Raw genomic sequence first — 53,351 nt, forward strand, 5'->3', positions numbered from 1 at the left:
GGCGTTGTGACGGTCAGAGGCGCGATCCAGGCACCACAGCACCAGCGGGGGGTTCAATGAAACCGAGGTGAAGGAATTGATCGTGATCCCGAGGGGCCCCTCCCCCGTATGGGCGGTCACCACGCAGACGCCGGTCGCGAAGCCGCCCAGCGCGCGGCGGTAGGCCGGAATGTCGAACGCGGGATCGGAGGGGGTGCTCACACCCCGACGACTAGGCGACGGCCCGTCCCGGAGCAAGTCCGGCCAGTATGGGAAACGCGGTCTTAACCTTGCGGCGTCCATCGTCGGTGTCAGTTCGACTGTTAAGGCCCGCGTCCCATGTCCATGAGCGATCGTCCGATCCTCATCAAGAAGGTCAAGAAGGTCATCGGCGGCGGCCACCATGGCGGCGCGTGGAAGGTGGCCTATGCCGACTTCGTGACGGCGATGATGGCCTTCTTCCTGCTGATGTGGCTGATCAACACGACCGATCCGGAACAGAAGCGCGGGATCGCAGAGTATTTCGCGCCCGCCAGCGTGTCGCAGACGACGTCGGGTTCCGGCGGCATCCTGGGCGGAACCTCGCTGGGCGATGACGGCGCCAAGGGCGCGGGGTCGCAGTCGGTGATCAGCGAACTGGCGCCGGAGGCGCCTGCGGACGCGCCGCCCGAAGCCGGGCAGAGCCAGAACCTCGCCGCCGCCAGCGAAGAGGCCCTGCGTGAAGAGATCGCCCGCCGCGAGGCCGCCGAATTCTCGTCGGCCGCCGAATCGCTGCGCCAGGCCATGCAGTCCATGCCCGAACTGGCCGAGCTGTCGAAACAGCTCATCATCGACCAGACCCCGGAAGGCCTGCGCATCCAGCTGGTCGACCAGGAAGGCCGCTCGATGTTCGAACAGAACTCGGCCCGGCCCAATCCGCGCGCCCAACTGCTGCTGCGCACCATCTCAAGGGTGATCACCCAGCTGCCGAACCGGATTTCGGTGACGGGCCACACCTCGGCCGCGCCGGGATCCAGCCGCGCGACAGGCCCGAACGACTGGACCCTGTCCTCGGCGCGCGCCAACGCCTCGCGGCTGATCCTGCAGGCGGCGGGCGTCGATCCCGACCGGGTCTATCAAGTGTCCGGCAAGGCGGGTTCCGATCCGCTCTATCCGGACGATCCGACCCTGGCCGGCAACCGCAGGATCGCCATCGTGCTGCTGCGCGAGGCGCCTGTGCTGCCGACGGACACCAGCCTGTGATCGGCCGCCCCGCACACTTGTGTGGGGTGAACCGGCTTGCCCCGGGCGGCGACGCGGGCGCAAATCGTCCCATGACCGGACGGCTGCCCCACTGTCGGCGAAATCGGATGCGGAAGTAGAGTCGTGACCTTCGTTCCCCAGCGCCAGCTTCGCTTCTACATGACCTCGGTGGCCCCCTGCCCCTATCTGCCAGGGCAGACCGAGCGGAAGGTGTTCGCCAACCTGCCGTTCAGCGAGGGTGCGCACGTCAATGACGAGCTGACCCAGGCAGGCTTCCGTCGCAGCCAGAACATCGCCTACCGGCCCGCCTGCGAGGCGTGCGACGCCTGCGTCTCGGTGCGGCTGCCGGTGCCGGAGTTCGCCTTCTCGCGCTCCCAGCGCCGGGTGCTGAAGCGTAACGCCGACCTGTCGCGCGATCTGGTCGAGGCCGAGGCGACGACCGAGCAGTTCGACCTGCTGCGCCGCTATCTGAATGGCCGCCATCCGGGCGGAGGTATGAGCGCCATGACCTGGCTGGACTATGTCGCCATGGTCGAGGACACGGCCGTCCGCACCCATCTGATCGAGTACCGACTGCCCTCGTCCGACGGCGGACCCGGGGATCTGGTCGGGGTCTGCCTGACCGACCTGCTCGGGGACGGGCTGTCGATGGTCTACAGCTTTTTCGAACCGGATATGGAGGCGCGCAGCCTGGGCCGGTTCGCCATTCTGGACCATGTCCGTCAGGCGGCGGCCGTGAATCTGCCCTTCGTCTATCTGGGCTACTGGGTCCGGGGCTCACGCAAGATGGACTACAAGGCCGACTTCCGGCCGATGGAACAGCTGACCCGGCTGGGCTGGGAGCGGCTGGACGATCAGCCTGTGGCGGGCACCGACGTCGAATAACTCGACGGCTCGGTTGAATAGCTTTCGCCGGTCCACGGGCCGGGATCCCGCCCTCCCCCGAATTTCACCAGGGCGTCGATCCGCTTCTGGATCGGCGGGTGGCTGGCGAACAGGCCCTCAAGGCCGACGCCGTCCGGCTGATTGTCGAGGAACAGCTGCTGGAGTTCGTCCGGCCCCTTCACGGACGATCGTCCCTCGACCTTGCGCAGGGCCGAGATCATGGCGTCGGGGTTCTTGGTCAGCTCGACCGCGCCGGCGTCAGCGACATACTCCCGGGTGCGCGACAGCATCATGCGGATGACGATGGCCAGGGCGTAACCGATGACGGCGAAGGCGATCCCGATGAGGATCAGCGGTAGCGCGTTCTTGTTGTCGTCGCGCCGGCTGCCTCCGCTCGAGTACATCAGGCCCCGGAACACCAGTTCGGCGATGACGCTGATGATCCCCGCGAAGATCGAGGCGATCACCATGGTGCGCACGTCCTTGTTGATGACGTGGGTGAGTTCATGGGCCAGCACCGCCTCCAGCTCGTCGCGGGTCAGGGCGTTCACGAGGCCGCGGGTGACGGTGACGCTGTATTGGCCCTCGTGCAGGCCCGTGGCGAAGGCGTTGAGGCTGTCGTTATCGATCACCCGCAGGGTCGGGGTGCGCAGCCCACGCGAGATGGCCAGGTTTTCCAGCAGGTTGTAGAGCTCGGGCTCAGATTTCCTCTCAACCTTGCGGGCGCCCGTCATCAGGTCGATCATGGTCTGGCTGCCGAAGTAGGAAATTGCGAACCAGACGGCGGCGATGCCAAGGGCCGTGGGGATGGTGCCGCCCAGCCACGAGGCGGCCAGGGCCATGTCGTCGCTCAGCCCCCGGCCCGTGCCCGGCAGGAAACCCAGCCCCATCAGGATCAGTTGCACCCCGTAAATGATGCAGACCATCAGGACGGGGAAGCCGGCCAGCAGCAGAAGCGAACGCGTGTTATTCGCCCAGATATGGGTCTGGAGCCCGACGGCGCCCATCAATGCGGTCCCTTACGCCGTGAAGCTGACCTTGGGCGGGGCGGCGGTCATGGCGGCCCGGTCGCCCTCGCCCACGTCGAAGAAGGGCTTGTCTGCGCCGAAGCCGACCATGCCGGCGAAAAGGACGGTCGGGAACTGGCGGCGGACGGCGTTGAACTCGCCGACGGCGTTGTTGAAGAAGCGGCGGGCGGCGGCCAGCTTGTTCTCGATGTCCGACAGCTCGCGCTGCAGTTCGAGATAGTTGGTGTTGGCCTTGAGGTCGGGATAGGCCTCGGCGACGGCGAACAGGCGGCCCAGCGAGGCGGTCAGCATGTTCTCGGCCTGGACCTTGTCGTTGACCGAGGTGGCGCCGGCGGCGGCGGCGCGGGCAGCCGTGACGGCGTCAAGCGTGCCGCGCTCGTGCGTGGCGTAGCCCTTCACCGTCTCGACCAGATTGGGGATCAGGTCCTGACGCTGCTTCAGCTGAACGTCGATGTCGGCGAACGACTGGTCGGCGCGCTGATCGAGGGCGACCAGCCTGTTGTAGGCGCCGACGATGACGAACAGCACCACGGCGACGATGACGGCGATGACGATCAGGGTGGTCAGCATTGCGGTCTCCAACGTCGGTCGATGATCGACCGTCAGCGATTATCGGGCGCCGGGGTCGCGCTCGATAGTGAAATCGGCGTCACCTGAATTTGCGCAGCCCCCTCGGTCCCTGCCGTCCCGCCCCGGCGCGTTTGCCCAGCCAGTCCTTCCAGTCCGGCCAGTTGCGGCGACGGGCCCCGCCGTCGACCCATTCCGGGCCGTGGGCGCTGTCGAAGACCGTGACGTCGGCAAGGCCGCCCTGTTTGTAGTTCTGCAGCTTGACCCCCTTGCCGCGGCCCATTTCGGGCAGTTCGGCGATGGGGAAGATCAGGGCCTTGATGTTGTCGCCGATGGTGGCGACATGGTCGCCGGTGACGCGGATGGCCGCGCGCATCTCGCCGTTCAGCACCTGTTTGCCGCTGCGCTTCTGGGCCAGCAGGTCATCCTCGGGGGCGATGAAGCCGTAGCCGGCTTTCGACGCGATCAGCAGCTTGCCGCCCGGCTGGTGCATCAGCAGGTTCACGATCTCGGCCTTTTCGTCGAGGTCGATCATCAGCCGCAGCGGCTCGCCGTGACCGCGTCCCGAGGCCAGTTTGTCGGCTCCAACGGTGAAGATGCGGCCGTCGGAGGCGGCCACCAGCAGTTTGTCCGTCGTATAGCCCGGGACGAGGAAGGCGAGGCTGTCGCCCTCCTTGAACTTCAGTTCTGACGGGTCCTCGACCTTGCCTTTCGCGGCCCGGATCCAGCCGCGTTCGGACAGGATGACGGTGATGGCCTCGCGTGGGATGAAGGCCTCGACCGAGGCGAAGGCAGAGGCGTCCACCGCCTCGGCGATGGTCGTGCGGCGCGGCGAGACCAGCGCCTTGCGCACGGCCTCCAGGTCCTTGCCGACCTGTTTCCACTGTTTGGCGGGCGAGGATGAAAGCGACTGCAGCGCCGCCAGTTCGTCGGCCAGCGCCTTGTATTCATTCTCGATCGTCATCTCCTCGATCCGCGCCAGCTGGCGCAGTCGGGTGTCGAGGATGAAGTCGGCCTGAAGTTCGGACAGGCCGAAGCGGGCGATCAGCACGGCCTTGGGCTGTTCTTCCTCGCGAACGATGCGGATGACCTCGTCGAGGTTGAGGAAGACGATCCGCAGGCCTTCCAGCAGGTGCAGCCGCTTCTCGACCCGCTCGATCCGCCAGTGGGCGCGGCGGACCAGAACGTCGCGGCGGTGATCGAGGAAGGCCTGCAGACAGGCCTTCAGCCCCATGACGCGCGGGGTGCCGGTGGCGTCCAGCACGTTCATGTTGATCGGGAAACGGATCTCGAGGTCGGAAAGCTTGAACAGGCTTTCCATAAGAACTTCAGGCTCTACCATCCGGGACTTCGGTTCCAGGACCAGCCGGATGTCCTCGGCCGACTCGTCGCGGACGTCGGCCAGCAGCGGGGCCTTCTTCTGCTCCAGCAGGTCGGCCAGGTCGGCGATCAGCTTCGACTTCTGCACCTGGTACGGCATCTCGGTGACGACGATGCGCCAGACGCCGCGGCCCAGGTCTTCGGTTTCCCAGCGGGCGCGCAGCCGCACCCCGCCCCGGCCGGTTTCATAGGCGTCGAGGATGGAGGCGTGGCCTTCCACGGCGACGCCGCCGGTCGGGAAGTCCGGGCCCGGAACGATGGCCGCAAGCTCTTCGGTCGTGGCGTCCGGCCGCTCCAGCAGCAAATGGCAGGCGTCGATCAGTTCGCCGACATTGTGCGGCGGGATCGAGGTGGCCATGCCGACGGCGATGCCGGATGAGCCGTTGGCCAGCAGGTTGGGGAAGCCGGCGGGCAGGACGATCGGCTCTTCGTCCTGATCGTCATAGGTGGCCTTGAAGTCCACCGAGTCCTGGTCGATGCCCTCCATCAGCAGGACGGCGGCCGGCGTCAGCTTGCACTCGGTGTAGCGCATGGCCGCGGCGTTATCGCCGTCGATATTGCCGAAATTGCCCTGACCGTCGACCAGCGGATAGCGCTGCGAGAAGTCCTGGGCCAGGCGGACCAGGGCATCGTAGATCGAGGCGTCGCCGTGGGGGTGGTAGCCGCCCATGACCTCGCCGACGACCTTGGCGCATTTGCGCGCCGCCGCCTGCGGGTTCAGCCGCATCTGGTGCATGGCGTACATGATACGCCGGTGCACGGGCTTGAAGCCGTCGCGCACGTCCGGCAGGGCGCGGTTGGTGATGGTCGACAGCGCATAGGCCAGATAGCGGCGCGACAGCGCCTCGCTCATCGGCTCGTCTACGATGCGTCCGCCTTCCGGCGGCGGGGTGTGAACGGTCATGGGGTCCGAATCGGCAATCTGAACGGTCGAGTCTAGCGCCTAAAGGCGTCCGGCCTCGCGCAGCTTGTCGATCATCCACACCCGCGCGGCCGGGATCGGCCGGTTCTGGGGATGGAAGACGAATTGTTCGAGAAAATGGCCGGTCAGGTCGAGGCCCGAGCCGACGTCGCCGTCGCCCAGTCCCGCCTGCGCCCCCAGCATGAAGGGCGGCAGCTTCAGTAGCTTGTCCGCATAGGGTTCGCCCGCCTCGCGGCTGACGGCGCGGCCGGTGCGGGGACTGACCCAGATGAGGTCGTCCATGGTCCCGGTGACGGCGCAGCGCGACAGGTCGAGCCCGAAGCCGAGATCTTCCAGCAGGCCCGCCTCGAAACGCACGAAGATGGCGGGCCAGACCTCCGGCAGCGCGAAGGCGCCCATCAGGGCCTCGAAGGCCAGGAAGGCGCCGGGATGGGGCTCGCGCTCGGGCAGCGCGCCTTGCGCCACGGCGGCGGCGGCGGCCAGACCGGTCAGGGCCAGCGGGTCGTCGAACAGGGCGCTGGGCCCCTCCCCCACGGGCTCCAGCCGGGCCGAGCCGAGGTGGTCCGACGTGCGGGCGCGGTAGTCGGCGGTGACGCGGGCGCCGGCCTGGAGGAAGGGCTTCATCTTGCGCGAGGCGCCGCCGGCGACATAGGCGGCGCGGCGGCCATGCTCTTCCGTCAGGAGTTCGACGACGACGCCCGTGTCGCCGTGCGGCCGGGCGGACAGGACGAAGGCGTCGTCGGTGAAATCCATCCGGCGGTGTTAGCGGTCGGGGCCCGAGTTGGCCATACGTTCCGTTTTTCCGCCTATTGCGCCGCGGCCCGGATGCGGGCCGTCATGTCGCGCGCCAGGGCGTTGGGGATGGGGAAGGTCAGGGCGTAGAGGGCGATGCGCCATTTGCCGTCGTCGCCGCGCACCAGAACGCCCGTGCCCCGGCTGGTGCCGTAGGACTGGCTGTCCAGGGCCTCGTCGAACCAGACGACGCAGCGGCAATCCAGCGGCGCGAGGGTCAGGGCGCGGGATCGGGGAGTATAGGTCCAGCCCCGGCCCTGCAGGAAATACGGCAGGGCGTAAGCCCGGAACTCGGCGACCGACCAGTGTTCCGTCACGTCGGTGCCGATGTAGGTCGCGTCGGGCGTGAACAGGTCGAAATAGGTCGCGCCGTCCGCCTCCGCCGCGGCGCGGTGCAGGGCGTTCAGGGTCGCGGCGGCGGCCTCCTCCTCACGCGAATCCACACCATCGCCCGGCGCGTCGACGATCGGGTTGGCGACCTCGAAGGCCTTGATCTCGGTCGTCATGCCCGTGGCGAGGTCATTCGGGATCGGATAGCTGAGGGCGTAGCGCAGCACGCGCCACTCGCCGTCCCTGCGGACCAGCATCCCCTCGCCCCGCGCCGTGCCGTAGGTCGCGCTGTCCAGAACCTCGTCGAACCAGGCGACGCAGGCGCAGGGGTCGGGCGCGAGGGTGACGTGGCGCTCGCGGGCTGAATAGGTCCAGCCCTCGCCGCGCGCGAAGACCGGAGCGGCGAAGGCGAGGAAGGCCTCGCGGTTCCAGCGCTCCGAGGTTTCGTTGCCGATCCAGACCAGGTCGGGAGCCAACCGGTCGGCCCAGGCGGCGGAGTCGGCGCGGGCGGCGGCGGCGTGCATCTGGTCGAGAGCCGCGGCGGCCTGCTGTTCGGGCGCGGTCTGGAGGGCGATGGCGAGGGTCAGGGCGATCAGGGGCATGGCTCACCCTATCCCGGCTTTTCCCGCCCCGTCACGACCGGAATGGGACGGTCAGCCCTCGCCGCTTTCGGGAACCGGATAGGTGGAGGGTTTGAGCACCTTCGCCAGAGCGAGCAGATTGCGGGCGGCGTTGCGGCCGACGCGGTCGGAATAGTCGTGCCCCTGGTCGGTGTCGACATAGTCCGGGCCTGGTCCCGGCCCCAGGTGCCAGTAGGTCCAGCTCTGGGCCGGAATGGTGAAACCCATGTCGATCAGGCCCTGACAGACGGTGGCGACGATGTGATGGGCGCCGTCCTCGTTGCCGGTGATGACCACGCCGGCGACCTTGCCGAAGGCGACTGGCCGGCCGCTGTCGTCGGTCTCCTCGAAAAAGGCGTCCATACGCTCCAGAGCGCGCAGGCAGACGCTGGACATCTGGCCCAACCAGGTCGGGGTGGCCATGATCAGGATGTCGGCGGCCATTATCCTGCTGTGCACGGCCGGCCAGTCGTCGCCCTCGCCCTGATCCGTCTTCACGCCCGGCTTGAGGTTCAGGTCGACGAGGCGAAGCATCTCGACCTCCGCCCCGCCCTTCTCCAGTTCGGCGAGGACCACCTTCGCCAGGGCTTCCGTGCTGGATGTTTCGGGCGACGGCTTGAGGGTGCAGTTGAGGATCAGGGCTTTCATCGGTCTCGCTCGCGGCTTGTCCTGACCAACCCCGGCGTGCCCGGGACGTTCCGGAGTTTTATTTAACCGGGCGGTTGACAACGGTGCGGCGCCGGTGCATTTAACCCGCAAGTTAGATACGAAGCAGGCCCATGCAGACCGACCCGCTCAGCGCCAAATTCGCCGCCCTGGCCGACCCGACCCGTCGGGCCATCCTGGCGCGGCTTTGCGAAGGCGAGGCCAGCGTCAACGACCTGGCCGAACCGTTCGACATGAGCCTGCCGGCGGTGTCGAAACATCTGAAGGTGCTGGAGAAGGCCGGGCTGATCAGCCGGGGCCGCGAGGCCCAGTGGCGGCCCGCCCGGCTCGAACCCATGGGCATGAAGGGCATCGCCGAGTGGCTGGAACACTACCGCCGCTACTGGGACGCCAGCTTCGACCGCCTCGACGCCTACCTCAAGAAAATCCAGAAAGGGGACCCCAATGGCCCAAGAAACTGAGAACAACCCCTGCAACACCGACGGCGTGGCCCACCAGCACGTCCTGACCCTGCGCCGCGTCCTGGACGCCACGCCGGAACAGATCTGGAAGGCGTGGATGACGCCGGAGCTGCTGCAGCAGTGGTTCGCACCGCGGCCGTGGAGGATCTCGGACGTCAAACTCGATCCGCGCCCCGGCGGCCTCTTCAGCTTCGTCATGCACGGACCGGACGGCGAGCGCTTTCCAAACAACGGCATCTTCCTGGAAGCCCTGCCGAACCGCCGCTGGGTCACGACGGACGCCCTCACGCCCAACTGGGAGCCCGCCGGCCAGCCGTTCATGGTCGCGACGGTCGAGCTGACGCCCCTGCCCGACGGCAAGACCGAGTACGTGGCGACGGCCCGGCACTGGAACGCCGAGACCATGAAGCAGCACGAGCAGATGGGTTTCCATGAAGGCTGGGGGATCTGCGCCGACCAGCTGGCCGAACTGCTCAAGACCCACTGACCTCCCCGGCCTTCGGCCGGACCCGCTGAAGAGCCCGCACGATGACGTTCGTCGAAGCAATCGCCACCCGCCCGACCCTGCAGATGCAGCGCCATTTCGATGCGCCGCGCGAGCTGGTGTGGCGGGCCTGGACGAACCCCGAGGTCATGGTGCTGTGGCTGGGTCCGGTCGAATGGCCGGCGGTCAGCGCCACCCAGGACCTGCGGGTCGGCGGCGAGTGGCGGGCCTGCCTGCGGTCGCCCGACACCGGCCAGGACCTGTGGCAGGGCGGAGTCTATCGCGAGATCGTGCCGAACGAGCGGCTGGTCTTCACCTTCAAATGGGACGAGTCCCACGAGGACGGTCCGCCGGTCGACACCCTTGTGACCATCCAGCTCAGCGACGCGCCCGGCGGCGGCACGCTGATGGACTTCACCCACGAAGGCCTGAAGTCGGAGGCCAGCCTGACCGGTCACAAACATGGATGGACCAGCACCTTCGAGCGGCTGGAGGCCTTCCTGGCCCGGGACAAGGCGCCATGAGAACTTCGCCCTTCGTCTGGTCCGGCCGGGTGCTGAGCGGCGTGGTCGCGGGCTTTATCGGCCTCGACGCGGCCCTTAAGCTGGCGGGGCGGCCCGATCTGCTTCAGGCCGGCATCGTGCTGGATGCGCCGCCGGCGTTTCTTGGTAGTGCGCTGCTGGCGGCGACCGTATTCTACGCCCTGCCCCGCACCGCCATCCTGGGCGCCGTATTTCTCAGCGTGGCCCTGAGCGGTTCGATCGCCGCCCAGGCGGCCGCCGGAGATCCGTCCCGCCTGCTGTTCGCCGTCTATGTCGCGATCTTGATGTGGATCGGTCTCATTCTGCGCAAGCCGGGCCTCGGGCCGACCCTGTTGCGCGCCGTCAGATAGTTCCGTCCGGCTCAACCGTTCAAGGGAGAACGACCATGAAGATCGTGACCAGCCTCAGCTTCCGCGGCCAGTGCCGTGAAGCCTTTGAATTCTATGCCGGCGTCCTGGGCGGCAAGATCACCGCAGCCATGCCCTACAGCGACGGCCCGCCCGACATGCCGGTGGGGGAGCAGTACAAGGACTGGCTGATGCATTGCTGGTTGGAGGTCGGCGATCAGGCCCTCATGGGCGCCGACATGGACGTCGACTGGGCCCCCAATATCGACAAGCCCAAGAACGGCTTCGACGTCAGCCTGCACACCAACGACGCGGCCGAGGCCCGGCGCTGGTATGACGCGCTGGTCGAAGGCGGCAAGCCGACCATGCCGTTCGCAGAGACCTTCTGGTCGCCCGGCTTCGGCGGCCTGATCGACAGGTTCGGCATACCGTGGATGGTCAACACCATCCCGGCTGAAGGCTGGACGCCGAAAGGCCAATGAAGGCTTCTCCGACGGTCTGGACCGGGCGAGTCCTGACCGTGCTGTTCGCCCTCTTCATCGCCGGAGCGTCGGTCCTGCCCAAGCTGGCCGGAATGCCGATCGCGGAACAGACCATGGCGGACCTGGGATGGCCCCCGGGATACGCCTTCGCCATCGGCATCGTCGAACTGACCTGTCTGGTGCTGTACCTCTATCCGCGGACGAACGTGCTGGGCGGGGTGCTGTTCATGGGCCTGCTGGGCGGCGCCATGGCCACCCAGATTCGCGCCGGCAGCCCGCTGTTCACCCATCAGCTGTTCAGCATCTATCTGGGGCTGTTCATGTGGGGCGGCCTGTGGCTGCGGGATGAGGGCTTCAGGGCCGTGTTCCCGTTCCGCCGGAAGACGGCGACATGACCGTCGCCGCCTCCATCCCGGACCATCTGACCCGGCTCGATATCGTGCGCGAGTTCGACGCCCCGCGGGCCCTGATGTGGAAGATGTGGACCGACCCGGCCCATGTCGGGGTGTGGTTCGGACCCGAGCATTTCACCACGCCCGTGGTCCGGATGGACGTCCGGCCCGGCGGAACCATACACATGGTGATGCGGGCTCCGGACGGGACCGATCACCCGTTCGATGGCCGGTTCATCGAACTGGATGAGCCCCGGCGTCTTGTCATGCGGACGTGGATCAAACTGGCCGATGGTTCGACCTGGTTCGAGGTCGAACACACCGCGCGGTTCGAGGAGATCCAGGGACGCACCCTCCTGCGCTTCCAGGCCGTGGTCGTCGAGGCCCGCGAGGACGCCATCGGCCCGCTGAGCGGCATGGAGGCCGGCTGGACCGGCAGCCTCGACAAGCTGGCGGCGCATGTTCGCGCCGTGGCGGTCTCGGGAGGCTGACATGATGCTGAAAGGACCGGTCGCGGCGAACCCCGACGCCTGGGTGGCCGGTCTCGAAGGCTGGACGCGCGAGCTTGTCGAGACCCTGCGCGCCGGCGTCTGCGCCGTCGAGGGCCTGACCGAAGTGATCAAATGGGGTCACCTGGTCTACCTCTCGAACGGCCCCGCCCTGTTGATCCGGGCCGAGGACGAGAGGATCGTGTTCGGCTTCTGGCGGGGTCAGCGGCTGCGCGAGATCGAACCCCGGCTCAAGCCCGGCGGCCTGTACGAAATGGCCTCCGTCATTCTGAGGAGGGGCGAAACGATGGAGCCTGAAAGGGTCGTCGCCCTGACGCGGGCGGCGGTGGCCCTGAACGCCGACATCGGCGACCCGACCAGGATTTTGAAGAAGAAGGAGAGAACCCCATGATCCGACTGTCTTCCCGCCGTTTCGCCGTTCTGGCGGCCGGCGCCCTGCTGGCCATGGCGGCGGCTTCGCCCGCCGCGGCCCAGACCCCCGTCCCCGCCACGGCCGTCACGGCCCGGGCGACCGATCGCGCCGTCGCCGTCGAGGGCGGCCAGATCCGGTATCAGGTGATCGGCGACCTGACCTCGGGCAAGACGCCGGTGCTGGTGCTGCACGGCGCCTTCATGTCGATCGACGCGATGAAACCGCTGACCGACCGCCTGACAGGCCGCCCCTTGATCGTGGTGGACCAGCGCGGCCACGGCCGCACCGGCGACCTGCCCGGCCCTATCACCTATGAAGCCCTCGCCGACGACGCGGCGGCCGTGCTGGCAGACGCCGGCGTGGGGACGGCCGACGTGGTCGGCTATTCGATGGGCGCGGGCGCCGCCTTGCAACTGGCCCTGCGCCACCCGGAACGAGTGAAGCATCTCGTCATCGCCTCGGTCAGCTTCAACGAGGCGGGCAACCTGCCGGGCTTTATCCAGATGATGGACGGCATCACGCCCGAGATCTTCGCCGGCACGCCGATGGAGGCGGAGTTCAAGCGCCTTTCGCCCAACCCCGACGCCTTCCCGTCCGTGGTCAACAAGATCAAGGTGATGGACAGGGGGCAGGACTGGCCCGCCGAACAGATTCGGGCCCTGACCTCGCCGACCTTCATCATCGTCGGCGATCACGACATCGTCCGGCCGGAGCATGCCGTCGAACTGTACCGACTCCGGGGCGGCGGCGATACGACCCGCGCGTCCCAGCCCTTCCTGACCGAAGCCCCGCCCGCGCGGCTGGCCATCCTGCCGGGCGCCTCGCACATCGACGTGTTCGGCGATCCCGACCTGCTGGCGGCGATGATCCTGCCGTTCCTGGATGACCAGACCCGGCCGCGCCCCCCGGGCCTGTTCGACGACGTCCCGGGCGAGTGAGAGGCAAGCTTATGCGTACGATCAGAACCGCCACCTTCGTCTCGCTGGACGGCGTCATGCAGGCCCCCGGCGGCCCCACCGAGGATCCGCGCGGCGGTTTCCGGTTCGGCGGCTGGGTCTTTCCCTGGTTCGACGAGAAGCTGGGGAGTCTGATGGACCAGGCCATGGGCGAGGACTACGACCTGCTTCTGGGTCGCCGCACCTACGAGATCTTCGCCGCCTTCTGGCCGCATCAGGACGACGAGATCGGCCGCACGTTCAACGCCGTGAACAAATACGTCGCCGCCGGGCCCGACACCCCGATGGACTGGGCCCACAGCCACAGGCTCGAGGGCGACCTGGTCGAGGCGGTGCGGGCGCTGAAGGCGAGCGAGGGCCGCGACCTGCTGATCCAGGGCTCGAGCGAGGTGATCCACACCCTGCTGGCTCACGACCTGATCGACCAGCTGACCGTCCTGACCTTCCCGGTGGTGCTGGGGCGCGGAAAGCGCCTGTTCGACGAGAGCTCAAGGCCGCATCAGTGGGTGCTGGAAACCAGCGACGCCTCGGCCACGGGCGTCGTGGTCGGGACGTATCGTCGCGCCGGCGATGTTCCTGTCGGCTCTTTCGGCGACGACAACCCCAGTGCGGCGGAGCTGGAGCGTCGCGCGCGCTGGGCGCGCGAGGGTTGAGCCGGCGCGCGGCGGGGCCGTCCCGGGTGGCGGAGACAGCCGCCGCGGCCTAAGTCATGCGCATGGCTTCCGCACGCATCCGCTCCGCCGCCCTGCAGTCGAAGATCATGAGTGCGGAGGCCGCCGCCGCGCTGATCCCGCCGAACAGCACGGTGGGGATGAGCGGCTTCACCGGCTCGGGTTATCCGAAGGTGGTGGCGCCGGCCCTGGCTGCGCGGATCGAGGCCGAGCACGCCCGGGGAAACCCGTTCCGGCTCAAGGTCTGGACCGGCGCCTCGACCGGCCCGGAGCTGGACGGCGCCCTGGCCAAGGCCGACGGCATCGAATTCCGCCTGCCCTACAACTCGGACCCGATCGCCCGCGAGAAGATCAACAGGGGCGAGATGGAGTACCTCGACATGCATCTGAGCCAGGTCGCGCCCATGGCGTGGCAAGGTTTCCTGGGACCGCTTGAGACGGCGGTGATCGAAGTCTCGGGCATCCGCGAGGACGGTTCACTGATCCCCTCCTCTTCGGTCGGCAACAACAAGACCTGGCTGGACCGGGCCGAGCGGGTGATCCTCGAGGTCAACTCCTGGCAGAACGAGGCCCTGGAGGGGATGCACGACATCTACTACGGCACCGCCCTGCCCCCGAACCGCGTGCCGATCCCGCTGGTGCGCGCCGACGACCGTATCGGCCAGCCGACCTTCCGCTGCGATCCCTCCAGGGTCGTCGCCGTGGTCGAGACCCACGCGCCGGACCGGAACGCGCCGTTCGCCCCGCCCAATGACGCGGCCCTGGCCATTGCCGGGCACCTGCTGGAATTCCTGTCGCACGAGGTGAAGATGGGCCGCCTGCCCGCCTCGCTGCTGCCGCTGCAATCGGGTGTCGGCAATATCGCCAATGCAGTTCTGACGGGCCTGATCGACGCGCCGTTCGGGAAAATGACCGCCTACACCGAGGTCATCCAGGACGGCATGCTCGACCTGCTGGACAGCGGCAAGCTGCGCGTCGCTTCGGCCACAGCCTTTTCACTGAGCCCCGAAGCGGCGGCGGACCTGAACAGCCGCATGGGCGAGTTCCGCGGGAAGATCATCCTGCGGCCCCAGGAAATCTCGAACCACCCCGAACTGATCCGGCGGCTGGGCTGTATCGCCATGAACGGGCTGATCGAGGCCGACATCTATGGCAACGTCAACTCGACCCATGTGATGGGCTCGCGCATCCAGAACGGCATCGGGGGGTCGGGCGATTTCGCGCGCAACGCCTTCATTTCCGTGTTCATGACCCCGTCGACGGCCAAGGGCGGCAAGATTTCGGCCATCGTCCCGCACGCCAGCCACGTGGACCACATCACCCAGGATGTTCAGGTCATCGTCACCGAGCAGGGCCTCGCAGACCTGCGCGGACTGTCGCCGAAGCAACGGGCGGCGGTGATCATCCCCAACTGCGCCCATCCCGACTATCGCGCCGCCCTGCAGGACTACTACGAACGGGCGCTGAAGCGGTCCTATGGCCTGCAGTCCCCGATGCTGCTCGACGAGGCGCTGGCCTGGCACCAGCGGTTCGTCGAGACCGGCGACATGCGCGGCTGAGCCTCAGCGGGCCATCCCGGTCGGAACCTCGCGGCCCAGCGCCTCGGCCATCCCCTGCTGCGACAGAAGGAAGACGGCGTCGCGCGAGTGGTAGTTGTTGGACAGGACGATCACGGTCACGTCCTCGTCCGGCTGGTAGGTCATCAGGTTGCGGAACCCTGACCAGCTGCCGGTGTGGAAGATCTGGCGATCCAGGAACGGCGGCGAGACGCGCTGGCCGATGCTGTTGACGAAAACCCCGAAGCCCCAGTCGCGGCGCTGACGTCCGCGTTCCGGCGGCGTGTTCTCGGGCGCGTGGTCGGCGATCATCATGGCGTAGCTGCGCGGGGTCAGCAGATGGCCGCGATGCAGGGCCCGCTCCCAGACCAGCAGATCGTCCAGCGTCGAATACAGGGCGCCCGCGGCGAAGATGATGCTGACATTGGCTTCGGGCTGGGGCGTGGGGCCGCCGCCGCCGAGGTTGGCGTAGCCCATGACCACGTCGGACAGGCCGTCGTCATAGCCGGTGTCGTTCATGCCCAGCGGCTGGAAGAAGGCCTTGTGCAGGTAGTCGTGCAGCGGCATGCCGGACGCCTGTTCGACCACGGCGCCCAGCAGATTGTAGCCGGCGTTGTTGTAACGGACCTTCGTTCCGGGTGGAAACTGAAGGCCATACTGTTTTGATTCTTCAGTCAGTTCCTGACGCGTTGCGGGCGTGACGCGGCGCACGCCCCAGCCTGGCCGCGCCATCAGGTCGGGCACGCCCGAACTGTGCGCCAGCAGGTGATACAGGCGGATCGGCTCCCAGGCGGGCGGGCACGGCTGGATCCATTTGCACAGCGGATCATGGGTCGACAGCACGCCCTCGTCCTGCAGCCGCAGGATGGCGGCGGCGGTGAACTGTTTGCTGATCGAGGCGAGGCGGAAGCGCGAGTCGAGCCGCAGCGGCGTTCCCTGACTGCGGTCGGCGAAGCCGTGGACCTGACGGAACAGGACCTGATCGCCGCGCGCGACCAGGACGCCGCCGGTGAACTGGCCCGAGCCGCCCCAGCGGTCCAGCTGCGCCTTCAGCGCCGGCAGGGTCTCGACCACTTCGAGCGGCGGCCGCGGCGGCAGGGGCGCGGCGGCCGTCGGGACAACTTCAGGCTGGACGCTGACCCAGGCAAACAGGCCTGCCGCTGCGATCAGCAGGGCCGACAGGACGGCGATCACAAGCCGGGGATGGCCCCCGGCGTTTCTGGGTACGTTGAACACGGTGAACTAGACGTCGAAATCCAGCCCGAACTGGGCGTAGAGGGCGCGGGAATCCTGCCATTTCGGGTCGACCTTGACCGTCAGAAACAGGTGGACGGGACGGTCAAGCAGCTCGGTCAGCTCCTCGCGCGACTTCTGGCCGATCCATTTCAGGGTCTGGCCGCCCTTGCCCAGGACGATGGGCCGCTGGCTCTCGCGCTCGACATAGATGGTCTGTTCGATCCGGGCCGAGCCGTCGGCCTTGTCCTCGAACGAGGTGGTTTCGACGGCGGCCGAATAGGGCAGTTCCTCATGGACGCGCAGATAGACCTTCTCGCGCGTGATCTCGGCGGCCAGGACCCGCATCGGCACGTCGGCCGACTGGTCTTCCGGATAGAGCCAGGGCCCCTTGGGCATGGCGCGGGCCAGACGCTGCTTCAGGTCGTCGACGCCGTCGCCGGTGAGGGCCGAGATCATATAGACCTCGGAATAGAGGCCGGTTTCGAACAGGGCGTGTGACAGCGCCAGCAGGGTGTCGCGGCGCATGCCGTCGATCTTGTTGAGGGCCAGGATGACCCTGGTGTCGGTCGCCTTCAGGTTGGCGATGATGGTCTCGGTGTCCTCGGCCGAGCGGCGGTCGGCGGCCTGGCCTTCCTTGCCCTCGGAGGCTATGTGCGAAGCGGCGTCAATCAGGTGGACAACCACGTCGGCGTCCTGCGCTCCGCCCCAGGCCGAGGCGACCATGGCGCGGTCCAGACGGCGGCGCGGGGTGAAGATGCCGGGGGTGTCGACCAGCACGATCTGGGCGTCGCCCTCGATGGCGATGCCGCGCACGGGGAAGCGCGTGGTCTGGACCTTCTGGGTGACGATCGAGACCTTGGTTCCCGTCAGACGATTGACCAGAGTGGACTTGCCGGCGTTCGGGGCGCCGATGATGGCGGCGAAGCCTGCGCTCTGGTTTTCAGGGTTGGTCAAATCACGCCTTCACGCTGCAGCAGGCCGACGGCGGCCGCTTTCTCCGCGTCCTGACGCGAACGGCCTTGCGCGGTCAAGGGCGGATATCCGGCCACGCTGACTTCGACGGTGAATGTCGGGGCGTGATCCGAGCCCTTGCGTTCGACGATACGGTAGACGGGCAAAGGCTTTGCGTGGGCCAGCGCCCACTCCTGCAGGGCCGATTTCGGATTGGTCAGGGATTTGCGCGGCGGGGCCGACAGTTCGTCCGCCCACGTCCTGTCGAACACGGCGCGGGCCGCCTCGATGCCGCCGTCGAACCAGGCGGCGGCGAGGATGGCCTCCATGGCGTCGCCCAGAACGCCCTCGCGGCGGCGTCCGCCCTGTTTGGCCTCGCCCGGCGACAGGCGCATGGCGTCGCCGACCCCGACCGCCTCGGCGACGCGGGCGCAGGCGGCCTTGTCGACCAGGGCGTGCAGGCGCGAGGACATTTCGCCCTCATTGGCGTCAGGGTGATCGCGCATCAGCCGGTCGGCGACCAGCAGGCCCAGCACCCGGTCGCCGAGGAACTCCAGCCGCTGGTTGTCGGCGAACAGGCGGCCGCGAGCATCGCGCTCGGCCCCCTCCCCCACGCTGGCGTGGGTCAGGGCGAGATCCAGCAGGGCCGGATCCCTGAACTCATGGCCGAGGCGGCGCGCAAGCGCCCGGACAGCCTCGGCCCGTCTGTCCGCCATCAGTCGAGAACGGTGAAGAACCGGCTCGGGCGGATCTTCGAGAACCAGCTGACCGGGTTCCACAGCGAGGCGCCGGGCGACCACGAGAACAGGATGATCTCGGCCTTGCCGATCAGGTTTTCCGCCGGCACCAGGCCGACGCCCTGGGACTGTTCGACCCGGCTGTCGATCGAGTTGTCGCGGTTGTCGCCCATCATGAAGTAGTGGCCGGCCGGAACCTCGAACACCGGGGTGTTGTCCAGATCATTGCCGGGACCGAAGTCCTGGATGGTGATCGTCTTGCCCTCGGGCAGGGTCTCGCGCATCCGCACGATGGGCATGCCGTACATATTGGTCACGTCGGCGCCGCTGACGACGACGTCGCGCACGGGCTGGCCGTTGATGTTCAGCACATTGTTGATCATCTGGATCCGGTCGCCCGGCAGGCCGATCAGGCGTTTGATGTAGTCGGTCCTGTTGTCGCGCGGCAGTTTGAATACGACGATGTCGCCGCGTTTCGGCGCCTGGGCCATGATCCGGCCGTCGAAGATCGGCGGGCTGAACGGGATCGAGTGTTTCGAATAGCCGTAGCTCCACTTGGACACGACGATGTAGTCGCCCTCGTAGAGGTTGGGCTCCATCGAGGCCGACGGGATCGTGAAGGGCTGGAACAGGATCACGCGCAGGACGAAGGCGATCAGCAGGGCGAAGAAGATCGTCTTGACGAACTCGAAGCCCTCGCCGCTTCCGCCGCCTGATTTCTTCTTGCCGCCCTTGCCGCGGGCGTAGACGGGGGTCGTGTCGACATCCTCGAACGGGGCGTCGCCGGCGTCGCTCCAGACGGGCCTGGGCGCGGCGGCGGCTACGGCAGCGCCCGCGGCAGCGGCGGCGACGGGCGCGGCATGACTGTCATGGGCGTGATCATCCTGGCCGTGCGCATGGTCGTCATGGCCGTGCGCGGCCGGCGCGTGCGTCTCGTGGCCATGATCGGCATGGCCGTGGTCCGCGGGCGCGGCATGGTCGTCATGACCATGGGCGTCGTGACCGTGGGCATGGTCGTCATGCCCGTGCGCGTGGGCTTCCGCCGGATGAGCGGCGTGGTCGTCGTGACCGTGCGCCGCAGAGGCGTGATCGTCGTGACCGTGAGCGTGGTCGTCGTGGCCATGTGCAGCAGGCGCATGCGCGTCATGACCGTGATCGGCATGGCCGTGGTCCGCGGGCGCGGCGTGTTCGTCATGACCGTGGCCATGGGCGTCCGCGGCCGGATGGGCGGCGTGATCGTCATGCCCGTGGGTGTCATGCCCATGCGCGTCAGGCGCGGCGGGGGCGTGGTCGTCGTGACCTGCATGGCCGTGGTCGTCGTGCGGCTTGTGCTCGTCGCTCATCTCGGTTTGTCCCCCAGCCGCTGTTCCGCGGTCATTGCGGCGAAATCGGTATAACGTGATTAAGCCACGGGCAAGGCTTCGATCACCACGAAGGCGAGCGCGTACGGATGCTCGTCGCTGAGCGTCAGATGTATCCGTGGTTCATGACCGGGCGGTGTCAGCCTTAACAGGTGTTCACGCGCATGGCCGGTCAGGGCCAGGGTCGGCTGTCCCGAGCGCTGGTTCACCACCCCCATGTCGCGCCAGTAGACATCGGCGCGCATGCCGGTGCCAAGGGCCTTGGCGCAGGCTTCCTTGGCGGCGAACCGCTTGGCGTAGCTCCAGGCGGGGTCGGGCTTGCGGTCGGACCGGGCCTGCTCCAGCTCCGTAAAGCAGCGCTGTCTGAACCGGTCGCCGAAGCGCTCGAGCGAGCGCTGGATGCGGCGGATGTCGCACAGGTCGGCCCCGACGCCGACGATCATGTCGCCCCCGATCCGGCGTTGTCCATGGCGGCGCGCATGCGGTGGATGGCCGGGGTCAGGCCGACGAATACGGCCTCGCCGATCAGGAAATGGCCGATGTTGAGCTCGCGAATCTCGGAAATCGCCAGCATGTGGGCGGCGGTGACATAGTCCAGGCCATGGCCGGCGTGGACCTCGAGGCCGAGGTCGAAGGCGCGCGTCGCAGCTGTCTGCAGCCGCTCGAACTCCACGGCGCGATCGTCGCCCGACAGATGGCAGTAACGGCCGGTGTGCAACTCCACGACCTGGGCCCCGACGGCGCGGGAGGCCTGGACCTGTTCCAGACTGGGCTCGATGAACAGCGAGACCCGCATGCCGGCGTCGGCGAGGGCCTTCACCACGGGCTGGATGCGCGCCTCCTGGCCGGCGACGGCCAGTCCGCCCTCGGTCGTCACCTCCTCGCGCCGCTCGGGCACCAGACAGGCGGCGTGCGGGCGGTGGCGCAGGGCGATGGCCAGCATCTCGTCCGTGACGGCCATCTCGAGGTTCAGCGGCCGACCCGCGACCGCGCACAGGTCGCTCAGAGCGGCGATGTCGGCGTCGGTGATGTGTCGGCGATCCTCGCGCAGGTGGGCCGTGATGCCGTCGGCCCCGGCGGCGAGGGCTTCACGCGCCGCACGGACGGGATCGGGATGGGCGCCGCCGCGGGCGTTCCGCACCGTGGCGACGTGGTCGATATTGACGCCGAGCCTGACCGGATGCGCCATCGCCTACCCCTGGTTCGACAGCCGACGGCTGCCGGGATCCTCGACCGGCAAGGCGGCGAGTTCGGGCGGCAGGGCGTCGGCGGGATATGCGGGCACGTCCAGCGTGGCCAGGGCGACCAGGGGCACGCCGACGTCGGCGCGGCCGCCGGAACGGTCGACGATACAGGCGGCCGCCAGGACGTCTCCGCCCGCCGCCCTGATCGCCGCGATGCATTCGCGCGAGCTCAGACCCGTGGTGACGATGTCCTCGACCATGACGACCTTCTGGCCGGGCTCGATGTGGAAGCCGCGGCGCAGCCTGAATTCGCCGCCCTCGCGTTCGACGTACATCGAAGGGACCTTGAGCCAGCGGGCGGTCTCGTAGCCGGGAATAATGCCGCCGACGGCGGGGGAAATGGCGACGTCCACAGGCCCGACCGCCGCCGTGATCTTCTCCGCCAGCGCCTTGCAGAGGCGGGCGCAGCGTTCGGCGTCCATGAAGACGAGGTTCTTCTGCAGGAAGACGGGGCTGTGCAGGCCCGAGGACAGCACGAAATGGCCTTCGCGCAGGGCGCCGGCGCCGCGGAATTCGTCGAGTACGTCGTCTGAGGTCATGGCGGCTGTCATAACGAGCGCCGCCGCCGCCGCAAGGCCCTAGCCCCGCGCCCGTTCGACCGTATCGACCGACGGGTTGGTCCGCAGGGCCGCCATGATGGCGGTGGCGTGTTTGGCGTCCTCGACCTCCATGTCGATATCGACGTCGAAGAAGTCCTGCTGCCGGTGGCTCATCACCAGGTTCAGGATGTTGCCGCCGGCCTCGCCGATGATGGTGGCGACCTGACCGAGGACGCCGGGCGCGTTCTTGATCGTGGCGCGGATGCGGGCCGAGGCGACGGCCCCCTGTTCGGCCTGCGGCGTCCATTGCAGGTCCTGCCAGACGGAATCGTCGTCAGTGAAGTCGGCCAGACGCTGGCAGTCGATGGTGTGCACCGTCAGTCCGGCCTCGGGCTCAAGGATGCCGACGATGCGGTCGCCGGGCACGGGGGAGCAGCAGTGGCCGAAATGGATGCTGACGCCCGGGGTCAGGCCGCCGCCGCGTACGAACAGACGCGCCTGTTCGTCGCCGATGCGTTTGCGGTCGGGCCCGGCCTTCAGCCGGCCCTTGAGCGCCGGGAACAGGGTCTCGCCGACCTTGGCCGCCGAGAGGCGCCCTCGGCCGATGGCCTCGAACAGGTCTTCTTCCGAGGCGACCGACAGGGTTTCCAGCATCGCCTTCAGCGACACCTCGGCCAGGGTCTTGCCGGCGCGGGAGAGGGTCTGCTCCAGCGTCGCCCGGCCCAGCTTCTGGAACTCCCCGCGTTCCGAGGTGCGGATGTGCCGGCGGATGGCGGAGCGGGCGCGACCCGTGACCGTCAGCGAGCGCCAGTCGACCGGAATTTCGCGCTTGGAGCCGCGGACGATCTCGATGACGTCGCCGTTCTGCAGCTGGGTGCGCATCGGCTTCAGCTCGCCGTTGATCTTGGCGCCCACGGCCGTATCGCCGACCTCGGTGTGAACGGCGTAGGCGAAGTCCAGCGGCATGCCGCCGCGCGGCAGGGTGATCAGCGAGCCCTTCGGCGTGAAGACGAAGACCTGTTCGAGGTACATCTCCAGCTTGGCGTGCTCGACCCAGTCCTCGCCGCCTTCGCCGTGTTCGATCACCTGCACGAGGTGGCGCAGGTTCTGCAGCGGGTCGCGGCCGCCGTCCTTCTCCATGGCCTCCTTGTCGAAGCCATAGGACTTGTTCTTGTAGGCCCAGTGCGCCGCCACCCCGTCCTCGGCGACGCGGTCCATCGCCTCGGTGCGGATCTGCATCTCGATGCGCAGGCCAGACGGTCCGACAACAGTCGTGTGCAAGGACCGGTAATTGTTCGACTTCGGCGTCGAGATAAAGTCCTTGAACCGCTCGGGCACCACGGGCCAGGCGCGGTGGATGACGCCCAGGGCGCGGTAGCAGTCATCCTCGGCCTCGACCAGCACCCGGAAGCCGTAGATGTCCGACAGGGACGAGAAGCCGACGGACTTGCGCTGCAGTTTGCGCCATATCGAATAGGGCGTCTTCTGGCGGCCGAAGACCTTGGCCCTGACCCCTGCTTCGGACAGTACGCGCTCGACCTCGCGCGACACGCCGTCGATGGCGCGGCCGTGCTCCAGCTTCAGCGCCTCCAGACGGCGCTCGATGGCGGTGCGGGCGGTAGGGTTCAGATGTTCGAACGCCAGCTCTTCCAGCTCGGAGGCGATCGAGTGGATGCCGATCGAGCGGCCCAGCGGGGCATAGACTTCCAGGGTCTCGCGGCTGATGCGCTCGCGCTTCTCGGGTTTGACGTGTTTCAGCGTCCGCATGTTGTGCAGACGGTCGGCCAGTTTCACGAGCAGGACGCGGACGTCCTTGGAGATGGCGAGGATGAATTTGCGCAGGTTCTCCGCCTGGCGCGTGTGTTCGGCCTGAAGTTCAAGCCGCGACAGCTTGGTCACGCCCTCCACCAGCGAAGCCACCTCCTCGCCGAAGCGTTCGGCGATGTCGTCGCGGGTGGCAGATGTGTCCTCGACCACGTCGTGCAGCAGGGCCGTGACGATGGTGGCGGTGTCGAGCCGGTAGTCGGTCAGGATCCCGGCGACCTGGATCGGGTGGGCGAAATAGGGGTCGCCCGAGGCCCGCAGCTGCGAGCCGTGCATCTTCATGGCGTAGACGTAGGCGCGGTTCAGCAGCGCCTCGTCCGCGGTCGGGTCATAGGCGCGGACGGCCTCGACCAGTTCGAACTGGCGCAGGACCCTGGAGCGCGGATGATCGTCAGGGTCCACGTGCGGACGTGGACCTCCGGGGTCGTTCAGATTGGCGGGTTCGGGCGTCGGCGCGGGCTGCCGCGCCGGCAGGATGGTGATACCGTTGGCGGGTTCCGCCGTCAGTACCGCTCCTCCTGGCCGCCGTCGCGGTCGCTTTGCAGCGCACGGATCAGCTCGGCCTCGGCCATGTTCATGTGCTGGGGTTCAGCCAGCAGGCCGACGATTTCGGCCTCATCCTCGGCTTCGGTACGCTCGTCGACGCGTTGCAGGGCGACGATGACGGTTTCGCGCAGTTCTTCCGGCGCGACGGTCGAGTCGGCCAGTTCGCGCAGGGCCACGACCGGATTCTTGTCGTTGTCGCGGTCGAGGGTCAGGGGCGCGCCGTTGGCGATGGCGCGGGCGCGGTTGCCCGCCAGCAGAACCAGGCCGAACCGGTTCGGCACCTTCTCGATGCAGTCTTCGACAGTGACGCGAGCCATGAATATCCTCGGGCGCGGGGGGAGAACCGCACAAACTATAGGGTAAGCCCCAATTGTGCAACGCCGCATGGGCGAGAATGAGGCATCGTGAACCGGCGCTTCCGCCGGTCGAGCGATTGTCAGGTCGGCTGTTCGCCCGTGCTCGCGACGACGGGTTCGGCCACCGCCGGCGCCGCCATTTCCACCGGGGCCGGCCCGGCAGGGTCGACCGGAGGCGTGGTCAGCATCAACACGGCCAGGCCGATTCCCAGAAGGGGAGCGGCATAGGCCCAGTAGCGGGTCGGAATAAAGAACAGCGAACCGGCGTGCTTGCGGACAACGATGCGTTGCTGGGTGGCTTCGTCTATGAAGGCCCGCCCCTCGCCCTTCTCGATCTGTCGAGCCAGGAGGAAGGAACCGAGGCCCGCCAGCAGGCCGGCGAAAACGAAGCTCACGGCGGTGGCCGTGTTCGGGTCGGCCGAAACAAGGCCCCCGACCGGAATCCCAACGACGAAACCGACAACGTAGAAAACGGCTACAAGAAAGCCCCAGCCGGACCAGACGATCATGATTGTTCCCCCGCGCTCCCCCGAGCGCCGAATCAAGCTTAGCCGTGCGGTCTGAGAGGGAAACACCTTTTGCGGCATTCGACGCGACACGGTCGGCCGTTGTGGAAAAAATGCCTCACCTGCCTGGGGCGGCGTCGATCCCTACGCTCGCCGAGTTGGCCAGGTCGGCGGCGGTCCGGCCGTTCAGGGGATGTATCCAGGCGGGCGCGATCTCGGCGAGCGGCCCCATGACGAACTTGCGGTCCGCCGCACGGGGGTGCGGAACGACCAGTGCGTCGAGTTGCCCCGTCAGTCGGCCATAGGCGATCAGGTCCAGATCCAGGGTCCTCGGCGCGTTCGGCCGGCCCCGCTGGCGACCGAACGCCTCCTCGATCCGGCCCAGCGCCGCCATGAGGTCGTGGGGCTCATGTTCGGTGCGGACGATCACCACCCCGTTCAGGAAGGGTGGATCGGCCGGGTCGGGCCAGGCGGCGGACCGCCACCATGACGAGCGGGCGACGACGTCGATCCCCTCGGACCGGAACCGGGCCAGGGAGGCTTCCAGCGCCTCGCGGCAGTCGGCCCAGGCCCCCTTGTCATTGCAGCCGAGGGCGACGATGACAGCCGAGTCCAGATCAGGCGCGCCGTCTATTTCGACGGAGGCGTGGACGTCTATTTCGCTGGAGCCCTTTTCCATGACGCCTTATCCGACCGAGCGCATCGCCCTGTTCATCGACGGGGCCAATCTGTATTCCGCGGCCAAGGCGCTGAACGCCGATCTCGACTTCAGGAAGCTGGTCGAGACGTATCGCAGCCAGGCCGTTCTGGTTCGGGCGTATTATTACACGGCGGTGATCGAGGGCGAAGAGTTCTCGCCGATCAAGCCCTTGGTCGACTGGCTGGACTACAACGGCTTCACCGTGGTGACCAAGCCGGTGAAGCGGTTCACGGACGCCCAGGGCCATACCCGGACCAAGGGCAATATGGACATCGAGATCGCCGTCGACATGCTGGAGTTCGCGCCGCACATCGACCATGCGGTCCTGTTCTCGGGCGACGGCGACTTCCGCCGGCTGGTGCAGGCGGTGCAGGCGACGGGGGTGCGGGTCACCGTGGTCTCGACGACCAAGAGCCAGCCGCCGCAGATCGCCGACGAACTGAGGCGGCAGGCGGACGCGTTTGTGGATCTGTCCGACCTGCTGCCCGAAATCGGCCGGCCGCGCGCGGCGGCGGCGCAGCCGACCAGCCGGGTGTTCGAGACGGATCACCGCGAATGAGCCTGAATCCCGAGCCGCCCCGCGGCTGTCCGCTGTGTCCGCGACTGGTCGAATACCGGCGCGAAAACCAGCGCCAGAACCCCGACTGGTTCAACGGCCCGGCTCCGTCGTTCGGAGACCCGGACGCGCGACTGCTGGTTGCCGGACTGGCGCCGGGACGGACGGGGGCCAACCGCACTGGCCGGCCGTTCACCGGCGACGGCGCGGGCTGGATTCTGTACGAGACGCTGATCAGGACGGGCTTCGCGACGGGGGTGTACGACGCGCGGCCCGACGACACGCTGAAACTGGTCGACTGCATGGTCACCAACGCCGTGCGCTGCGCCCCGCCCGGCAACAAGCCCCTGCCCGTGGAGGAAGCGACCTGCCGGCCCTTCCTGACCGCGCGCCTGGCCGCCCTGCCCCGGCTGAAGGTCATCGTCACCCTGGGCGACGTATCCCGCCGGAATGTCCTGAAGGCCTTGGGCCTGAAGGGGACGGCGGCGCCTCCGGGCCACGGGGTCGAGGCGACGCTGGGCGGCTATGTGATCCTGAACAGCTACCACTGCTCCCGTCTCAACACGAACACGGGGCGGCTGACACCGGCCATGTTCGAGGCTGTGTTCCGGCGGGCGCGCGAGCTGATCGAGGCCTGATCGACCTCGCTCTCGGGCGGCGGGTGTGGCTCGCCTGCAACGCGAATCACACGGCGTCGGGTGTACCCTCCGGGGTCAGGAACAGTGCTGCCCAGCTTGCGTTGATCGAACAGCTTTGGAGGCTGTGATGCGTAGGTCGAACGGGGCGTTCACGCCCCAGGAACGGAAGACGGCGATGTGGGCCCTGCTGATGGCGGCCCTGCTCGCGGCGATGGGGTTGATGATCCAGCAATACAGTCAGCCGTCGCTCGGGCCCGGGGGCGCCGACGCCTATATGACGGCGTCGGCGCCGGGGGTGCTGGACGCCCGTCCGGTGATGGACGCGCCCGCACCCGTCGTCTGACGATCAGCCCCGGTCCTTCATCAGCCGGGCCTTGTCGCGCTGCCAGTCGCGCTGGGCCGTGGCCTCGCGCTTGTCGTGCAGCTTCTTGCCCTTGGCCAGGGCGATCTCGATCTTCGCCTTGCCCGCCTCATTCAGGTACAGCTTGACCGGAATGATGGTCTGGCCGTCGCGCTGAACGGCGCCGATCAACTTGTCGATCTGCTTGCGGTGCAGCAGAAGTTTCCGGTGTCGCCGCGGCTCGTGGTTGAAGCGGTTGGCCTGTTTGTAGGGCGGGATGTCGGCGTTCACGAGCACGATCTCGCGCCCCTCCACCGCCGCATAGCTTTCGGCGATATTGGCGCGCCCGTCGCGCAGGGCCTTGATCTCGGTGCCCAGCAGCATGATGCCGGCCTCGATGAAGTCCTCCAGGAAATAGTCGAAGCGCGCCCGCCGGTTCTCGGCGATCACCTTCATCTTCGGCGCTGTCGAGGCCATCAGCCCAGACCCGCATCCGCCATGGCGCGGTCGATGGCGGGCTTGACGGCGTCGGCCGTCGGAGCCAGCGGCAGGCGCACCTCCTCGCCGCACAGGCCCAGCCGGGACAGGGCGTATTTGGTCGGCGACGGGGAGTTGTCGAGGAACAGGCCCTTGTGCAGGCCGATCAGCCGGTCCTGCCAGTCGCGCGCCGCAGCATAGTCGCCGGCGGCGGCGGCCTCGTGCAGGGCGACCATGCCCTCGGGCGCGACATTGGAGGTGACCGAGACCACCCCGACGCCGCCATGGGCGTGATAGCCGAGGTAGCTGGGGTCGTCGCCCGAGATCAGATCGAACTGGCCGCCGATGTTGGCGCGCATCCAGCTGACGCGCGACAGGTCGCCCGTGGCGTCCTTGATGCCGACGATGTTCGGATGCGCCGCCAGCCGGGCGACGATGTCGTTGGACATGTCGACGCCGGTCCGGCCGGGCACGTTATACAGCAGTATGGGCAGCTGGACGGCGTCGGCGACGGCCTCGAAATGCAGCGCCAGCCCCTCCTGCGAGGGCCGGTTGTAATAGGGGGTGACGATCAGGGCGCCGTCCGCGCCGACGGTCTTGGCGTGGCGGGCCAGTTCGATGGCCTTGTCGGTTGCCGAGGACCCGGCCCCGGCGATGACCCGGACCCGGCCGGCGGCGACCTGCACGCACAGGTCGACGACGCGCTTGTGCTCATCCAGATGCAGGGACGCGCTCTCGCCCGTCGTGCCCATGGGCACGACGCCGTGAATTCCCGCGGCGATCTGGCGTTCCAGAAGCCGGGTGAAGGCGGCTTCGTCCACCTTTCCGTCACGAAGTGGTGTGATCAGGGCGGTGATCACGCCCTTGAACAAGGGGGCGGTCATTGAGAGAGATGGTCCTGCGTGGAAATGGCGACGTTCGCCGCGACAAGCGCTGGAGGGTAGGTTGCCGGTCGCCCGACCGCAACCGCGACGCATGGAGTTCGGACACGTAATGATCGCCGCCAGCCTCGCGGGCGCCATCGCCCTGCTCGCCCCGCCGCTCGAGACCATGGCGCCCGAAGGCCTGTTCGCCCAGGAACGGCCCTACAACGCGGTCGCCGCCGGACCGGTCAGCAACCAGCCGCGCACGCTGAACGATCAGGACACCGCCCTCTTCCGCCAGGGTCTGGCCGCCGCCCGCAACCGCGACGTCGCGGCCGCCCGCAGCGCCGCGTCACAGATCGGCGACCCGACGGCGCGCAAGCTGGTCGAATGGGCCCTGCTGGACACCTCGGGCGAGCAACTGCCCTACAGCGACCTGGCCGACGCCCAGACCCGTTTCGCCGGCTGGCCTCGCGCCGAAAGCCGCCGCATCGCCGTCGAGCGAGCGCTCGACCTGGCCTCGCCGGGCGCCGAGGCGGTCATGAACCTGTTCTCTTCGGCCCCGCCCTCGACGGTTCAGGGCGCGATCGCCCTGGCCGACGCCATGGAGCAGCGCGGGCGTCGCGATGAGGCGCGAGCCCTGATCACCGACTGGTGGCGGACGAAATCGTTCGACGACGCCGCCCAGACCCGCATCCTCAACCGCTGGGGCGGCGAGCTGAGCCAGGCCGACCATGAGGCGCGGCTGAACATGCTGCTGCTGGGCCCGCACGGGCCGGCGACCCGGTCGATGGTCTCGCGCGTCTCGTCCGAGCGTCAGGCCGTGGCCAACGCCGTCATGGCCCTGCGCACCGCCTACAGCCCGGACGCGATCGTGGCGGGTCTCAGCCCGTCACAGGCGATGGATCCCGCCGTCGTGCTGGAGCGGGTGCGCATCCTGCGCTCGCAGACCCGCCAGTCCGAGGGCTTCCCCCTGCTCGGCGCCCTGCCCGCAGCGCCCTCGCACGCCGAGGGCCAGAACACCCTGTGGAGCGAGCGCCGCAACTATTTCCTCGACGCCCTGCAGCAGCGGAACTGGCAGGCGGCCTATGACGCCATGGCCGGTCACGGCTTCCCCTCGGGCGACCGCAAGGTGGACGCCGAATTCTTCGCCGGCTGGGTCGCCCTGGTGAAGCTGAACGATCCGGCGCGGGCGACGCGCCATTTCGAAACCCTGCGCCAGACCTCCTCGACCCCGATCACCCAGGGCCGCGCCCTCTACTGGCTGGGCCGCGCCGCCGAGGCGCAAGGCGCCACGCCCGCCGCTGTCCAGTACTACCAGGCGGGTTCGCGCCACATCCAGACCTTCTACGGCCAGCTCGCGGCCGAAAAGGCCGGAATGACCACCATCACCCTGCCCGGCGATCCCGTGCCCTCGGGCGCGGATATCGCGGCTTTCGAGGACAACCAGATCGTCCGCGCCATGCGCATCCTGGGCGAGACGGGCGAGACCAGCCTGTTCCGCGTCTTCGCCTATCAGCTGGACCACGACCTGCCGGGCCCCTCGCAGCTGGCCCTGCTGATGGACATGTCGCGCAACTATGGCGAGGGCTTCACCGCCATGATGGTCGGCCGCGCGGCCAGCCAGCGCGGCTTCCTGATGCCCGAGCGCCAGTATCCGATCCGCATGCCGCCGCAGGTCGGCGGCGCGGCGCCGCTGGAGTTCACCCTGGCCATCACGCGACAGGAATCCAGCTTTGATCCCCGCGCCCGGTCCGGCGCCGATGCGCGCGGCATGATGCAGTTCCTGCCGTCGACGGGCGCCGCCGTGGCGCGGCAGCTGGGCATGCCGTTCTCGGCGGAGCGGCTGTGGGATCCGGACTTCAACATGACGCTGGGCAGCTATCACCTCGGTGATCTGACGCGGAATTTCGGAGGCTCGATGCTGCTGACGACGGTGGGTTACAACGCCGGCCCGGCGCGGCCGCCGCAATGGATCGCCCGTTGCGGCGATCCGCGGGGCGGTTCGGTCGACCCGGTGGATTTCATCGAGTGCGCACCCTTCACCGAAACGCGCAACTACATGATGCGAGTCATGGAAAACATGCAGGTTTATCGCGCGAGATTGAATGGGGGGACGGCGCCGCTGACGCTGTCGGAAGATCTGCGCCGCGGCGCGCCGGCGGGGCCCATGCCGTACACCGCCTATGCGCCGGAGACGGATTCGACCGCGACGCCCTATCCCGCCAACTGACGCCGTCCGGCCGCCAGCAACGGTCCTTCGGGGCCGGCGATCCAACGGCCCGTCAGGCCGAACACGCGCGCCATGATGTCGGGTGAAAGGGCCTCCATCGGCAAGGCGTCGGCGACCACCCTGCCCTGATCCAGTACGGCGACCCGGTCGGCGAAACGCACCGCCAGAGCCAGGTCGTGCAGGCTGACCAGCACCGCCTGTCCGCCCCGGGCCCGGGCCTGAAGCCGTTCCAGCACCATCAGCTGGGCGTCAGGATCCAGTCCGGCGATCGGTTCGTCCACGAGCAGGCCCCGGGCGCCGGTGGCCAGAGCCCGAGCCAACAGGACGCGGGCGCGCTCGCCGCCCGACATTTCGGCGACGCCGCGGTCGGCAAGATGACCGGCCTCGACCTCATTCAGAGCGGCCTGGGCCCGGGCATGCGCATCCGCAGCCTGCAGGAAGGGCGCGCCCAGGGCGGCGACCTCGATCGCGGGCAGGTTCCAGGCGATACGGCGCTCCTGCGGCAGATAGGCGACCCGCCTCGCCCGCTGGGGCGGCGACAGGGCTGCGACATCGTCCCCGTCCAGACGGGCGTGGCCCACGGTCAGGGGCAGAAGTCCGGCGAGGGCGCGGATGGCGCTGGACTTGCCGGCGCCGTTCGGCCCCACCACGGCGACCAGTTCGCCGGCGGCGACCGACAGATCGACATCGTCCAGGACGATGCGGCCGCCCAGCGACGCCGTGACGCCGGTCAGGGTCAGGACGCTCACAGCCGCCATTCCCGCGCCGCCCGCCATGCGATCAGGGCGAACAGTGGCGCGCCGACAAGGGCGGTGAAGACGCCCAGCTTCAGTTCCTGATCCGTCGGCGTCAGCCGGGCGAGCAGGTCGGCGATGACCAGCATCAGCCCACCGGCGAGAGCGGACGGCGCCAGCAGCCGGCCCGGATCGCCGCGCACGGCGCTGCGCACCAGATGCGGGGCGGCCAGACCGACGAAGCCGATCACCCCCGCCACGGCTACCGCCGCGCCGGTCGCCAGGGCGGCGGCCAGAAGGGCCAGCAGTCTCAGCCGCGCCATGGGCAGGCCCGAGGTGCGCGCCGTCTCCTCGCCAAGGCTCAGCATGCGGAGGCCCGGAGCAGCGAAGGCGGCCAGAACCGCGGAAATCAGCACTGGCGGCGTGACCCAGGCGACGTCGATCCAGCTACGGTTCTGCACCGAGCCCAGCAGCCAGCCCATGACCTCGGCGCTGGCGATCGGCGACGGCGACAGGTTGAAGATCAGAGCCGTGGCGGCGCCGGCGAAACTGGACACGGCGACCCCGAACAGGATCAGCGCTTCGGGCGAACGGACGCGCGCCGAAAACAGGATCAGCAGCGCCCCGGCCAGCCCGGCGCCGAGGAGAGCCGAGACCTCGACCGCGCCCGGAACCGCCGCAGCGCCCAGGACGATGGCGCTCGCCGCGCCCAGGGCCGCGACCGCCGACACCCCCAGCACGCCCGGATCGGCCAGCGGATTCCTCAGCAGGCCCTGCATGACCGCCCCGGCCAGCCCCAGCGCGGCGCCCACCATCAAGGCGGTGGCGACTCTCGGGGCCCGGACCTGCCAGAGAACCTCGCCCGGTCCGGACGCCGGATCGGCGAAGGCCTGAGCCCACTGGCGGCTGTCGAAAACGCTCTCGCCCAGCAGGACGGCGCCCACGACGGCCGCGAGGATGAGCAGCGCCAGGCCGACGGTCAGACGCGACGGTCTCATGCCCCGCCCTTCAGCGTCGCGGCGGCGTCGGCCGCGAACCAGCCGGGGCAGGTCAGGGCCGCGGACGGCAGTTTCGCCGCCACCCTGCCCCGCATCAGTCGCCGGAGCGCCGGATGACGGCCCGCGCCGCGCCAGTCGCTCCGCGTCTGATCGAAGAAGCCGAGCACGAACCGCGCCGGCGGAAACATCACCATCCGCTCGATGCTGACCGGCGCGAAATACGGCGCCTCCGCCGCATTGGCGAACCCCGCCGCAGACAGGATGGCGTCGATCAGCGTCCCCTTCCCGGCCGTGAAGCCGCCGGCGGTCAGGTACAGCGCCCGCGGCTTCGCCGCCGCTTCACCGATGGGGCGGGCTGGCAAGGTCGCGTTCATGCGGGCGATCAGGGCCTCGCCGCGTTTCGTCGCGCCCAAGCCTTTCGACACCGTCCGGATATCGGCGCGCACGCCGTCGAAGTCCGTTGCATCCTCTATGGTCAGGACCCGCACGCCGTCCGCTTCCAGCCGCGCCAGCAGGCGGGGCTCGCCGCCCCAGTAACGGACCACCACATCGGGCTGGAAGGCGATAGCCGCCTCCAGCGTCGGCCGGACGCGCCGGCGTCCCACGGCGGCGTCGCGCATCCAGGCGTCGGGATCATCGGCGCGCGGCGAAAGGGCCAGGTCGGCGTCAGGAGCGAGCGCCAGCGCGTACTGGTCCGCGCACTGATCCAGCGACAGGACCCGCAACGGACGCGCCTCGGCTCCGCCCGGCGCGAGCAGAACCCCGCCGGCGAGGACCGCGACCGCGAGTCTCATCGCTTCAGGAGACCCGCGAACAGCCCGTCCAGCAGGGTCGTGACCAGGGTTTCGCGGTCGACCCAGCCGAAATAGGGTTTGGTGATCATCAGCGAAACGACGCCGTGCACCCCGGCCCACAAGGCCTGGGCCGTGGTTCGCGCGTCGCCGCGCAACAGCCCGGCCGCCTCGACGTCCTCGACCGCCTGTTCGAACGAGCGGAACAGCTCGTGACCCAGTTCCCGCGCCGCCGACTGGGCTCCTTCGCGCAGTTCGATGGGACGGGTCATATAGGCCAGACGGTAGGCGTTGGGATTGGCGAAACCGAAGGCGACATAGGCTTCCAGCATCATCCGCAGTCGCGCCGCCGGTTCGACGGTCCGGCTGGTCACGCCCTCATTGGCCTCCAGCAGGGCGGAGAAGGCGCGGCTGCAGATTTCGTGCAGGATCTCGCTCTTCTCCGAGAAATGCATGTAGAGCGCCGTCGACGACAGGCCGACCTCGTCCGCGATCTTGCGGATGGTGGCGCCCTCATAGCCGTGCTCGACGAAAATCCGTTCGGCCGCGGCCAGGATTTCCGCGCGGCGCGCGTGGCCCTCGCCTTTCGGCTTTCTCTGCGAGCGGGGATTGAGGGTTACGGCGGTCAAGACGCGCACTCCGGGGGCCGTCCCTGAATAGCGGCATTCCCCGGCCTGCGCCAACCGCTTGCCTTGCGGGAATCACCGCGATAACCATGCGTTGTGGAGAGGGTACAACCAGACGATCCCGGGATTCGCCGGCGGGAAGCCGGACGATATGGACCGCCGTTCGACCGGAGCGCGGCCAGGCGCAGCCTCGCGCCCTTCCAGACCGCGGCCCTGTGCGCCCTCGTCGCCGGAACCGGCGCGCTTGTCTGGTTTGAGCCCCGGCTCTTCGGACACGGCGTCGTTGTCGCGGGAGCGTGGGGCTTTCTGGCCGTCGCCGTGTGGAGGATCAGCCTGATCCTGCTCAGCGCCTTATCACGCGCACCGTCGCCCGATCCGACCAGTTGGCCCCGCTATACGGTCCTGGCGGCGCTCTATCACGAAGCCGAGATCGTGGGCCAGCTGATCGAGCGTCTGTCCCGGATCGACTATCCCGCCGACCGCCTGCAGGGCCTGCTGGTGCTGGAGGCGCACGATGAAGACACCATCGCCGCCGCCCATGCGACGCCGCGGCCGGACTGGCTGGAGGTGTTGGTGGTCCCGGCGGGCAGGCCACAGACCAAGCCCCGCGCGTTGAACTGGGCCCTGGCCTACGCCACGGGCGACCTGCTGACCGTCTATGACGCGGAGGACGACCCTGACCCCTTACAGCTTCGCGAGGCGGCGGCGCGGTTCGGCGCGGACCCGACGGGGAAGCTGGCGTGCCTGCAGGCGCCTCTGCGTATCCGGCGGCGAGCACGGACGCCGGACGCCTCGCCCTTCCTCGACCGGCAGTTCGCGGCCGAATACGCCAGCCTGTTCGAGACGACCCTGCCCGGCATCGCACGCCTGGGCCTGCCCTTCCCGTTGGGCGGCACTAGCAACCATTTCCGGACCGACGTGCTCAGCGCTGTCGAAGGCTGGGACGCGTGGAACGTGACCGAAGACGCCGATCTCGGCTTCCGCCTGTGGGCCCGGGGCTGGAAGCTGGGCGTGATCTCGCGGCCGACATGGGAGACGCCGCCGGGCGGGCTCGACAACTGGCTCCCGCAGCGAACGCGATGGCTGAAGGGCTATATGCAGACCTGGGGCGTGCATACGCGCGAGCCGTGGCGGCTGGGCCGGCGCGGAGCCGTGGCGCTGGTCCTGACCGTCGGCGCGGGTCTGGTCTCCGCTGCGCTGCATGGACTGTCGCTGGCCTGGGTGGCGGCGACCGTGCTGGTGTCCTTGATGGCGGGTCTGCCGCCCGAGACGCCGGCCCTCGCGTTAAGCGTCCTGGTGCTGGGCGCGGCGTCCGCCTGGCTATCCTGCGCCATCGGCGCGCGGCGCGCGGGCGTGCCATACGGGCCGCGCGACATGCTCGCCGCCCCGGCCTACTGGGCCCTGCTCAGCCTCGCCTTCGTCCATGCCGCGTGGCGTCTGGTTCTCGATCCCTTCGCCTGGGACAAGACCCGGCATCGCCGCGATGCGCCGCCGGAACCGGTGGAAACGCACGACGTGCTGGACGAGACCGCGCCTCTCCGCCTATCAGCCGTGCATGCCGCCGCGCCTGAACCCGTTGCCTGAGACCCTGGTCACCCGCGCCTGGGCCGATTACGCCCTGCTGGACAGCGGCGGCGGCCGCAAGCTGGAGCGCTATGGCCGGTTCACGGTCGTCCGGCCGGAGCCTCAGTGCTTCTGGTCTCCCCGTGATCCATCGGCCTTCGACGCCGCCGACGCCGTGTTCGACCCGACCGACGAGGACGAGAGCGGGCGCTGGCGGTTCGCCGGGAATCCGATCGACACCTTCCCCCTGGCCTGGCGCGATGTGCGCTTCACCAGCCGGTTCACGCCGTTCCGTCATCTGGCCTTCTTCCCCGAACAGGCCGCGAACTGGGAGTGGCTGGACGGGCGCGTGCGGACCCTGCGCAAGCCGAGGATCCTGAACCTGTTCGGCTACACCGGCGTCGCCAGCCTGGCCTGCGCCGCCGCCGGGGCCGAGGTGACCCATGTCGACGCGTCGAAGAAGTCGGTGGCCTGGGCCCGCGAGAACGCCGAGCTGTCGAGCATGTCCGACAAGCCGATCCGCTGGATCGTCGAGGACTGCCGCAAATACGTGGCGCGGGAAGTCCGGCGCGGATCGAAATACGACGGGATCATTCTGGATCCGCCGAAGTATGGACGGGGACCGACCGGCGAGGTCTGGCGGCTGTTCGAGGATCTGCCGGGCCTGCTGAAGGACTGTGCGGCCCTGTTGTCAGACGACGCCTCCTTCCTGCTGCTGAACGCCTATGCCGCGCGTATCTCGGGCCTGTCGCTGTCGCACATCATGGCCGAGGCGACGGCCGAGCGCGGCGGAACGATCGACTGGGGCGAACTGGCCCTGGCTGAGGATGGGTCCGACGGGCGCGCCATCGGTCTGAGCTTCTTTGCGCGGTGGTCGGCGTGACAGAGCGGCTGATCACCTCCCTGACCAACGACACGGTCAAGGCCGTGCGCGCCCTGCATATGCGCAAGGAGCGGGAGAGCACCGGCCGTTTCCTGGCCGAAGGGCTGAAATTCATCGGCGAGGCGCTGGACCAGAACCGGACCCCTCGCCTGCTGCTGGTCGGCGAGGATGCCCGGCCGCATCCGATCCTGGACCGGGCCCGCGAGGCGACCCGGGCGGGCGGCGGCGAGGTGGTGGTGGTGACCCACGCCATCCTCGAGAAGATCAGCCGGCGCGACAATCCGCAGACGGTGCTGGGCGTGTTCGACCAGGTCTATACGCCCCTGTCGGCGATCCAGCCGGCCGCCGCCCCCGCCTGGGTCGCGCTGGAACAGGTGCGCGATCCGGGCAATCTGGGCACCATCATCCGCACGGCGGATTCCGCTGGCTGCGGCGGAGTGATCCTGATCGGGGACTGCGTCGACCCCTATTCGGTCGAGGCCGTGCGGGCGACCATGGGCTCGGTCTTCGCCGTCGCCATCGCCCGGGCCACGCCCGCCGAATTCCTCGCGTGGCGGCAGACCTGGCCCGGCAGCGTCATCGGCACCCGGCTGGACGCGGTCCACGGCTATCGCGACGCGGCGATCCAGCATCCGGCCCTGATCCTGATGGGCAATGAGCAGGCCGGCCTGACCGACGCCCTGGCCGCCGCCTGCGACGTCAACGTCAAGATCCCCATGCGCGGTCGGGCCGACAGCCTGAACCTGGCGGTGGCGACCGGGATCATGGCCTATGCGGTGACCGACGCGGCCTGAGCAGACCGGAGATGACGCCGGATTCACTTGCTCCGCATCCGCGCCCGGGGGAGCCTCGGCGCTTCCCAAGCGCCGAGACCATCCGATGCGTCCACTGCTTTCTCTCCTGCTCGGCCTCGCCTGCGCCCTGCCCGGGGCGGCTTCCGCCCGACCCTCCGAACCCGACGCGGCGGCCTACCGGCAGGACGCCCTGTCGATCGAAACCCTGATCAACAGCCAGTACGCCTACCTGGACCGGCTCCCGGGCGGCGTCATGCCGATGAGCCCGGTTCTGCAGGCCGAGGCCGGGGCGGTGGCCGACCGGAGCGCCCTGCTCCGCTACGCCGAGCATGCGCTGGCCGCCCTGGCGGATCATCACGCCATCACCGGCGCCTCGTTCGCCGACAGCTGGGGCCTTGTGCCCAGCTATTCGGATCTCTGGATCGAGCCCGAAGGGAATCTCTGGCGGATTACCGCCGTCCGCGAGGGCTCGCCCGCCGCCGGGGCCGGAATCCAGCCGGGCGATACCCTGACGGCGGTCGGGGATCTGCCGACCGGAGAGGCCGTCGCGACCTTCTGGTTCGGGCTGGGACTGTCGGCCGAGGGCGAGCGGGCTGGCTACGCCGCGAGGGTTCTGGCCACGGGACGACGTGACCGTCCGCGGGATCTGACCATCCGCGGTCGCGACGGCGAACGGCGACTGAGCCTTCCCAACCTCTACGTCGATCGGGCGGCGCGGCCGCCTCTGACGGTCAGCGACACGGGGGGCGACCTGACCATCCGCTTCAACGACTCGCTCGGCGACAGCGCCGCGATCGCCGCCTTCGACGCCGCCATGGCGAGCGCCCGTCCGGGGCAGCGGGTGGTGCTGGATCTGACCGACACCGCCAGCGGCGGCAACACCCGTGTGGCGCGGGCCATCATGAGCTGGTTCGTCGATGCGCCGACGGCCTACCAGATCCACACCCTGCCCGCCGAGGAGCGGGAGACGGGGGTGGCGCGCCAGTGGATCGAACAGGTCCTGCCGCGTTCGGGCAAGCGCCATCGCGGGTCGGCGGCCGTCCGTGTCGGCCGATGGACCGGCAGCATGGGCGAGGGTCTGGCGATCGGCATGGACGCGATCGGGGCGGAGGTGACCGGCGGGCCGATGGCCGGCCTGCTGGGCGCGGTCTACGACCATCGGCTCGCCAATTCGGGGCTCGTCATCAAGCTGCCGACCGAGCGGCTGTACGCCGTCGATGGAACTCCGCGGGAGGCCTTCCGGCCACGGCCCTAGAAGCTGCGCCCGTCGACCCGCCGGGCCGTCCAGCTGAAGGGCTCGATGTCGGTCAGGGTGCGGATGTTGACCGCCACCATCTGCGTCCCGTCCGGCTTGGAGCCGCGGGCGAAGGACTGGACGCCGCAGGTCTCACAGAAGAAATGGCGGATCTTGTGGGTGTTGAACAGATATTCGGTCTGCGGGCCGTCCGCCATGAGGCGAAAGGCGTCGGGTCCGACGAAGTTGAGCACCAGCCCCTTGCGGTAGCAGTGCGAGCAGTTGCACTCGATCAGGCCTTCCAGATCGGTGTCGACCTCATAGGCCACCGCGCCGCAGCGGCACGATCCGGCGTGGGTTTTGACGTCGGCCATTACGCATCCTCCAGCAGCACCACGCCCGGCGCCGATTTGAGCGCGCCGCGCAGCGCTCCATCAAGTCTGTAGCGCCCCGGAAGTTTCAGCTCGACCTCGCGGCGGCCGTCCAGCGAGGCGATCAGGGAGACCTCCCCGCCCTTGCCCGGGGACTTCGCCTTCTCGAGCCGCGTCCGCAGGGCCTCGGCGTCGGCGGTTCTGGCCGAGACATGGATGCGCAGCCCCATGGCGCCGTCGTCGATCAGCACGTCCAGCCGCGAGGCGTCGTCGCCGAAGAAGCGCACCTCGCCGTCAGCCGACTTGGCCCGCACGCGGACCATGATCGAGGCCCCGACCTCCAGCACCTCGCGGCATTTGCGCAGCTGTTCGGGCGGGAACAGGCATTCGAATTCGCCCGTCGGGTCGGAGAAGGTGACGAAGGCGAATTTCTCGCCCGATTTGGCGCTGGCCCGCTCCTGACGGCGGCGCACGACACCCGCCATCAGGAAGGCCTCGTGGCCGCTTTCCGCCAGGGCCGTGGCCTCGGCGACGAAGGTGACGCGCTTGCGCTTCAGCGCCGGCGCCATGTCCTCCAGCGGGTGGCCGGACAGGTAGAAGCCGACGGCGGCCAGTTCCTGATCCAGCTTCTCGGGACCGACCCAGGGCTCGACCGGCTTGAGACGCGGGCGGGCCGCGCCGGCCTGGTCGCCGCCGAACAGGGAGACCTGGGACGAGGCGCGCTCGGCCGCGACGCTCTGGCAATAGGCCATCAGGGTGTCGGCCTGTTCGAACAGCTGGCGGCGGTTGGGATGGAAGCTGTCGAAGGCGCCGGCGCGGGCGAGATTCTCCAGCGCCCGCTTGTTGACGCTGCGCGGGTCGACGCGTTCGAGGAAGTCGAAGATGTCGGTGAACCGTCCGCCGGTCTCGCGCACCTCGACCAGATGCTTCATGGCCTCCAGGCCGACGTTGCGGATGGCCCCCAGCGCATAGAGGACGGCACCCACGCCCTCGTCCCAGGCCACGTCGAAATCGGCCGAGGAGCGGTTCACGTCCGGCGACTTCACCGGCACGTCGAAACGACGACAATCCTGATAGAAGACAGCCAGTTTGTCGGTATTGCTGAGATCGAGCGACATGGACGCGGCCATGAATTCGACCGGGTGCGTCGCCTTCAGCCAGCCCGTCTGGAAGCTGATCAGGGCGTAGGCGGCGGCGTGCGACTTGTTGAAGCCGTAGCCGGCGAATTTGGCGACCAGATCGAAGATGCCGCCGGACTGTTCCTCGGAAACCCCCTTCTCGGACGCGCCCGCGATGAAGCGCGCGCGCTGGAAGTCCATCTCCTCCTTCTTCTTCTTGCCCATGGCGCGGCGAAGAAGGTCGGCCTCGCCGAGCGAGTAACCGGCCAGGATCTGGGCGATCTTCATCACCTGTTCCTGGTAGATGATGACGCCATAGGTTTCGGTCAGCACCTCGGTCAGGGAGGGATGCAGATAGTCCACCTGCTGCCGGCCGAATTTCCGGTCGATATAGGTGTCGATCATCTCCATCGGCCCGGGCCGGTAGAGGGAGATCAGGGCGGTGATCTCCTCGATCGAGCCGCAACGCATCTTGCGCAGGGTGTCGCGCATGCCCTGGGATTCCAGCTGGAACACCCCGACGGTCTGGCCCGAGGCCATCAGCTCATAGGTCTTCGGATCGTCCAGCGGCAGGCCGTTCCAGTCGGGGGCGGCGCCGCGCCGTTCCAGATACTGGCGCGCGCGGTCCAGCACGGTCAGGGTCTTGAGGCCCAGGAAGTCGAACTTCACCAGACCGGCGGCCTCGACCCATTTCATGTTGAACTGGCTGGCCGGGATGGTCGAGCGCGGGTCCTGATACAGGGGCGCGAGCTCGATCAGGGGGCGGTCGCCGATGACGATGCCGGCGGCGTGGGTCGAGGCGTTACGGTACAGCCCCTCCAGCTCCAGCGCCGTCTCCAGCAGGGTCGCCACGGCCTTGTCGTTGTCGCGGGCCTCGCGCAGGCGCGGCTCGATCTCGATGGCCTGGGCCAGGGTCACGGGATTGGCGGGGTTGGCCGGGACCATCTTGGCGAGCCGGTCGACCTGACCCAGCGGCATCTGCAGCACCCGGCCGACGTCGCGCAGCACGGCGCGGGCCTGAAGGGTGCCGAAGGTGATGATCTGGGCCACCCGGTCCTTGCCGTAGCGGTCCTGGACGTAGTCGATCACCTCTTCCCGCCGCTCCTGGCAGAAGTCGATGTCGAAGTCGGGCATGGAGACCCGTTCGGGATTGAGGAAGCGCTCGAACAGCAGGCCGAAACGCAGCGGATCCAGATCGGTAATGGTCAGGGCCCAGGCGACCAGCGAACCGGCGCCCGAACCCCGGCCCGGACCCACGGGGATGCCGTGGCTCTTGGCCCATTTGATGAAGTCCGACACGATCAGGAAATAGCCGGGGAAGCCCATCTGCTGGATGATCCCGACCTCCCATTCCAGGCGGGTCCAGTAGTCCTCCTCGGGCGCGGCGGGCGTGACCGCCTGCAGCCGCGCCTTCAGCCCCTCGCGGGCCTGATGCATCAGTTCGTCGGGTTCGGTGCGGCCCGCGCCGGCGTCGAAGCGGGGCAGGATCGGCGCGCGGGTCGGGGCCATGAAGGCGCAGCGGCGGGCGATCTCGATCGTCGTATCGCAGGCCTCGGGCAGGTCGGCGAACAGTTCGCGCATCGCCGCGGCGGGCTTGAACCAGTGCTGGCCGGTGATGCGGCGGCGGTCTTCCTGACCGGTGAAGGCGCCGTCGGCGATGCACAGCAGGGCGTCGTGGGAGCGGGCCTGCGCGGCCTTCGCATAGTGGACGTCGTTGGTGGCGACCAGGGGGGTGTCGTTCGCATACGCCCATTCCACCAGCCCGCGCTCGGCCTGACCCTCGCTGGCCAGGCCGTGGCGTTGCAGTTCGACATAGAAGCGGTCGCCGAACACCCGCGCCATCTCGGTCAGGGCCGCGGCGGCCTCGTCGGATCGGGACTGGACGAACAGGGGATCGACGGGGCCGTCGGGCCCGCCCGACAGCAGGATCAGGCCTTCGGACCGCTCAGCCACCATGGTCCAGGGCACGCTGGGCTCGTCCATCGCGCCGGCGTCGAGGAAGGCCGAGGACGACAGGGCGCTGAGGTTCAGCCAGCCCGTCTCGTTCTGGACCAGAAGGACCACGGTCGGCGCCTTGGCCCAGCGTTCGTTGATCTTGCCGCCGATGCCAGTGACAGGAAGCGCGCAGGCGATGATCGGCTGTACGCCCGCCCCTTTCGCCGCCTCGCTGAACTCCAGCGCCCCGAACAGATTTGCGCGGTCGGCGACGCCCACCGCCGGCATGCCCGCGTCGGCCGCCAGGGTGGGAACCTTGCCCGCCTTGATCGCACCTTCCAGCAGCGAATAGGCCGACCGGACGCGCAGGTGGATGAAGCCCTGATCCCCTGCCCCGCTCACCGTCCGACGTCTCCGTTCATGGGTTCGATCAGACCCCGACTCGCCCCTGGCTCAAAGCGGCCAGAGTCCGCCGAAAAACAGCGGACATTGCGGACTCGCCGGACTCAAACGGTCCGGGAAAGCCCACCCTCAGGCGGCTGGAAGCGCGAGCGCGGCCTGCCAGCACATCCAGACGAAACCGCCGCAAGACGCAAGCGACAGCATATCCCTCACCCAACGCGCCATGATCTTGTCCCCAGATTGCGTGTTCTGGCTATGTTCTATGTTGCCGCTTTGTTCTTGTCAACGGGCGACGGCCTCCGGTCGAGTGGGCAAGGCCGGCGCCTAAGCGCCGACCAATACCGCCAGAGAGGATAAGACTGCTCCCACAACCAGGAGGGCAATACCGAAAACAGTCCAGAAAACCGCAGTCCTGGCGCCGGTCTTTCGATGAGTGTCAGTGCCCCGGACAATCACGATATCCTCGCCGTGCGCCAGGGTATCCACGGACAGCTCAAGGGCTTTGAACGACAGGTCAAACGCGGTGATCAGCCTCGACAGGCTGACGGCAAGCATCGCTCCGCCGGCTAATGAAGCGACGGTCCCGGAAACCGCGAGAATCTGAGGAAGGGTCATGCGGCACCGTTAACGCTACAGGCTTTGCCATACAACCTCAGGGGGCCCGAACCCGTTGTTGGGTGCAACGCACTCCGTCCTGTAGGATGGCGCGAACGCCACCTACCATCCGCCTCTTCGGCGGCAGGCGTCGCAGGAGAGCGGTCATGGCCAAGGGTCAGATGAAGAGCAACAAGGAAGCCCGGAAACCGAAGGCCGAGAAGCCCAAGCCGGCCGTGTCGGTGGGCAGCTCGCCGTTCACGACGCCGCCCGGGAAGAAATAGCCTCCGATATATCCGTTCATCCCCGCGAAAGCGGGGACCCAGTCCTGTCCAGCGTGACGCCGGTGTTTCGGGACGGGCGAGCGGAGATCCCCGGACCCGCTGCAACACCCAAAGCACTGGGTCCCCGCTTTCGCGGGGATGCACGGTTGTGTGTGGCCCGCCCCTAGTGCGGCCATGCTTCCTTCAGGACTTCCGCCCTGCCGTCGACGACCCGCACCTCGAGCGCCGGCGTGGCCGGCTGGCCCTCGGCGAACAGTTCGTAGATCACCGAGCCGTCGTCGGCCTGGGTGCTTTCGATCACGCGGACCGGGGTGAAGCCGGCGCGCGCGCCCCCGGCGGCGGCGCGGACCCGGTTCGGAACCCTGTCCCATGCGACGTCGCGCTGGACCTCCACCACCTTCCAGCCCGACGGTGTTTCGAGCAGATCGAGCTCGATGTCGGAACCGTCGGGCATGCGGCCCTCGACGTCGTAATAGCGCCGGCCCTCGCGCTCCTTCAGCTCGGCTTCCGAGACGATCATGCCCGGCCGCGCGGTCAGGACGACGGCGCGCACGGCTCCCGGAAGATCGGCCTTTCTGGCGGGTGTGATCACGGTCGCCGGAGCGTCGGAATCCCTGGCCGGGCTCTCCGGCGCGGCCGGATTGCAGGCGGCGAGACTGACACCGGTAGCAATCGCAGAGATGAGCAGGACGCGGGTCATGACAGCCTCCGTGTGAGTTGAAGCTGCAGTCTATGCCTACCGGAACGGGCCGCAAGCGAGGGTTTGCCCCTAGTAGGCGTGGCTCTCCGCGGGGCGCTCTTCCAGATGGCCGTCCTTGAGCGCGAAGACGCGGTCCATATGGCCGGCCAGTTCCATGTTGTGGGTGGCGATCAGGGCCGCGACGCCGGTCTTCTTGACCAGATCATGCAGGGCCTCGAACACCGTCTGGCTGGTGGCCGGGTCCAGGTTTCCGGTCGGCTCGTCGGCCAGCAGGAGGCGCGGGCGGTTGGCCAGGGCGCGGGCGACGGCGACGCGTTGCTGCTCCCCGCCCGACATCTGGGCCGGCTGGTGGGTCAGGCGTTCGCCGAGGCCGAGGGCGGTCAGGACCTCGGCGGCGCGTTCGCGGGCCTTGACCTGGCCGACGCCGGCGATGCGCAGCGGCAGGGCGACGTTGTCGCGTGCATCGAACTCGGCCAGCAGGTGGTGGAACTGGTAGACGAAGCCGATCTTCGCCAACCGGATATGAGTGCGGGCGCGCTCGTCGAGGCCGCCGACATCCTGGCCGTCGATACGGATCTCGCCCGAGGTGGGACGCTCGAGCAGGCCGGCGGCGTGCAACAGGGAGGACTTGCCCGAGCCGGAGGGGCCGATCAGACCGACGACCTCGCCTGGTCGGACGTCCAGATCGACGCCCCTGAGCACCGTCAGGGGACCGGCGGCGGAGTCATAGGTGCGGGTCAGGCCGCGGACCGAGAGGACGGGGTTACTCATACCGAAGCGCCTCGACCGGATCCATTTTCGCGGCCCGCCACGATGGCAGCAGGCTGGCGATACAGCTCATGAACAGGGACCAGACCGCGACCCAGAAGACGTCGGCCGGATCGACCAGGGCCGGCACCGCGTCCAGCATATAGACGTCGGCGTTGAACAGCTGGACGCCCAGCAGGGCCTCGAGGAAATGCTGGATGGCTCCGATGTTCAGACAGAAGACCAGGCCGAGGAACAGGCCGGTGGCCGTGCCCGCCACGCCGATGGCGGCGCCGGCGACGAAGAAGACGCGAAGCATCGACATCTGGCTGGCCCCGACGGTGCGAAGGATGGCCACGTCCCGCGTCTTGTTCTTCACCAGCATGACGATGCCGGAGATGATGTTCAGGGCCGCGATGGCGACGACGAGGCCGAGGATGATGCTCATGGCCACCCGTTCGACCTTCAGCGCGCCCCAGAAGGCGGCGAGACGATCGCGCCAGTCGCTGACGAGGGCATTGGAGCCGGCGGCCGCACGGACGGCGGGGTAGAGGTCGGCGACCTGGTCCGGCTTGGCCACCTTCATCTCGATGACGTCCCAGACGCCCTCCTTGCCGAAGAAGAGCTGGGCCTGCTCCAGCGGCATGAAGATGAAGGCGCGATCGAAGTCGGCCGTGCCCGAGGTGAAGACGCCGCCGATGCGATAGACCTTCTCCAGCCCGCCCAGATTGCCGAAGGCGCTGTCGGCGCCGGTGGGAGAATACAGGGTGATGGGGTCGCCGACGCGCAGGCCCATGCCCTCGGCCAGGGCCTTGCCGATGATGATGTTGTCGCCGCCGTATGCGCCCTGGCCGAAGGTGCGCTTCGCCTCGTCGGTCAGGCTGTCGTAGACATAGGACATGGAGTCCAGGTCCTGCGGGCGGATGCCGCGGACCACGGCGCCGGTCGTCTGGCCGGCGGCGCGGACAAGGCTCTGGTTCTCGGTGACGGGCGAGACGCTGACGACGCCGGGGACGCGGCTGATGCGCTGGACGGCGGCCTCGCGGTCCGGGTCGTTCAGGACCTGGCCCTGGACGTACATGTGGCCGTTGAAGGACAGCATCCGGCTGAGCAGTTCGGACCGGAAGCCGGCCATGATGCTCATCACCACGATCAGGGCCATGACCGCCAGCGAGATGGCGACGTAGGAGATGATGGCGATCAGGGCGATGCCGCCCTCTTTCCGGCGGGCGCGCAGGTAGCGCAGCGCCAGTTCGATCTCCCAGCCGGAGAAGGGACCGGCCGGTTTCGTAGGCCGGGGCGCCGAGACGTCTGTCATCCGCGCACCTTCGCCAGAGCCTCGTCCAGCGGGACGGAGAGCTTCTCGCCGGTGGCGCGGCGCTTCAGCTCGACCACCCCGTCGGCCAGACCTTTGGGTCCGATGGTCAGCTGCCACGGGATGCCGATCAGGTCGGCGGTGGCGAATTTGCCGCCGGGACGTTCGTCAGTGTCGTCGTAGAGGACGTCCTTGCCGATCGCCTCGAGCTTGGCCACGGCCTCCTCACAAGCCGCGCAGACGGCTTCGTCGCCGACACGCAGGTTGATGACCACGACGTCGAACGGGGCGACGGCGTCGGGCCAGATGATCCCGCTTTCGTCGTGGCTGGCCTCGATGATGGCGCCCAGCAGGCGCGACACGCCGACGCCGTAGCTGCCCATGTGGACGTCGGCGTCCTTGCCGTCCGGGCCGGCCACGCGGGCCTTCATGGGAGCCGAGTATTTGGTCCCGAAATAGAAGATGTGGCCGACCTCGATGCCGCGCGCGGTCAGGCGGTCGGCCTCGACGGTCTGGGCCTCGAACTGGCCGGCGTCGTGCATTTCCTCGGTCGCGGCGTACAACGACGTTCGCTGATCAACGATTGACTGAAGATCGTCCCAGTCGACGCCCGCGCCCGGCGCGGGCATCTCGACCAGTTTGCGGTCGCAGAAGACCTGGCTTTCGCCCGTGTCGGCCAGGACGATGAACTCGTGGCTCAGGTCGCCGCCGATGGGTCCGGTGTCGGCGCGCATCGGCACGGCCTTCAGCCCCATGCGGGCGAAGGTGTTCAGATAGGCCACGAACATGCGGTTGTAGGCCTTGCGGGCCGCCGCCTCGTCGATGTCGAACGAATAGGCGTCCTTCATCAGGAATTCGCGGCCGCGCATGACGCCGAAGCGGGGGCGGCGCTCGTCGCGGAACTTCCACTGGATGTGGAAGAGGTTCAGCGGCAGGGATTTGTAGCTCTTCACGAAGCCGCGGAAGATGTCGGTGATCATCTCCTCGTTGGTCGGGCCGTACAGAAGCTCGCGCTCATGCCGGTCGGTGATGCGCAGCATCTCCGGGCCGTAGGCGTCGTAACGGCCGCTCTCGCGCCACAGGTCGGCCAGCTGGAGCGTCGGCATCAGCAGTTCGACGGCCCCTGCCCGCTCCTGCTCCTCGCGCACGATCTGCTCGATCCGGTTCAGCACCCGCAGGCCCAGCGGCAACCAGGCGTAGATGCCGGCGGCCTCCTGTTTGATCATCCCGGCGCGCAGCATCAGCTGGTGCGAAACGATCTGGGCGTCCGAGGGCGCCTCCTTGAGCGTGGGCAGGAAATAGCGCGACAGGCGCATGGGCAGAATCCGCAGACAAAGGTGAAGCACCGCTTTAGCCGCTCGGAAGGGGCGAAAGCTAGGCGGTCGTCACAAACGCACGGGATCGGTCAGGGATGCGGCAGGCCGATGCCGTATCGCGCGGCCAGATAGGGGATGATGGCCTGATCCTGCAGGAAGCGTTTGCCGGTGGTTTCGCTGATCTGCGCCTCGGGCCAGTCGAAGGTCCCGTCGAGGATCAGGATCGGGCAGCCCTGATGGTCCTCGCCGACCTGTTCGATCACAGCCGGGCGCGGACGCGGGTAGTCGAGGCGGGTGATGTCCAGCTGCGTCTTCAGGGCCGGATAGAAGGCCAGCACGCCTTCGACGACCGAGCCGGCCGGGCAGAACCACGGGCCGCCCTGATCATCGGTCCAGTGCGGATTGATGAGAAAGAGGCGATCGGTCATCGGGCGATCCTCAGACGGGCGGAGCCAGGTCTGGCAGCGGCATCCAGCCGATGAAGACGAGGAACATCACCAGCGCCCAGACGAGGGCCGCCACCCAGGTGGTGGTGATGAATTTGCGTTTCAGGTCCGGCTTCTCGGGCGCGCCCCACTGGGCGCCGTCGGTCGGCGGCTCGTGCCGTTCCTTCGACGTGCCCAGCGGCAGGACGGCGAACAGCACCGTCCACCAGCAGACCAGGTAGATGGCGAACATGGTGATCGGGCCGATCGGCATCAGTGCGCTCCGTCTCTCGGCGTTTCCATCAGTTCGACAAGTACGCCGCCCATGTCCTTCGGATGGACGAAAATGATCGGCGTGCCGTGAGCGCCAATCCGCGGCTCGCCCGTTCCCAGTATGGTCGCACCCCTGGCCCGCAGGGCGTCTCGGGCGGCGAGAATATCCTCGACCTCGAAACAGACGTGGTGCTGCCCACCCTTCGGATTTTTGGCGAGGAAGCCGTGGATCGGGCTGTCGTCGCCCAAGGGTTCGATCAGTTCGATCTGGCTGTTGGGCAGATCGACGAAGCAGACGCGCACCCCCTGCGCCGGCATGTCGAACGGCTCATGCGCCTTCGTGGCGCCGAGCATGTCGCGGTACAGGGCGACGCTGGCCTCGATGGAGGGTGTGGCGACGCCGATGTGGTTCAATCTTCCGATCATGCGGTTGCCTTAGCCGCTCCTGTCGCCGTGGAGAAGACGCACGGGTGGCGACAAAAGCGGCCAGGCTCCGATTATGGAGGGATCAGCGCCCCAGGCCGGCGGCTTCGGCAAGATCGGCCATTTCGTCGCGCATGATGAAACCGTCACGATTGCGATCGAGGGCGGCGAACCGTTGGTCCCCCAGAGCCCGGAACTCGCCGATGTCGACAGCGCGGTTGCGGTTCCGGTCAATGGCCCGCAGTTTCGAGATCTGGTCCCGGTTCGGCCGCTGCCGGGTGCGCGGCGCATCGTCGGAACGCAGGCTCCGCAGTTCCTGAAGCGTCAGGCGGTCGTCGTCATTGGCGTCGATGCGGGCGAACAGGTTTTCGCGGACGGCGTCGAACTCGAGCCGCGACAGGCGGCCGTCATTATTGACATCGGCCTCGGCGAACATCGCGCCCGACCCTTGCTGGGCGAGGGCCGGTCCGGCGGCGAAGGCCGCCAGCGCGGCGGGCAGAAGAAGCAGGGTTTTCATGGGGAGTTTCCTTGAAGATCAAAAAAGGCCCCGACCGCAGCGCCGGGGAGGCTGGGGGCGCGGTCGGGGCGGGACGGAGGCCAGCGGGGGCGCCTCCGTCCATGGGGTCACCAGGAGCGGACGACCGTCGACTGTCGCGACGCGCCGCTGTTGGTGGTGATTGACCGGTCGATGAAAACGCTGTCGTCGTCACGGCGGACATCGACGTCGCGCTCATAGCCGCGACCGCCCGAGCCCGAGCGGCTCGCATGGGTGGCGAAGCCGTCGTCTGTCCGGGCCGTGGTGCGGTTGCGCGAACTGGACCAGCCATGATCGTCGACCGAGCCGTAGCGATGCACCGAGGCCGAGCCCGGGCTGCGATAGATGTCGGCGCCGCGGCTGGCGCTGTGGTGCGGACCGTTGATGCTGGCCGAGCGGTGGCGCGAGATGGACTGGGCCTCGGCCTCGCCGGGGACGGCCGCGACGCCGCCGAAGGCGACGAGGCTGACGACCGCGGTCAGGGCGAGTGTGCGGGGGGCGAGCGTGCGGGGGGTGAGCGTGCGGGGAAGGATCATGTCAGGCTCCTGGGCTGCGTCCGGCGCTTCCGAACGCTGACAGACTCTCACAGCCGCCGGCTCGGGGTGTGTCGCCAGGGCGCCGGGATGTAACAGCGTGTATCGGCCACTGGCGGACGGCCGGTTCCTCGGTCAAACCTGCCGTCATGCCTGTGCCGTTGATCTATCTGGTCGAGGACGATCCGGACATCCGGACGCTGGTTCGCGCCCTGCTGGTGCGCGAAGGCATGGCCTGCGAGACGGCCGACGGGGCCGCCGCCTTCTGGGCCCTGATGGAGCGTCGCCGGCCCGATCTGGTCATTCTGGACATCATGATGCCGGGAGAGGACGGACTGTCGATCTGCCGCCGGTTGCAGGCCGGCCATGCGATCCCCGTCCTGATCGCCTCCGCGCGGGGCGAGCCGATGGATCGGGTGATCGGCCTCGAGATAGGCGCCGACGACTATCTGGCCAAGCCGTTCGAACCGCGCGAGTTCGTCGCACGGGTGCGGGCGCTGCTGCGGAGGCGCGCCCGGCAGGAAGGACCGACGACGGCCCGGGTGGTCTCGTTCTCGGGATGGCGGCTCGACCTCGGCGCCCGCGCCCTGACCTCGCCCGCGCAAGAAACGGTGGAGTTGACGACCGGCGAGTTCGATCTGCTGTCGGTCTTCATCAACCGGCCCCGGCAGGTGCTGTCGCGCGACGACATCATGGACATATTGAAGGGACGTCAGGCCGAGGCTTTCGACCGCTCCATCGATATCCAGGTCTCCCGGCTGCGCCGCAAGCTGGGCGATGATCCCCAGGCGCCCGTCGTCATCCGGACCGTGCGCAACGCAGGCTATCTGTTCACGCCCGCCGTCGAGGCCGGATCGTGATGCGGCTGGGCCTCTCGACCCGGCTGACGCTGGCCGTGGTGGTGCTGCTGCTGGTCGCCCAGGTGGTGATGCTGGTCGCCTTCGCCCGGGCGCAGCAGTCGGCCGGCGGCGCATGGCGCGCGCCCGTGCCGACCCGGATCGCGGCGGCGGCCGAAGCCCTGGACCGCACGCCGTCGGGGGAGCGCGACGCCCTTCTGGTGGCGATGAATGGAGACTCCACCCGGTTCTTCATCGCCGACGGCATACCGGCCGGATATCGCGAGGGTCGCGGGCTGATCCCGGATCTGTACGAAGGCTACGCCGGGCCCCTGCGCGGCCGGGACCCGAAGGTGCTGGTTCCCGAGGTGCGCCGCCAGTACCGGCCCGCGCTCTCCGGGCGCCGCACGGCCGCCTACGCCTTCTCCGTGGCCCTGGCGGACGGCCAGCGGCTGGTGGTGGCGCCAGGCGTCGGCCAGCGACGCCGCAGCATCGCCACGGCCATCCTGCTTCTCAATCTTCTGGTCTGTTTCACGGCGGCCTTTCTGGCCTGGCGCACGATCCGCGGAGCGACGCGCGGACTGGAGGCCATCGCCCTGGCCTCGGACCGGTTCGCCCAGGACCTGTCGGCGCCGCCGATGGTGGCCGGCGGATCGGCCGAGGCCCGGCAGATGGCGGCCGCCTTCAACCGCATGCGCGGCGAGATTCGCCGGCTGATGCGCGATCGGATGACGATGCTGGCCGCCGCCGCACACGACCTGAAGACCCTGCTGACCCGTCTGCGGCTGCGCGTCGGCCTGATCGACGACCCGGACCAGAGGGCCGCCGGGGACCGCGACATAGCCTTGATGACGGCCTTGATCGAGGACGTGCTGATCGTCGCGCGCGGCGAGGAGCGGCCTCCGGCCCTCGGCCCGGTGGACGTCGCCGCCCTGTTGCGCGAGATCGTCGCCGATCGGCAGACCCAGGGTCAGGCCGTGACAGCGGGGCGGATGGACGACGGGCCCGTGACCGCCGACATCGCCGCCCTGCGCCGGATCGTCGAGAACCTGATCGAGAACGCCGTGACCTATGCCGGTTCAGCCGAGGTCGAGTTCACGCACGAGGCGACCGGGTGGCGGCTGCGCGTCATCGACCATGGGCCCGGCCTCAGTCCCGACTTCGCGCCGCGCGCCTTCGAGCCATTCGCGCGCGGCGAGGAATCGCGCAGCCGGGCCACGGGCGGCGCGGGCCTGGGCCTGTCCATCTGTCGATCGCTGGCCGCGCAGATGAAGATGACCCTGACCCTGGAGCGGACGCCGTCGGGCGGTCTGACGGTCTGCCTCAGCGACAGTCAGGGTTCGTAGAGGCCACGACCTGGCTCACTGCTGCAGCGGGAATGGATCCGACGCCGTCGGCCGGGTCGGGACCGGCATGCGCGGCAGGGGCTCGTCGCTGTTGGCGGCGTTCAGCAGGAAGGCGGCCATGATGACTGCGGCCTGACGCAGGTCGTCGGCGCGCATGTGGTCATAGCTGTCGATCGAGGTGTGGTGCAGCCGCGAACCGTAGTCGAGCGGGTCCTGGATGAACTGGAAGCCCGGAACGCCGACGGTCTGCATATAGACGTGGTCGGTCGCGCCCGAGGTGCGCATCGACACCGTCGTGGCGCCCATGGCGTGGAAGGGCTCCAGCCATTCCCGGAAGATCGGCGCGGCGGCGACATTGCCTTCGGCGTTGATGCCGCGAATCTTGCCCGAGCCGTTGTCGAGGTTGAAATAGGCGACCAGATCGCCGTGGCTGTCACGCGGCTGGATTGGCCAGCGCTGACGCCAGGTGCGGTTGTTGGGCAGGCCGTCCAGCTGGGCGTCTCCCAGCGGGGCGCGGGTGGCCAGATATTTGTCCGTGTAGGCCAGCGAGCCCCACAGTCCCTGCTCTTCCCCGCTCCACAGGGCGAAGCGAATGGTGCGCTTGGGACGCACGCCCAGCGCCTTGAGGATGCGCGCAGCCTCCATGACCACGGCGCTGCCGGCGGCGTTGTCGACGGCGCCGTCCGAGGCGACCCAGCTGTCCAGGTGGGCGCCGGCCATCACGTATTCGCCCGAACGGTCCGTGCCGGGAATATCGGCCAGGATGTTGTTGGCGTTGGTGTCTTCCTCGTGGAAGCGGACCTCGCTCATCAGTTCGAGCGTGGGTTTGGCGTCTTCGGTCAGGGCCAGGCGGGCCAGACGGCGATAGTCCTCGGCGGCCAGTTCCATGCCGGGGGTGCGGCGCTGGTCGTCCATGCGATAGCCCGAACCGGTGCCGTGCAGCAGGCCGCCGTCACGCTGGGACATGCGGACCCAGGCCAGGGCGCCCTCCTCCTGCAGGAAGGCGTCCATCTGACGGGCGAAGTCGGGGCCGCGCAGGCTTTCCGTCGACGGCGCCGATACATTGGGCATGTTGTAGGTGTTGGCGTTGCGCAGGTCCTCCTCCGTCAGGCGGCGGAATGCCGGATCGGTCGGTTCGGACCCGGCCGTGGGCCGCGAGACGAGAACGATCTTGCCGGCCAGCTTGCCGCGCCATCTGGCGAAGTCGCCGGCGGTCATCATGGGGGCCACGACGACCTCGCCGCTGATCACGCCGGGCGTGGAGGGCGTCCAGGCGATGGGGATGGCGCGCAGGTCCAGCGGACGCGGCGCGGTCATGCGGGCGCTGGAGCGGACGACCGACCAGCCGCGGCCGAAGTCGAACGGATCGGCGCGGACGTTGGACAGGCCCCAGTCGCGGAACCGCTGCGCCGTCCAGGCCTCGGCCTGACGCATCTGCGGCGAGTTGGTCATCCGGCCGCCGATCCGGTCGGTCAGGTATGCGGCCGTCTGCATGACCTGGCTGTGGTTCAGCCCCTGGTCGATGATGCCGTTGACGGCGACGCGGTCCACATCCTGCGCGGCGGCGGACGTGGCGAGCGGAACAGCCGTCAAGGCCAGGGCCGTGGCGGACAGAAGAGCGGCTAGACGCATGGAATTCCCCCTGAATCACTGAGCTGCGGGGATAAGACTCCAGGCGCAGCGGCAATGCAAAGGTTGAACGGACCTGACGCGGCAGTCCGTCGCGGCAGGAAAAAGGGCCGGCGACCGAAGCCGCCGACCCTCTGTTCGTTCATCCCCGATGGGATGGGAGGCCCTACTGCCCGCCCGTCATCTGGGCGACTTCGGTGGCGAAGTCCGGGCCCTCGACCTTCTCGACGCCTTCGCCGAGGGCGAGGCGGACGAAGCCGGCCAGGTGCAGGCCGGGCGCGCCCAGTTCCTTGCCCGTGTCGGCGACCAGCTGTTCGATGGTCACGTCGGGGTTCATGACGAACGGCTGTTTGATCAGCACGACGTCCTTCTGGAACTTGTTGATCTGGCCTTCCACGATCTTGGCGATCATGGCTTCCGGCTTGCCTTCTTCCTTGGCCTTTTCGGTCAGGACCTGACGTTCCTTCTCGATGGCGGCGGGGTCCAGATCGTCGGTGTTCAGCGACAGCGGAGCAGTCGCGGCCACGTGCATGGCGATCTTGCGGCCCAGTTCGCGCAGGGCGGTCTTGTCGCCGCCGCCGTGCAGGGCGACCAGCACGCCGATGCGGCCGAGGCC

61 protein-coding genes and 1 pseudogene (2 of these 62 cut by a window edge) are annotated in these 53,351 nt (G+C 68.5%); 24 read left to right on the forward strand and 38 right to left on the reverse strand.

All coding sequences use genetic code 11. The annotated features are described in order from the left end of the window. A protein-coding gene (locus tag BrevBR_RS13400) for a flavin reductase family protein (RefSeq protein WP_340001277.1) crosses the window boundary here: on the reverse strand, positions 1-201 show its 5' portion. The gene continues 297 nt to the left of window position 1, outside the view; only the first 201 of its 498 coding nucleotides appear in the window; it begins with the start codon at positions 199-201; its stop codon lies beyond the left edge, outside the window. A gap of 117 nt (positions 202-318) precedes the next feature. On the opposite strand from BrevBR_RS13400, the gene BrevBR_RS13405 reads away from it, so the two are divergent. Both BrevBR_RS13405 and BrevBR_RS13410 read left to right on the forward strand, forming a co-directional pair. Continuing rightward, a complete protein-coding gene (locus tag BrevBR_RS13405; protein ID WP_340001278.1) occupies positions 319-1,221 on the forward strand; it encodes a flagellar motor protein MotB in 903 nt (300 codons plus the stop codon). Between the two features lie 123 nt (positions 1,222-1,344). After that, positions 1,345-2,106, forward strand: coding sequence for an arginyltransferase (locus BrevBR_RS13410; RefSeq protein WP_332640440.1), 762 nt, complete (start codon positions 1,345-1,347; stop codon positions 2,104-2,106). Here the strand turns inward: BrevBR_RS13410 and BrevBR_RS13415 are convergent. From BrevBR_RS13415 to BrevBR_RS13440, 6 genes are all read right to left on the reverse strand, one after another. Then, on the reverse strand, positions 2,076-3,113 hold the full coding sequence (locus tag BrevBR_RS13415; protein ID WP_340001279.1) for a M48 family metallopeptidase: 1,038 nt from the start codon (positions 3,111-3,113) through the stop codon (positions 2,076-2,078). The genes BrevBR_RS13410 and BrevBR_RS13415 overlap by 31 nt on opposite strands. A gap of 12 nt (positions 3,114-3,125) precedes the next feature. After that, positions 3,126-3,704: a LemA family protein gene (locus tag BrevBR_RS13420; RefSeq protein ID WP_332640442.1), complete on the reverse strand. Its 579-nt coding sequence runs from the start codon at positions 3,702-3,704 to the stop codon at positions 3,126-3,128. A gap of 79 nt (positions 3,705-3,783) precedes the next feature. Continuing rightward, positions 3,784-5,985 (reverse strand): DNA topoisomerase IV subunit A, encoded by a 2,202-nt coding sequence (gene parC, locus BrevBR_RS13425; protein WP_340001280.1) that lies wholly within the window; start codon positions 5,983-5,985, stop codon positions 3,784-3,786. A gap of 39 nt (positions 5,986-6,024) precedes the next feature. Further along, the gene (recO, locus tag BrevBR_RS13430) at positions 6,025-6,756 is read right to left on the reverse strand and encodes a DNA repair protein RecO (RefSeq protein WP_340001281.1); all 732 of its coding nucleotides are present in this window, start codon (positions 6,754-6,756) and stop codon (positions 6,025-6,027) included. Positions 6,757-6,809: 53 nt separating this feature from the next. Beyond that, the gene (locus BrevBR_RS13435) at positions 6,810-7,727 is read right to left on the reverse strand and encodes a nuclear transport factor 2 family protein (protein ID WP_340001282.1); all 918 of its coding nucleotides are present in this window, start codon (positions 7,725-7,727) and stop codon (positions 6,810-6,812) included. 51 nt (positions 7,728-7,778) lie between these two features. Beyond that, positions 7,779-8,393, reverse strand: a complete 615-nt coding sequence (locus tag BrevBR_RS13440; protein ID WP_332640446.1) for a flavodoxin family protein — start codon at positions 8,391-8,393, stop codon at positions 7,779-7,781. A gap of 131 nt (positions 8,394-8,524) precedes the next feature. Between BrevBR_RS13440 and BrevBR_RS13445 the strand changes: the two genes are divergently transcribed. The 11 genes from BrevBR_RS13445 (at position 8,525) to BrevBR_RS13495 (ending at position 15,226) form a co-directional block, all read left to right on the forward strand. Continuing rightward, entirely contained in the window at positions 8,525-8,872 is a 348-nt protein-coding gene (locus BrevBR_RS13445) for an ArsR/SmtB family transcription factor (RefSeq protein ID WP_332640447.1), read from the forward strand. After that, a complete protein-coding gene (locus BrevBR_RS13450) occupies positions 8,856-9,359 on the forward strand; it encodes an SRPBCC family protein (RefSeq protein WP_340001283.1) in 504 nt (167 codons plus the stop codon). The genes BrevBR_RS13445 and BrevBR_RS13450 overlap by 17 nt, the downstream gene beginning before the upstream one ends. Before the next feature lie 41 nt (positions 9,360-9,400). Next, positions 9,401-9,880, forward strand: coding sequence for an SRPBCC family protein (locus BrevBR_RS13455; protein WP_332640449.1), 480 nt, complete (start codon positions 9,401-9,403; stop codon positions 9,878-9,880). Further along, on the forward strand, positions 9,877-10,248 hold the full coding sequence (locus tag BrevBR_RS13460; protein WP_340001285.1) for a DoxX family protein: 372 nt from the start codon (positions 9,877-9,879) through the stop codon (positions 10,246-10,248). Before BrevBR_RS13455 ends, BrevBR_RS13460 begins: the two co-directional genes overlap by 4 nt. 35 nt (positions 10,249-10,283) lie before the next feature. Then, a complete protein-coding gene (locus BrevBR_RS13465; protein WP_340001286.1) occupies positions 10,284-10,727 on the forward strand; it encodes a VOC family protein in 444 nt (147 codons plus the stop codon). Then, on the forward strand, positions 10,724-11,122 hold the full coding sequence (locus BrevBR_RS13470) for a DoxX family protein (protein WP_332640452.1): 399 nt from the start codon (positions 10,724-10,726) through the stop codon (positions 11,120-11,122). The genes BrevBR_RS13465 and BrevBR_RS13470 overlap by 4 nt, the downstream gene beginning before the upstream one ends. Beyond that, on the forward strand, positions 11,119-11,610 hold the full coding sequence (locus tag BrevBR_RS13475) for an SRPBCC family protein (protein WP_340001287.1): 492 nt from the start codon (positions 11,119-11,121) through the stop codon (positions 11,608-11,610). The genes BrevBR_RS13470 and BrevBR_RS13475 overlap by 4 nt, the downstream gene beginning before the upstream one ends. A gap of 1 nt (position 11,611) precedes the next feature. After that, positions 11,612-12,019: a DUF1801 domain-containing protein gene (locus BrevBR_RS13480; RefSeq protein WP_340001289.1), complete on the forward strand. Its 408-nt coding sequence runs from the start codon at positions 11,612-11,614 to the stop codon at positions 12,017-12,019. Continuing rightward, positions 12,016-12,978, forward strand: coding sequence for an alpha/beta fold hydrolase (locus tag BrevBR_RS13485; RefSeq protein ID WP_340001290.1), 963 nt, complete (start codon positions 12,016-12,018; stop codon positions 12,976-12,978). Before BrevBR_RS13480 ends, BrevBR_RS13485 begins: the two co-directional genes overlap by 4 nt. Before the next feature lie 11 nt (positions 12,979-12,989). Then, complete coding sequence (locus tag BrevBR_RS13490) at positions 12,990-13,649, forward strand: dihydrofolate reductase family protein (RefSeq protein WP_340001291.1); 660 nt, start codon at positions 12,990-12,992, stop codon at positions 13,647-13,649. A 62-nt stretch (positions 13,650-13,711) separates the two neighbouring features. Next, a complete protein-coding gene (locus BrevBR_RS13495; protein WP_445214764.1) occupies positions 13,712-15,226 on the forward strand; it encodes an acetyl-CoA hydrolase/transferase family protein in 1,515 nt (504 codons plus the stop codon). Positions 15,227-15,229: 3 nt separating this feature from the next. On the opposite strand, the gene BrevBR_RS13500 is transcribed toward BrevBR_RS13495, so the two are convergent. The 11 genes and pseudogenes from BrevBR_RS13500 to folK all read right to left on the reverse strand — a co-directional run bounded on the left by BrevBR_RS13500 (position 15,230) and on the right by folK (position 25,202). Then, the gene (locus tag BrevBR_RS13500; protein WP_340001293.1) at positions 15,230-16,459 is read right to left on the reverse strand and encodes a serine hydrolase domain-containing protein; all 1,230 of its coding nucleotides are present in this window, start codon (positions 16,457-16,459) and stop codon (positions 15,230-15,232) included. Between the two features lie 6 nt (positions 16,460-16,465). Next, complete coding sequence (gene era / locus BrevBR_RS13505) at positions 16,466-17,413, reverse strand: GTPase Era (protein WP_340001294.1); 948 nt, start codon at positions 17,411-17,413, stop codon at positions 16,466-16,468. After that, positions 17,410-18,126 carry a ribonuclease III gene (gene rnc, locus BrevBR_RS13510; RefSeq protein WP_332640462.1) on the reverse strand — a complete coding sequence of 239 codons (717 nt, stop codon included), beginning with the start codon at positions 18,124-18,126 and terminating at the stop codon, positions 17,410-17,412. Before rnc ends, era begins: the two co-directional genes overlap by 4 nt. After that, positions 18,126-18,839 (reverse strand): annotated as a pseudogene (gene lepB / locus BrevBR_RS13515) (signal peptidase I); the annotation flags it as partial. The pseudogene lepB and the gene rnc, both read right to left, overlap by 1 nt. A 710-nt stretch (positions 18,840-19,549) precedes the next feature. Further along, positions 19,550-19,951 carry a holo-ACP synthase gene (gene acpS / locus BrevBR_RS13520; protein ID WP_332640463.1) on the reverse strand — a complete coding sequence of 134 codons (402 nt, stop codon included), beginning with the start codon at positions 19,949-19,951 and terminating at the stop codon, positions 19,550-19,552. Then, positions 19,948-20,697 (reverse strand): pyridoxine 5'-phosphate synthase, encoded by a 750-nt coding sequence (locus tag BrevBR_RS13525; RefSeq protein WP_340001295.1) that lies wholly within the window; start codon positions 20,695-20,697, stop codon positions 19,948-19,950. The genes acpS and BrevBR_RS13525 overlap by 4 nt, the downstream gene beginning before the upstream one ends. Positions 20,698-20,700: 3 nt before the next feature. Continuing rightward, complete coding sequence (gene pyrE, locus BrevBR_RS13530) at positions 20,701-21,291, reverse strand: orotate phosphoribosyltransferase (RefSeq protein WP_340001296.1); 591 nt, start codon at positions 21,289-21,291, stop codon at positions 20,701-20,703. A gap of 39 nt (positions 21,292-21,330) precedes the next feature. Continuing rightward, positions 21,331-23,517 carry a RelA/SpoT family protein gene (locus BrevBR_RS13535; protein WP_332640467.1) on the reverse strand — a complete coding sequence of 729 codons (2,187 nt, stop codon included), beginning with the start codon at positions 23,515-23,517 and terminating at the stop codon, positions 21,331-21,333. Between the two features lie 101 nt (positions 23,518-23,618). Beyond that, a complete protein-coding gene (gene rpoZ, locus BrevBR_RS13540; RefSeq protein WP_292064166.1) occupies positions 23,619-23,978 on the reverse strand; it encodes a DNA-directed RNA polymerase subunit omega in 360 nt (119 codons plus the stop codon). A gap of 119 nt (positions 23,979-24,097) precedes the next feature. Further along, the gene (locus BrevBR_RS13545) at positions 24,098-24,526 is read right to left on the reverse strand and encodes a hypothetical protein (protein WP_332640468.1); all 429 of its coding nucleotides are present in this window, start codon (positions 24,524-24,526) and stop codon (positions 24,098-24,100) included. A 115-nt stretch (positions 24,527-24,641) separates the two neighbouring features. Further along, positions 24,642-25,202 carry a 2-amino-4-hydroxy-6-hydroxymethyldihydropteridine diphosphokinase gene (gene folK / locus BrevBR_RS13550; protein ID WP_340001297.1) on the reverse strand — a complete coding sequence of 187 codons (561 nt, stop codon included), beginning with the start codon at positions 25,200-25,202 and terminating at the stop codon, positions 24,642-24,644. On the opposite strand from folK, the gene BrevBR_RS13555 reads away from it, so the two are divergent. The 3 genes from BrevBR_RS13555 to BrevBR_RS13565 all read left to right on the forward strand — a co-directional run bounded on the left by BrevBR_RS13555 (position 25,201) and on the right by BrevBR_RS13565 (position 26,760). Then, entirely contained in the window at positions 25,201-25,782 is a 582-nt protein-coding gene (locus tag BrevBR_RS13555) for a LabA-like NYN domain-containing protein (protein ID WP_340001298.1), read from the forward strand. The genes folK and BrevBR_RS13555 overlap by 2 nt on opposite strands. Continuing rightward, positions 25,779-26,417, forward strand: a complete 639-nt coding sequence (locus BrevBR_RS13560; RefSeq protein WP_340001299.1) for a uracil-DNA glycosylase — start codon at positions 25,779-25,781, stop codon at positions 26,415-26,417. The genes BrevBR_RS13555 and BrevBR_RS13560 overlap by 4 nt, the downstream gene beginning before the upstream one ends. Positions 26,418-26,544: 127 nt before the next feature. Beyond that, positions 26,545-26,760: a hypothetical protein gene (locus BrevBR_RS13565; RefSeq protein WP_332640472.1), complete on the forward strand. Its 216-nt coding sequence runs from the start codon at positions 26,545-26,547 to the stop codon at positions 26,758-26,760. A gap of 3 nt (positions 26,761-26,763) precedes the next feature. Here BrevBR_RS13565 and smpB read toward each other — a convergent pair whose 3' ends face one another. Then, positions 26,764-27,213 (reverse strand): SsrA-binding protein SmpB, encoded by a 450-nt coding sequence (smpB, locus tag BrevBR_RS13570; RefSeq protein ID WP_332640553.1) that lies wholly within the window; start codon positions 27,211-27,213, stop codon positions 26,764-26,766. A 20-nt stretch (positions 27,214-27,233) separates the two neighbouring features. Beyond that, the gene (gene dapA, locus BrevBR_RS13575; RefSeq protein WP_340001300.1) at positions 27,234-28,118 is read right to left on the reverse strand and encodes a 4-hydroxy-tetrahydrodipicolinate synthase; all 885 of its coding nucleotides are present in this window, start codon (positions 28,116-28,118) and stop codon (positions 27,234-27,236) included. A gap of 109 nt (positions 28,119-28,227) precedes the next feature. Here dapA and BrevBR_RS13580 point away from each other — a divergent pair, with 109 nt between their 5' ends. After that, on the forward strand, positions 28,228-30,330 hold the full coding sequence (locus BrevBR_RS13580; RefSeq protein ID WP_340001301.1) for a lytic transglycosylase domain-containing protein: 2,103 nt from the start codon (positions 28,228-28,230) through the stop codon (positions 30,328-30,330). Here BrevBR_RS13580 and BrevBR_RS13585 read toward each other — a convergent pair. The 4 genes from BrevBR_RS13585 to BrevBR_RS13600 are packed head-to-tail and all read right to left on the reverse strand — an operon-like array spanning position 30,315 to position 33,482. Further along, on the reverse strand, positions 30,315-31,088 hold the full coding sequence (locus BrevBR_RS13585) for an ABC transporter ATP-binding protein (protein ID WP_340001302.1): 774 nt from the start codon (positions 31,086-31,088) through the stop codon (positions 30,315-30,317). The genes BrevBR_RS13580 and BrevBR_RS13585 overlap by 16 nt on opposite strands. After that, complete coding sequence (locus tag BrevBR_RS13590) at positions 31,076-32,062, reverse strand: FecCD family ABC transporter permease (RefSeq protein ID WP_340001304.1); 987 nt, start codon at positions 32,060-32,062, stop codon at positions 31,076-31,078. Before BrevBR_RS13590 ends, BrevBR_RS13585 begins: the two co-directional genes overlap by 13 nt. Continuing rightward, positions 32,059-32,856: an ABC transporter substrate-binding protein gene (locus BrevBR_RS13595; protein ID WP_340001305.1), complete on the reverse strand. Its 798-nt coding sequence runs from the start codon at positions 32,854-32,856 to the stop codon at positions 32,059-32,061. Before BrevBR_RS13595 ends, BrevBR_RS13590 begins: the two co-directional genes overlap by 4 nt. After that, positions 32,853-33,482, reverse strand: coding sequence for a TetR/AcrR family transcriptional regulator (locus BrevBR_RS13600; RefSeq protein ID WP_332640480.1), 630 nt, complete (start codon positions 33,480-33,482; stop codon positions 32,853-32,855). Before BrevBR_RS13600 ends, BrevBR_RS13595 begins: the two co-directional genes overlap by 4 nt. Positions 33,483-33,797: 315 nt before the next feature. Here BrevBR_RS13600 and BrevBR_RS13605 point away from each other — a divergent pair, with 315 nt between their 5' ends. The 4 genes from BrevBR_RS13605 to BrevBR_RS13620 all read left to right on the forward strand — a co-directional run bounded on the left by BrevBR_RS13605 (position 33,798) and on the right by BrevBR_RS13620 (position 37,974). Continuing rightward, positions 33,798-35,063: a glycosyltransferase family 2 protein gene (locus tag BrevBR_RS13605; protein ID WP_332640481.1), complete on the forward strand. Its 1,266-nt coding sequence runs from the start codon at positions 33,798-33,800 to the stop codon at positions 35,061-35,063. Further along, the gene (locus BrevBR_RS13610; protein ID WP_340001306.1) at positions 35,035-35,925 is read left to right on the forward strand and encodes a class I SAM-dependent methyltransferase; all 891 of its coding nucleotides are present in this window, start codon (positions 35,035-35,037) and stop codon (positions 35,923-35,925) included. The genes BrevBR_RS13605 and BrevBR_RS13610 overlap by 29 nt, the downstream gene beginning before the upstream one ends. Continuing rightward, entirely contained in the window at positions 35,922-36,719 is a 798-nt protein-coding gene (locus BrevBR_RS13615; protein ID WP_332640484.1) for a TrmH family RNA methyltransferase, read from the forward strand. Before BrevBR_RS13610 ends, BrevBR_RS13615 begins: the two co-directional genes overlap by 4 nt. 85 nt (positions 36,720-36,804) lie before the next feature. Next, on the forward strand, positions 36,805-37,974 hold the full coding sequence (locus BrevBR_RS13620; protein WP_340001307.1) for a PDZ domain-containing protein: 1,170 nt from the start codon (positions 36,805-36,807) through the stop codon (positions 37,972-37,974). Here BrevBR_RS13620 and BrevBR_RS13625 read toward each other — a convergent pair. The 3 genes from BrevBR_RS13625 to BrevBR_RS13635 all read right to left on the reverse strand — a co-directional run bounded on the left by BrevBR_RS13625 (position 37,971) and on the right by BrevBR_RS13635 (position 42,394). Then, positions 37,971-38,327: a GFA family protein gene (locus tag BrevBR_RS13625; RefSeq protein ID WP_340001308.1), complete on the reverse strand. Its 357-nt coding sequence runs from the start codon at positions 38,325-38,327 to the stop codon at positions 37,971-37,973. The genes BrevBR_RS13620 and BrevBR_RS13625 overlap by 4 nt on opposite strands. Continuing rightward, a complete protein-coding gene (dnaE, locus tag BrevBR_RS13630; RefSeq protein WP_340001309.1) occupies positions 38,327-41,779 on the reverse strand; it encodes a DNA polymerase III subunit alpha in 3,453 nt (1,150 codons plus the stop codon). Before dnaE ends, BrevBR_RS13625 begins: the two co-directional genes overlap by 1 nt. Positions 41,780-42,103: 324 nt before the next feature. Continuing rightward, a complete protein-coding gene (locus tag BrevBR_RS13635; RefSeq protein ID WP_340001310.1) occupies positions 42,104-42,394 on the reverse strand; it encodes a hypothetical protein in 291 nt (96 codons plus the stop codon). 146 nt (positions 42,395-42,540) lie between these two features. Between BrevBR_RS13635 and BrevBR_RS13640 the strand changes: the two genes are divergently transcribed. Beyond that, positions 42,541-42,657 (forward strand): hypothetical protein, encoded by a 117-nt coding sequence (locus BrevBR_RS13640; RefSeq protein ID WP_332640489.1) that lies wholly within the window; start codon positions 42,541-42,543, stop codon positions 42,655-42,657. Positions 42,658-42,820: 163 nt separating this feature from the next. On the opposite strand, the gene BrevBR_RS13645 is transcribed toward BrevBR_RS13640, so the two are convergent. The 9 genes from BrevBR_RS13645 to BrevBR_RS13685 form a co-directional block, all read right to left on the reverse strand. After that, positions 42,821-43,357, reverse strand: a complete 537-nt coding sequence (locus BrevBR_RS13645; RefSeq protein ID WP_340001311.1) for a hypothetical protein — start codon at positions 43,355-43,357, stop codon at positions 42,821-42,823. A 69-nt stretch (positions 43,358-43,426) separates the two neighbouring features. Continuing rightward, the gene (locus tag BrevBR_RS13650) at positions 43,427-44,128 is read right to left on the reverse strand and encodes an ABC transporter ATP-binding protein (RefSeq protein WP_332640491.1); all 702 of its coding nucleotides are present in this window, start codon (positions 44,126-44,128) and stop codon (positions 43,427-43,429) included. Beyond that, complete coding sequence (locus tag BrevBR_RS13655) at positions 44,121-45,422, reverse strand: lipoprotein-releasing ABC transporter permease subunit (protein ID WP_340001312.1); 1,302 nt, start codon at positions 45,420-45,422, stop codon at positions 44,121-44,123. The genes BrevBR_RS13650 and BrevBR_RS13655 overlap by 8 nt, the downstream gene beginning before the upstream one ends. Beyond that, a complete protein-coding gene (proS, locus tag BrevBR_RS13660; protein WP_340001313.1) occupies positions 45,419-46,735 on the reverse strand; it encodes a proline--tRNA ligase in 1,317 nt (438 codons plus the stop codon). The genes BrevBR_RS13655 and proS overlap by 4 nt, the downstream gene beginning before the upstream one ends. Before the next feature lie 89 nt (positions 46,736-46,824). Beyond that, positions 46,825-47,163: a DUF3088 family protein gene (locus tag BrevBR_RS13665; protein ID WP_340001314.1), complete on the reverse strand. Its 339-nt coding sequence runs from the start codon at positions 47,161-47,163 to the stop codon at positions 46,825-46,827. Positions 47,164-47,173: 10 nt separating this feature from the next. Beyond that, positions 47,174-47,434: a DUF1467 family protein gene (locus BrevBR_RS13670; protein WP_332640495.1), complete on the reverse strand. Its 261-nt coding sequence runs from the start codon at positions 47,432-47,434 to the stop codon at positions 47,174-47,176. Beyond that, positions 47,434-47,859, reverse strand: coding sequence for a methylmalonyl-CoA epimerase (gene mce, locus BrevBR_RS13675; protein WP_332640496.1), 426 nt, complete (start codon positions 47,857-47,859; stop codon positions 47,434-47,436). Before mce ends, BrevBR_RS13670 begins: the two co-directional genes overlap by 1 nt. Positions 47,860-47,941: 82 nt before the next feature. Further along, positions 47,942-48,373, reverse strand: a complete 432-nt coding sequence (locus BrevBR_RS13680) for a calcium-binding protein (protein WP_332640497.1) — start codon at positions 48,371-48,373, stop codon at positions 47,942-47,944. A 107-nt stretch (positions 48,374-48,480) separates the two neighbouring features. Next, positions 48,481-48,927: a hypothetical protein gene (locus BrevBR_RS13685; RefSeq protein WP_340001315.1), complete on the reverse strand. Its 447-nt coding sequence runs from the start codon at positions 48,925-48,927 to the stop codon at positions 48,481-48,483. 146 nt (positions 48,928-49,073) lie between these two features. Between BrevBR_RS13685 and BrevBR_RS13690 the strand changes: the two genes are divergently transcribed. Both BrevBR_RS13690 and BrevBR_RS13695 read left to right on the forward strand, forming a co-directional pair. After that, positions 49,074-49,784 (forward strand): response regulator, encoded by a 711-nt coding sequence (locus tag BrevBR_RS13690; RefSeq protein ID WP_340001316.1) that lies wholly within the window; start codon positions 49,074-49,076, stop codon positions 49,782-49,784. Further along, positions 49,784-51,106: a sensor histidine kinase gene (locus BrevBR_RS13695; RefSeq protein WP_340001317.1), complete on the forward strand. Its 1,323-nt coding sequence runs from the start codon at positions 49,784-49,786 to the stop codon at positions 51,104-51,106. The genes BrevBR_RS13690 and BrevBR_RS13695 overlap by 1 nt, the downstream gene beginning before the upstream one ends. A gap of 15 nt (positions 51,107-51,121) precedes the next feature. Here the strand turns inward: BrevBR_RS13695 and BrevBR_RS13700 are convergent, their stop codons facing one another. Beyond that, a complete protein-coding gene (locus BrevBR_RS13700; RefSeq protein WP_340001318.1) occupies positions 51,122-52,738 on the reverse strand; it encodes a M20/M25/M40 family metallo-hydrolase in 1,617 nt (538 codons plus the stop codon). A 163-nt stretch (positions 52,739-52,901) separates the two neighbouring features. After that, positions 52,902-53,351 carry the final stretch of a translation elongation factor Ts gene (gene tsf / locus BrevBR_RS13705; RefSeq protein ID WP_332640503.1) on the reverse strand. Its footprint extends 492 nt past the window's final position, so only the last 450 of its 942 coding nucleotides appear in the window; its start codon lies off the right edge, out of view; it ends in the stop codon at positions 52,902-52,904.

Origin of the sequence: Brevundimonas sp. BR2-1 (genome assembly GCF_037626195.1) — a bacterium.
GTDB lineage: Bacteria > Pseudomonadota > Alphaproteobacteria > Caulobacterales > Caulobacteraceae > Brevundimonas.

Excerpts from the sequence above, each read along its gene's own strand:
- BrevBR_RS13405 (WP_340001278.1), top strand. The coding sequence starts at position 319 with ATGTCCATGAGCGATCGTCCGATCCTCATCAAGAAGGTCAAGAAGGTC.
- BrevBR_RS13415 (WP_340001279.1), bottom strand. The coding sequence starts at position 3,113 with ATGGGCGCCGTCGGGCTCCAGACCCATATCTGGGCGAATAACACGCGT.
- BrevBR_RS13420 (WP_332640442.1), bottom strand. The coding sequence starts at position 3,704 with ATGCTGACCACCCTGATCGTCATCGCCGTCATCGTCGCCGTGGTGCTG.
- parC (WP_340001280.1), bottom strand. The coding sequence starts at position 5,985 with ATGACCGTTCACACCCCGCCGCCGGAAGGCGGACGCATCGTAGACGAG.
- recO (WP_340001281.1), bottom strand. The coding sequence starts at position 6,756 with ATGGATTTCACCGACGACGCCTTCGTCCTGTCCGCCCGGCCGCACGGC.
- BrevBR_RS13435 (WP_340001282.1), bottom strand. The coding sequence starts at position 7,727 with ATGCCCCTGATCGCCCTGACCCTCGCCATCGCCCTCCAGACCGCGCCC.
- BrevBR_RS13440 (WP_332640446.1), bottom strand. The coding sequence starts at position 8,393 with ATGAAAGCCCTGATCCTCAACTGCACCCTCAAGCCGTCGCCCGAAACA.
- BrevBR_RS13445 (WP_332640447.1), top strand. The coding sequence starts at position 8,525 with ATGCAGACCGACCCGCTCAGCGCCAAATTCGCCGCCCTGGCCGACCCG.
- BrevBR_RS13450 (WP_340001283.1), top strand. The coding sequence starts at position 8,856 with ATGGCCCAAGAAACTGAGAACAACCCCTGCAACACCGACGGCGTGGCC.
- BrevBR_RS13455 (WP_332640449.1), top strand. The coding sequence starts at position 9,401 with ATGACGTTCGTCGAAGCAATCGCCACCCGCCCGACCCTGCAGATGCAG.
- BrevBR_RS13460 (WP_340001285.1), top strand. The coding sequence starts at position 9,877 with ATGAGAACTTCGCCCTTCGTCTGGTCCGGCCGGGTGCTGAGCGGCGTG.
- BrevBR_RS13465 (WP_340001286.1), top strand. The coding sequence starts at position 10,284 with ATGAAGATCGTGACCAGCCTCAGCTTCCGCGGCCAGTGCCGTGAAGCC.
- BrevBR_RS13470 (WP_332640452.1), top strand. The coding sequence starts at position 10,724 with ATGAAGGCTTCTCCGACGGTCTGGACCGGGCGAGTCCTGACCGTGCTG.
- BrevBR_RS13475 (WP_340001287.1), top strand. The coding sequence starts at position 11,119 with ATGACCGTCGCCGCCTCCATCCCGGACCATCTGACCCGGCTCGATATC.
- BrevBR_RS13480 (WP_340001289.1), top strand. The coding sequence starts at position 11,612 with ATGATGCTGAAAGGACCGGTCGCGGCGAACCCCGACGCCTGGGTGGCC.
- BrevBR_RS13485 (WP_340001290.1), top strand. The coding sequence starts at position 12,016 with ATGATCCGACTGTCTTCCCGCCGTTTCGCCGTTCTGGCGGCCGGCGCC.
- BrevBR_RS13490 (WP_340001291.1), top strand. The coding sequence starts at position 12,990 with ATGCGTACGATCAGAACCGCCACCTTCGTCTCGCTGGACGGCGTCATG.
- BrevBR_RS13495 (WP_445214764.1), top strand. The coding sequence starts at position 13,712 with ATGGCTTCCGCACGCATCCGCTCCGCCGCCCTGCAGTCGAAGATCATG.
- rnc (WP_332640462.1), bottom strand. The coding sequence starts at position 18,126 with ATGGCGGACAGACGGGCCGAGGCTGTCCGGGCGCTTGCGCGCCGCCTC.
- acpS (WP_332640463.1), bottom strand. The coding sequence starts at position 19,951 with ATGATCGTCGGCGTCGGGGCCGACCTGTGCGACATCCGCCGCATCCAG.
- BrevBR_RS13525 (WP_340001295.1), bottom strand. The coding sequence starts at position 20,697 with ATGGCGCATCCGGTCAGGCTCGGCGTCAATATCGACCACGTCGCCACG.
- pyrE (WP_340001296.1), bottom strand. The coding sequence starts at position 21,291 with ATGACCTCAGACGACGTACTCGACGAATTCCGCGGCGCCGGCGCCCTG.
- rpoZ (WP_292064166.1), bottom strand. The coding sequence starts at position 23,978 with ATGGCTCGCGTCACTGTCGAAGACTGCATCGAGAAGGTGCCGAACCGG.
- BrevBR_RS13545 (WP_332640468.1), bottom strand. The coding sequence starts at position 24,526 with ATGATCGTCTGGTCCGGCTGGGGCTTTCTTGTAGCCGTTTTCTACGTT.
- BrevBR_RS13555 (WP_340001298.1), top strand. The coding sequence starts at position 25,201 with ATGACGCCTTATCCGACCGAGCGCATCGCCCTGTTCATCGACGGGGCC.
- folK (WP_340001297.1), bottom strand. The coding sequence starts at position 25,202 with ATGGAAAAGGGCTCCAGCGAAATAGACGTCCACGCCTCCGTCGAAATA.
- BrevBR_RS13560 (WP_340001299.1), top strand. The coding sequence starts at position 25,779 with ATGAGCCTGAATCCCGAGCCGCCCCGCGGCTGTCCGCTGTGTCCGCGA.
- BrevBR_RS13565 (WP_332640472.1), top strand. The coding sequence starts at position 26,545 with ATGCGTAGGTCGAACGGGGCGTTCACGCCCCAGGAACGGAAGACGGCG.
- smpB (WP_332640553.1), bottom strand. The coding sequence starts at position 27,213 with ATGAAGGTGATCGCCGAGAACCGGCGGGCGCGCTTCGACTATTTCCTG.
- dapA (WP_340001300.1), bottom strand. The coding sequence starts at position 28,118 with ATGACCGCCCCCTTGTTCAAGGGCGTGATCACCGCCCTGATCACACCA.
- BrevBR_RS13580 (WP_340001301.1), top strand. The coding sequence starts at position 28,228 with ATGATCGCCGCCAGCCTCGCGGGCGCCATCGCCCTGCTCGCCCCGCCG.
- BrevBR_RS13585 (WP_340001302.1), bottom strand. The coding sequence starts at position 31,088 with ATGGCGGCTGTGAGCGTCCTGACCCTGACCGGCGTCACGGCGTCGCTG.
- BrevBR_RS13590 (WP_340001304.1), bottom strand. The coding sequence starts at position 32,062 with ATGAGACCGTCGCGTCTGACCGTCGGCCTGGCGCTGCTCATCCTCGCG.
- BrevBR_RS13595 (WP_340001305.1), bottom strand. The coding sequence starts at position 32,856 with ATGAGACTCGCGGTCGCGGTCCTCGCCGGCGGGGTTCTGCTCGCGCCG.
- BrevBR_RS13610 (WP_340001306.1), top strand. The coding sequence starts at position 35,035 with ATGCCGCCGCGCCTGAACCCGTTGCCTGAGACCCTGGTCACCCGCGCC.
- BrevBR_RS13620 (WP_340001307.1), top strand. The coding sequence starts at position 36,805 with ATGCGTCCACTGCTTTCTCTCCTGCTCGGCCTCGCCTGCGCCCTGCCC.
- BrevBR_RS13625 (WP_340001308.1), bottom strand. The coding sequence starts at position 38,327 with ATGGCCGACGTCAAAACCCACGCCGGATCGTGCCGCTGCGGCGCGGTG.
- BrevBR_RS13635 (WP_340001310.1), bottom strand. The coding sequence starts at position 42,394 with ATGACCCTTCCTCAGATTCTCGCGGTTTCCGGGACCGTCGCTTCATTA.
- BrevBR_RS13640 (WP_332640489.1), top strand. The coding sequence starts at position 42,541 with ATGGCCAAGGGTCAGATGAAGAGCAACAAGGAAGCCCGGAAACCGAAG.
- BrevBR_RS13645 (WP_340001311.1), bottom strand. The coding sequence starts at position 43,357 with ATGACCCGCGTCCTGCTCATCTCTGCGATTGCTACCGGTGTCAGTCTC.
- BrevBR_RS13650 (WP_332640491.1), bottom strand. The coding sequence starts at position 44,128 with ATGAGTAACCCCGTCCTCTCGGTCCGCGGCCTGACCCGCACCTATGAC.
- BrevBR_RS13655 (WP_340001312.1), bottom strand. The coding sequence starts at position 45,422 with ATGACAGACGTCTCGGCGCCCCGGCCTACGAAACCGGCCGGTCCCTTC.
- proS (WP_340001313.1), bottom strand. The coding sequence starts at position 46,735 with ATGCGCCTGTCGCGCTATTTCCTGCCCACGCTCAAGGAGGCGCCCTCG.
- BrevBR_RS13665 (WP_340001314.1), bottom strand. The coding sequence starts at position 47,163 with ATGACCGATCGCCTCTTTCTCATCAATCCGCACTGGACCGATGATCAG.
- BrevBR_RS13670 (WP_332640495.1), bottom strand. The coding sequence starts at position 47,434 with ATGCCGATCGGCCCGATCACCATGTTCGCCATCTACCTGGTCTGCTGG.
- mce (WP_332640496.1), bottom strand. The coding sequence starts at position 47,859 with ATGATCGGAAGATTGAACCACATCGGCGTCGCCACACCCTCCATCGAG.
- BrevBR_RS13680 (WP_332640497.1), bottom strand. The coding sequence starts at position 48,373 with ATGAAAACCCTGCTTCTTCTGCCCGCCGCGCTGGCGGCCTTCGCCGCC.
- BrevBR_RS13685 (WP_340001315.1), bottom strand. The coding sequence starts at position 48,927 with ATGATCCTTCCCCGCACGCTCACCCCCCGCACGCTCGCCCCCCGCACA.
- BrevBR_RS13690 (WP_340001316.1), top strand. The coding sequence starts at position 49,074 with ATGCCTGTGCCGTTGATCTATCTGGTCGAGGACGATCCGGACATCCGG.
- BrevBR_RS13695 (WP_340001317.1), top strand. The coding sequence starts at position 49,784 with ATGCGGCTGGGCCTCTCGACCCGGCTGACGCTGGCCGTGGTGGTGCTG.
- BrevBR_RS13700 (WP_340001318.1), bottom strand. The coding sequence starts at position 52,738 with ATGCGTCTAGCCGCTCTTCTGTCCGCCACGGCCCTGGCCTTGACGGCT.